Annotated in this window: 51 protein-coding genes and 2 tRNA genes (2 of these 53 cut by a window edge); 21 read left to right on the top strand and 32 right to left on the bottom strand. The window is 36.5% G+C overall.

Annotation, left to right across the window (positions count from 1 at the left end):
* Positions 1 to 628, top strand: the 3' portion of a protein-coding gene (locus IQ237_RS02630) for a SpoIID/LytB domain-containing protein (RefSeq protein ID WP_194052004.1). The gene continues 518 nt to the left of window position 1, outside the view; 628 of the gene's 1146 nt are visible here — the last part of the coding sequence; its start codon lies beyond the left edge, outside the window; the stop codon is at positions 626 to 628.
* Between the two features lie 212 nt (positions 629 to 840).
* On the opposite strand, the gene IQ237_RS02635 is transcribed toward IQ237_RS02630, so the two are convergent.
* On the bottom strand, positions 841 to 2109 hold the full coding sequence (locus tag IQ237_RS02635; protein WP_194052005.1) for a hypothetical protein: 1269 nt from the start codon (positions 2107 to 2109) through the stop codon (positions 841 to 843).
* A gap of 197 nt (positions 2110 to 2306) precedes the next feature.
* On the opposite strand from IQ237_RS02635, the gene IQ237_RS02640 reads away from it, so the two are divergent.
* Positions 2307 to 2786: a hypothetical protein gene (locus IQ237_RS02640; RefSeq protein ID WP_194052006.1), complete on the top strand. Its 480-nt coding sequence runs from the start codon at positions 2307 to 2309 to the stop codon at positions 2784 to 2786.
* Here IQ237_RS02640 and IQ237_RS02645 read toward each other — a convergent pair.
* From IQ237_RS02645 to IQ237_RS02675, 7 genes are all read right to left on the bottom strand, one after another.
* Positions 2759 to 2950 carry a hypothetical protein gene (locus IQ237_RS02645; RefSeq protein WP_194052008.1) on the bottom strand — a complete coding sequence of 64 codons (192 nt, stop codon included), beginning with the start codon at positions 2948 to 2950 and terminating at the stop codon, positions 2759 to 2761. The genes IQ237_RS02640 and IQ237_RS02645 overlap by 28 nt on opposite strands.
* Positions 2951 to 3063: 113 nt before the next feature.
* Positions 3064 to 3135: transfer RNA gene (locus tag IQ237_RS02650), tRNA-Gln, on the bottom strand.
* A gap of 509 nt (positions 3136 to 3644) precedes the next feature.
* Positions 3645 to 4724, bottom strand: coding sequence for an RNA-guided endonuclease TnpB family protein (locus tag IQ237_RS02655; RefSeq protein ID WP_194052010.1), 1080 nt, complete (start codon positions 4722 to 4724; stop codon positions 3645 to 3647).
* A gap of 237 nt (positions 4725 to 4961) precedes the next feature.
* Positions 4962 to 5471, bottom strand: coding sequence for a type II toxin-antitoxin system YhaV family toxin (locus tag IQ237_RS02660; protein ID WP_309225605.1), 510 nt, complete (start codon positions 5469 to 5471; stop codon positions 4962 to 4964).
* Between the two features lie 2 nt (positions 5472 to 5473).
* Entirely contained in the window at positions 5474 to 5806 is a 333-nt protein-coding gene (locus IQ237_RS02665; protein ID WP_194052012.1) for a type II toxin-antitoxin system PrlF family antitoxin, read from the bottom strand.
* A gap of 288 nt (positions 5807 to 6094) precedes the next feature.
* The gene (locus IQ237_RS02670) at positions 6095 to 7552 is read right to left on the bottom strand and encodes a serine/threonine-protein kinase (protein WP_194052014.1); all 1458 of its coding nucleotides are present in this window, start codon (positions 7550 to 7552) and stop codon (positions 6095 to 6097) included.
* A gap of 298 nt (positions 7553 to 7850) precedes the next feature.
* Positions 7851 to 9878 carry a BamA/TamA family outer membrane protein gene (locus IQ237_RS02675; protein ID WP_194052016.1) on the bottom strand — a complete coding sequence of 676 codons (2028 nt, stop codon included), beginning with the start codon at positions 9876 to 9878 and terminating at the stop codon, positions 7851 to 7853.
* Positions 9879 to 10461: 583 nt separating this feature from the next.
* Between IQ237_RS02675 and IQ237_RS02680 the strand changes: the two genes are divergently transcribed.
* Positions 10462 to 11808, top strand: a complete 1347-nt coding sequence (locus IQ237_RS02680; RefSeq protein WP_194052018.1) for a lipid-A-disaccharide synthase-related protein — start codon at positions 10462 to 10464, stop codon at positions 11806 to 11808.
* A 370-nt stretch (positions 11809 to 12178) separates the two neighbouring features.
* On the opposite strand, the gene IQ237_RS02685 is transcribed toward IQ237_RS02680, so the two are convergent.
* Positions 12179 to 12901 carry a response regulator transcription factor gene (locus tag IQ237_RS02685; protein ID WP_194052020.1) on the bottom strand — a complete coding sequence of 241 codons (723 nt, stop codon included), beginning with the start codon at positions 12899 to 12901 and terminating at the stop codon, positions 12179 to 12181.
* 2056 nt (positions 12902 to 14957) lie between these two features.
* Here IQ237_RS02685 and IQ237_RS02690 point away from each other — a divergent pair.
* Both IQ237_RS02690 and IQ237_RS02695 read left to right on the top strand, forming a co-directional pair.
* Positions 14958 to 16307 (top strand): hybrid sensor histidine kinase/response regulator, encoded by a 1350-nt coding sequence (locus IQ237_RS02690; protein ID WP_194052022.1) that lies wholly within the window; start codon positions 14958 to 14960, stop codon positions 16305 to 16307.
* A gap of 91 nt (positions 16308 to 16398) precedes the next feature.
* Positions 16399 to 17523 (top strand): cell wall metabolism sensor histidine kinase WalK, encoded by a 1125-nt coding sequence (locus tag IQ237_RS02695; RefSeq protein WP_194052024.1) that lies wholly within the window; start codon positions 16399 to 16401, stop codon positions 17521 to 17523.
* Positions 17524 to 17634: 111 nt separating this feature from the next.
* Here IQ237_RS02695 and IQ237_RS02700 read toward each other — a convergent pair whose 3' ends face one another.
* Positions 17635 to 18087, bottom strand: a complete 453-nt coding sequence (locus tag IQ237_RS02700) for a response regulator (protein ID WP_194052026.1) — start codon at positions 18085 to 18087, stop codon at positions 17635 to 17637.
* A gap of 699 nt (positions 18088 to 18786) precedes the next feature.
* Between IQ237_RS02700 and IQ237_RS02705 the strand changes: the two genes are divergently transcribed.
* The 3 genes from IQ237_RS02705 to IQ237_RS02715 all read left to right on the top strand — a co-directional run bounded on the left by IQ237_RS02705 (position 18787) and on the right by IQ237_RS02715 (position 22121).
* Positions 18787 to 19989: an AAA family ATPase gene (locus IQ237_RS02705; protein ID WP_194052028.1), complete on the top strand. Its 1203-nt coding sequence runs from the start codon at positions 18787 to 18789 to the stop codon at positions 19987 to 19989.
* A 302-nt stretch (positions 19990 to 20291) separates the two neighbouring features.
* Positions 20292 to 21602, top strand: a complete 1311-nt coding sequence (locus tag IQ237_RS02710; protein ID WP_194052030.1) for an amino acid permease — start codon at positions 20292 to 20294, stop codon at positions 21600 to 21602.
* A gap of 246 nt (positions 21603 to 21848) precedes the next feature.
* The gene (locus tag IQ237_RS02715; RefSeq protein WP_194052032.1) at positions 21849 to 22121 is read left to right on the top strand and encodes a GlsB/YeaQ/YmgE family stress response membrane protein; all 273 of its coding nucleotides are present in this window, start codon (positions 21849 to 21851) and stop codon (positions 22119 to 22121) included.
* A 99-nt stretch (positions 22122 to 22220) separates the two neighbouring features.
* Here IQ237_RS02715 and IQ237_RS02720 read toward each other — a convergent pair whose 3' ends face one another.
* The 3 genes from IQ237_RS02720 to IQ237_RS02730 all read right to left on the bottom strand — a co-directional run bounded on the left by IQ237_RS02720 (position 22221) and on the right by IQ237_RS02730 (position 24271).
* Positions 22221 to 22988 carry a ChaB family protein gene (locus tag IQ237_RS02720; RefSeq protein ID WP_194052034.1) on the bottom strand — a complete coding sequence of 256 codons (768 nt, stop codon included), beginning with the start codon at positions 22986 to 22988 and terminating at the stop codon, positions 22221 to 22223.
* A 60-nt stretch (positions 22989 to 23048) separates the two neighbouring features.
* Positions 23049 to 23588 (bottom strand): Dps family protein, encoded by a 540-nt coding sequence (locus tag IQ237_RS02725; protein WP_194052237.1) that lies wholly within the window; start codon positions 23586 to 23588, stop codon positions 23049 to 23051.
* 314 nt (positions 23589 to 23902) lie between these two features.
* Positions 23903 to 24271: a hypothetical protein gene (locus IQ237_RS02730; protein WP_194052036.1), complete on the bottom strand. Its 369-nt coding sequence runs from the start codon at positions 24269 to 24271 to the stop codon at positions 23903 to 23905.
* A gap of 304 nt (positions 24272 to 24575) precedes the next feature.
* Between IQ237_RS02730 and IQ237_RS02735 the strand changes: the two genes are divergently transcribed.
* The gene (locus tag IQ237_RS02735; RefSeq protein ID WP_194052038.1) at positions 24576 to 25427 is read left to right on the top strand and encodes a polysaccharide deacetylase family protein; all 852 of its coding nucleotides are present in this window, start codon (positions 24576 to 24578) and stop codon (positions 25425 to 25427) included.
* A gap of 114 nt (positions 25428 to 25541) precedes the next feature.
* Here IQ237_RS02735 and IQ237_RS02740 read toward each other — a convergent pair whose 3' ends face one another.
* A complete protein-coding gene (locus tag IQ237_RS02740) occupies positions 25542 to 25931 on the bottom strand; it encodes an alr0857 family protein (protein WP_194052040.1) in 390 nt (129 codons plus the stop codon).
* A 278-nt stretch (positions 25932 to 26209) separates the two neighbouring features.
* Positions 26210 to 26443, bottom strand: coding sequence for a hypothetical protein (locus IQ237_RS02745; protein WP_309225606.1), 234 nt, complete (start codon positions 26441 to 26443; stop codon positions 26210 to 26212).
* Between the two features lie 101 nt (positions 26444 to 26544).
* Here IQ237_RS02745 and IQ237_RS02750 point away from each other — a divergent pair, with 101 nt between their 5' ends.
* Positions 26545 to 26880, top strand: coding sequence for a hypothetical protein (locus IQ237_RS02750; RefSeq protein ID WP_194052044.1), 336 nt, complete (start codon positions 26545 to 26547; stop codon positions 26878 to 26880).
* A gap of 622 nt (positions 26881 to 27502) precedes the next feature.
* Complete coding sequence (locus tag IQ237_RS02755) at positions 27503 to 28081, top strand: SRPBCC family protein (RefSeq protein ID WP_194052046.1); 579 nt, start codon at positions 27503 to 27505, stop codon at positions 28079 to 28081.
* 484 nt (positions 28082 to 28565) lie between these two features.
* Here IQ237_RS02755 and IQ237_RS02760 read toward each other — a convergent pair.
* Positions 28566 to 28638, bottom strand: a tRNA-Glu gene (locus IQ237_RS02760).
* A 495-nt stretch (positions 28639 to 29133) separates the two neighbouring features.
* On the opposite strand from IQ237_RS02760, the gene IQ237_RS02765 reads away from it, so the two are divergent.
* Both IQ237_RS02765 and IQ237_RS02770 read left to right on the top strand, forming a co-directional pair.
* Positions 29134 to 31062, top strand: coding sequence for a sodium:proton antiporter (locus IQ237_RS02765; RefSeq protein ID WP_194052048.1), 1929 nt, complete (start codon positions 29134 to 29136; stop codon positions 31060 to 31062).
* A 282-nt stretch (positions 31063 to 31344) separates the two neighbouring features.
* The gene (locus IQ237_RS02770) at positions 31345 to 32760 is read left to right on the top strand and encodes a hypothetical protein (protein ID WP_194052050.1); all 1416 of its coding nucleotides are present in this window, start codon (positions 31345 to 31347) and stop codon (positions 32758 to 32760) included.
* 103 nt (positions 32761 to 32863) lie between these two features.
* Here IQ237_RS02770 and petJ read toward each other — a convergent pair whose 3' ends face one another.
* The 8 genes from petJ to IQ237_RS02810 form a co-directional block, all read right to left on the bottom strand.
* On the bottom strand, positions 32864 to 33211 hold the full coding sequence (gene petJ, locus IQ237_RS02775) for a cytochrome c6 PetJ (RefSeq protein ID WP_194052052.1): 348 nt from the start codon (positions 33209 to 33211) through the stop codon (positions 32864 to 32866).
* Positions 33212 to 33493: 282 nt separating this feature from the next.
* The gene (gene petE, locus IQ237_RS02780; RefSeq protein ID WP_194052053.1) at positions 33494 to 33913 is read right to left on the bottom strand and encodes a plastocyanin; all 420 of its coding nucleotides are present in this window, start codon (positions 33911 to 33913) and stop codon (positions 33494 to 33496) included.
* A 318-nt stretch (positions 33914 to 34231) separates the two neighbouring features.
* Positions 34232 to 34723: a photosystem II cytochrome c-550 gene (gene psbV, locus IQ237_RS02785; RefSeq protein WP_194052054.1), complete on the bottom strand. Its 492-nt coding sequence runs from the start codon at positions 34721 to 34723 to the stop codon at positions 34232 to 34234.
* Between the two features lie 413 nt (positions 34724 to 35136).
* Positions 35137 to 35973 carry a carbohydrate ABC transporter permease gene (locus tag IQ237_RS02790; protein ID WP_194052055.1) on the bottom strand — a complete coding sequence of 279 codons (837 nt, stop codon included), beginning with the start codon at positions 35971 to 35973 and terminating at the stop codon, positions 35137 to 35139.
* A complete protein-coding gene (locus tag IQ237_RS02795; RefSeq protein ID WP_194052056.1) occupies positions 35970 to 36878 on the bottom strand; it encodes a carbohydrate ABC transporter permease in 909 nt (302 codons plus the stop codon). The genes IQ237_RS02790 and IQ237_RS02795 overlap by 4 nt, the downstream gene beginning before the upstream one ends.
* Before the next feature lie 101 nt (positions 36879 to 36979).
* Positions 36980 to 37234, bottom strand: a complete 255-nt coding sequence (locus IQ237_RS02800; protein WP_194052057.1) for a hypothetical protein — start codon at positions 37232 to 37234, stop codon at positions 36980 to 36982.
* 300 nt (positions 37235 to 37534) lie between these two features.
* Complete coding sequence (locus tag IQ237_RS02805; protein WP_194052058.1) at positions 37535 to 40219, bottom strand: DNA methyltransferase; 2685 nt, start codon at positions 40217 to 40219, stop codon at positions 37535 to 37537.
* 420 nt (positions 40220 to 40639) lie between these two features.
* Positions 40640 to 41884 carry an ABC transporter substrate-binding protein gene (locus IQ237_RS02810; RefSeq protein WP_194052059.1) on the bottom strand — a complete coding sequence of 415 codons (1245 nt, stop codon included), beginning with the start codon at positions 41882 to 41884 and terminating at the stop codon, positions 40640 to 40642.
* A 328-nt stretch (positions 41885 to 42212) separates the two neighbouring features.
* Between IQ237_RS02810 and IQ237_RS02815 the strand changes: the two genes are divergently transcribed.
* Positions 42213 to 43613: an MFS transporter gene (locus tag IQ237_RS02815; RefSeq protein ID WP_194052060.1), complete on the top strand. Its 1401-nt coding sequence runs from the start codon at positions 42213 to 42215 to the stop codon at positions 43611 to 43613.
* 78 nt (positions 43614 to 43691) lie between these two features.
* On the opposite strand, the gene accD is transcribed toward IQ237_RS02815, so the two are convergent.
* The 4 genes from accD to leuB all read right to left on the bottom strand — a co-directional run bounded on the left by accD (position 43692) and on the right by leuB (position 48129).
* The gene (gene accD, locus IQ237_RS02820; protein WP_194052061.1) at positions 43692 to 44642 is read right to left on the bottom strand and encodes an acetyl-CoA carboxylase, carboxyltransferase subunit beta; all 951 of its coding nucleotides are present in this window, start codon (positions 44640 to 44642) and stop codon (positions 43692 to 43694) included.
* Between the two features lie 1121 nt (positions 44643 to 45763).
* Positions 45764 to 46585: an A24 family peptidase gene (locus IQ237_RS02825; protein WP_194052239.1), complete on the bottom strand. Its 822-nt coding sequence runs from the start codon at positions 46583 to 46585 to the stop codon at positions 45764 to 45766.
* A gap of 95 nt (positions 46586 to 46680) precedes the next feature.
* Positions 46681 to 46941: a hypothetical protein gene (locus tag IQ237_RS02830; protein ID WP_096568332.1), complete on the bottom strand. Its 261-nt coding sequence runs from the start codon at positions 46939 to 46941 to the stop codon at positions 46681 to 46683.
* 90 nt (positions 46942 to 47031) lie between these two features.
* Positions 47032 to 48129 carry a 3-isopropylmalate dehydrogenase gene (gene leuB, locus IQ237_RS02835; protein ID WP_194052062.1) on the bottom strand — a complete coding sequence of 366 codons (1098 nt, stop codon included), beginning with the start codon at positions 48127 to 48129 and terminating at the stop codon, positions 47032 to 47034.
* 314 nt (positions 48130 to 48443) lie between these two features.
* Between leuB and IQ237_RS02840 the strand changes: the two genes are divergently transcribed.
* Positions 48444 to 48944, top strand: coding sequence for a DUF29 family protein (locus IQ237_RS02840; RefSeq protein WP_194052063.1), 501 nt, complete (start codon positions 48444 to 48446; stop codon positions 48942 to 48944).
* A gap of 57 nt (positions 48945 to 49001) precedes the next feature.
* On the opposite strand, the gene IQ237_RS02845 is transcribed toward IQ237_RS02840, so the two are convergent.
* Together IQ237_RS02845 and IQ237_RS02850 are read right to left on the bottom strand one after the other, a co-directional pair.
* On the bottom strand, positions 49002 to 49736 hold the full coding sequence (locus IQ237_RS02845) for a flagellar motor protein (protein ID WP_194052064.1): 735 nt from the start codon (positions 49734 to 49736) through the stop codon (positions 49002 to 49004).
* A gap of 76 nt (positions 49737 to 49812) precedes the next feature.
* Complete coding sequence (locus IQ237_RS02850) at positions 49813 to 51261, bottom strand: hypothetical protein (protein WP_194052065.1); 1449 nt, start codon at positions 51259 to 51261, stop codon at positions 49813 to 49815.
* 380 nt (positions 51262 to 51641) lie between these two features.
* Between IQ237_RS02850 and IQ237_RS02855 the strand changes: the two genes are divergently transcribed.
* Positions 51642 to 51959, top strand: a complete 318-nt coding sequence (locus tag IQ237_RS02855; protein ID WP_194052066.1) for a hypothetical protein — start codon at positions 51642 to 51644, stop codon at positions 51957 to 51959.
* Between the two features lie 12 nt (positions 51960 to 51971).
* Here the strand turns inward: IQ237_RS02855 and IQ237_RS02860 are convergent, their stop codons facing one another.
* Entirely contained in the window at positions 51972 to 52820 is an 849-nt protein-coding gene (locus IQ237_RS02860; RefSeq protein ID WP_194052067.1) for a DNA adenine methylase, read from the bottom strand.
* A 174-nt stretch (positions 52821 to 52994) separates the two neighbouring features.
* On the opposite strand from IQ237_RS02860, the gene IQ237_RS02865 reads away from it, so the two are divergent.
* The 3 genes from IQ237_RS02865 (at position 52995) to IQ237_RS02875 (ending at position 54879) form a co-directional block, all read left to right on the top strand.
* Positions 52995 to 53201, top strand: coding sequence for a DUF751 family protein (locus tag IQ237_RS02865; RefSeq protein WP_096568315.1), 207 nt, complete (start codon positions 52995 to 52997; stop codon positions 53199 to 53201).
* A gap of 115 nt (positions 53202 to 53316) precedes the next feature.
* The gene (gene rbfA / locus IQ237_RS02870) at positions 53317 to 53715 is read left to right on the top strand and encodes a 30S ribosome-binding factor RbfA (RefSeq protein ID WP_096568313.1); all 399 of its coding nucleotides are present in this window, start codon (positions 53317 to 53319) and stop codon (positions 53713 to 53715) included.
* A gap of 927 nt (positions 53716 to 54642) precedes the next feature.
* Positions 54643 to 54879: a DUF4327 family protein gene (locus IQ237_RS02875; protein WP_096568309.1), complete on the top strand. Its 237-nt coding sequence runs from the start codon at positions 54643 to 54645 to the stop codon at positions 54877 to 54879.
* A gap of 395 nt (positions 54880 to 55274) precedes the next feature.
* On the opposite strand, the gene IQ237_RS02880 is transcribed toward IQ237_RS02875, so the two are convergent.
* Entirely contained in the window at positions 55275 to 55625 is a 351-nt protein-coding gene (locus IQ237_RS02880) for a hypothetical protein (protein WP_194052068.1), read from the bottom strand.
* A gap of 258 nt (positions 55626 to 55883) precedes the next feature.
* On the opposite strand from IQ237_RS02880, the gene IQ237_RS02885 reads away from it, so the two are divergent.
* The gene (locus IQ237_RS02885; protein ID WP_194052069.1) at positions 55884 to 56789 is read left to right on the top strand and encodes a cation diffusion facilitator family transporter; all 906 of its coding nucleotides are present in this window, start codon (positions 55884 to 55886) and stop codon (positions 56787 to 56789) included.
* Positions 56790 to 57213: 424 nt separating this feature from the next.
* Positions 57214 to 57671, top strand: partial view of an ATP-binding protein gene (locus IQ237_RS02890; RefSeq protein WP_194052078.1) — the 5' portion only. It continues 1810 nt past the right edge of the window; only the first 458 of its 2268 coding nucleotides appear in the window; the start codon lies at positions 57214 to 57216; its stop codon lies beyond the right edge, outside the window.

The following is a 57671-nucleotide window of genomic DNA, read 5'->3' on the forward strand; positions in this document are numbered from 1 at the left end:
ACGCAACAACCCCATTTTTGACTTAGGAGATACCCCTGATCGCTGGCAAATTTACAAAGGTGTCAGCAGCGAATCTCGCAACACCTACGCCGCAGTAGATAGCACAGCCGGTCAAGTCCTCACCTACGACAACCGAATAATTCTCTCAGTATTTCATGCCTGTTCTGGTGGACACACCGAAAACGTAGAAGACGTTTGGGGAAACCCTCTTCCTTATTTACGCGCTGTTCAAGACTTCGATCAAAACATCAAAGAATGCAACTGGAGCAGAACCTTCACCCCAGGAGAAATTAGCTCCCGCATTTCTGGAGTCGGTAACGTCAGAGATATGATCATTGAATCTCTCTCCCCGTTCCGCAGTGTTAAAACTTTAAGAATTGTGGGAGATCAAGGTACAAAAGTCCTCAAAGGTGAAGCAGTCCGCACTGCACTAAAACTGAGAAGTACCCGTTTCACTCTCAACAAAGACGCAAATGGTAACTTTACCCTCCAAGGATTAGGTTTTGGACATGGTTTAGGTATGAGTCAATGGGGAGCATACAACCTAGCTAAACAAGGAGCAAACCACCTGCAAATTTTAGGACATTATTACAAAGGTGTCGCCTTAACTCCTATTCAAGCTAAGTAGTCAGGAGTCAGGAGTCAGGAGTTCAGGAGTTCAGGAGTTCAGGAGTTCAAGGAGTCAGGAGTTCAAGGAGTCAGGAGTTCAGGAGAAAGAATTAATTTTTTACCCTATTCCCTATTCCCTATTCCCTGTTCCCTGTTCCCTGTTCCCTGTTCCCTGTTCCCTGTTCCCTGTTCCCTTCTTACTGTCACCTGTCACCTGTCACCTGTCACCTGTCACCTCTCTTCATCTAACAAATTCTGCCTTTTCACCTGCTCAAATTCCTGTTCTAATAAATCTCTATCACTAGAATAAATTAAATCCTCTTGACCAATTACTTTCTCACCGGCAAACTGACGAGCAAAATCAATCTTTTGTTGTAAAGTATCATCCGCATTTCCTAAAATTCTTGCCCTTTCTAAACGTTCACGGTTACGATTAGCAATTTTACCATTACGCCATTGAATCCAAAAATAACGCGCTAACGGTATTCCTAAAAAACCAATTCCATAAGCTAACAACAACCAATAAATTCCTTGGACAAAGCCAACCAATCCCCCTATTTGCGCTGCAACTTCTCCACCTTTTAATAAACTTCCTAATATTAAAGCTCCCACAATATTCACCACACCCAGACCAGCACTGAGCATAATTTGTCCTGAACTCGCAGCACTAAACCGCCACAGATTTTCATCTAAATATGGATCTACTGGTTGACGGAGTTTTTTACTAGCTTGTACTTGCAATTCGGGGAAATAATATACCATTTGTCCTTCAGGACTTACCTGGGGTTTTCCATTAAATCGCACCAACACAGGTAACATATAATCTTCATATTCTTGTTGGTATTTTTCACCCAAATTATCTAAATATGGTGCTATTTGTTCTGCAACCACCGCCCCTTGATTATTTCTAATTACAATCCCAATTTCTCGCCAACGTCTTTCTTCTAATTTCGCATTCGGATTTCCATCACCAAATAAAAATGAAAATACAGCTTCTAAGAAATTGAAATCACTCTTTTCTCTTCTTTCTCTGCGTCTTTCTTCCCCATAATAATCAGGACTAAAATACCAAAATAAATCCGGGAAAAAGAAGAAATTAAACCCACCACCGCTACCTCTATTATCTCCATCACGGTCTGAATTAGCAGCAGTAATTATGATAATAATAGTGAGAGTAATCAGCGCAATCGAAGCAATTAACAAAATCCCAAAGGAAATTCTAATTAAATAAAACAACACTCCCCAAATTTTTTTCCACCATTCTTGCAAACGCAATTGCAAATATTTATTTCTTAAAATTGTTCTAAAATTTTGGGGAAATTGATAAACAATATCACCTGTTTCTGCTACCTGTAAATGTCCACCAGCATCAGACGCTAAAGCTAATAAACCTTGGTTCGCTTCAGCCACATTTAAACCCGCTTGACTAGCTACATCACCCACAGTCACACGGCAGCCTAATTGTTCCACAGATCGCATAATAGCGGGATTGGGAGTCATTGTCTCTCCTCTCCTGTTTGATTTTATAGTGCTTTTATTTAGTATAAATAATTTATCAAGAGGGAACAGAGAACAGGTGACAGGTGACAGGTGACAGGTGACAGTGGGAATAAATTATTACCAATTACCAATTACCAATTAATTTAAATGTTACAATTAAATACAATCTTGGTAAACCAGCAAATTTTCCGCCTACTATGGTTCAATATACTCTTGCTCAAAGCCCAGAAATTATCCTGACTGTTCCTGGTAAAGATTCGGCTAAAGCTCGTGATAAAGCAATGGATCAGTTGATGGAACTGATGGAAGCTGATAAACTACCCACAGAATTAGAAGAAGGATTTGGTCCCCAACAGTTAATAGAAGTCAAAGAACCAACTGTTGATAATACTAGCGGTGAGGATGCCATTACCCAAGCTGTACAAGTTCTCAGCAATTTGGCTACACTCAAGTTAAAAGTCCAGGAAACCCGCACTGAAGCTTTAGAAATTCGTAAAGCTGTTGATGTTCTATTTTCTGATAATACTGTCACTGAGGAAGAAATTACCCGTCTCAAGGAAGGTTTCAAGGTTCTCAAAAATTTCGCCCAAGCTAATATTCGTTATCAAGAAGCAAAAGCGAAAGCTGAACAAGCTAGAGAAATTTTAGATCAAGCTTTAAAATCACCCGAAAAATAACAATATTGAGTAATTGGTAAATCTAAAATCCCAAATCTAAAATCCAAGGGAGCATCCCAACTTAAAAAAAATGTCCGCAGCAACACTAAAAAATATCTTAAATTCTCTTGCCTTTGTGTCCTTTGCGCCCTTTGCGGTTCAATCATATCAGTCCCTTGGATCATTTTATTTCGTTAGATAAAATAGATTTACACATTTGGGATGCTCCCAAATCCAAAATCTAATATACCAAAAAGGGTAGACTTTTGAATCTACCCTTAATAATTATTTGATAATGCTGGGGCGCTAGGATTCGAACCTAGGGATGGCGGGACCAAAACCCGCTGCCTTACCGCTTGGCTACGCCCCATCGCCTTGTCTTTAAATAATATAGCAGTAACCCCATAGGTTTTGTCAAGGGTTTTTTCCAAAAAATTTCCAAAAAATTTCCGATTTGTTAGCAGGGGGCTATAGAAGATACCGGACTTCTTGGAGAAATCGTGGATCTGAGGGATTTGGGGCAAAAAAAGAGGGAAGGTTGTTATACCTTCCCTTGGTTTGCTGTTTTTCTGGTTGTTTTGGTTGTTTTCTGGCTTTTGCTGTTCTTTGAGTTTGTTTCTCAGCATCTGCTGTTGTTTCTTGATTTGTCTTTTTCTGGCTGAACCGCCCCGGCCTTTATCGTTTCTTCCCTGTTTACGGGGGGATTCCCATCTTTTTAAGCGCATAGTTTTAATATGGTGGTTTGTTGTTTGTCCTATTGTACTACAAGGATTGATCTTTTGGCAAGTAGGATCAAGCTGCTATATAAAACCTAGACAAAGCTAGACTTTACTTTCTACTTCAACGGGAGCATGGGAGCGGTTATCCCTCGGTAGACTTTCACGCCTTAGCCAGACGCGATAACATGATTGCTGCATTTAGATCCCTATCTATTTGCAAACCACAGTTCTCACAGCGATAAATTCTTTCAGACAAGGAAAGACTATCTTTTTTATGCCCACAGTGAGAACAGGTTTTACTTGATGGATAAAATCTATCAGCAATTATAATTTCACAGCCAAATTTTTTAGCTTTATAATCTAGCTGACGCTTAAACTCATAAAATCCACAATCAGCTATTGCTTGTGCTAATTTATGATTCGATAACATTCCTGAAACATTCAAATCTTCTACTACTATCTTCGCGTGGTTTTTACATAAGTAAGTAGTAAGTTTATGAAGAGTATCTTTTCTCAGGTTTGCTATTCTCGCATGATGTCTAGCTAGTTTAATTTTAGCTTTATATTTGTTGCTTGAACCTTTAGCCTTTCTAGAGTAGATATTAGATAATCTTTGCAGTTTAGCTAAATTCTGTTTGTAGTGTTTAGGATTAGCAAAAGTAATACCAGTGCTAAGAATAGCTAGTTCCTTTACTCCCAAATCAACACCAACAGCATCATGTTTTTTAATAGTTGGCTGACATTCTTGTTCATAAGAAAAGGCTATATACCAACTATCAGCAGTCCTGGAAATAATAATACTTTTACAGGTGGTGTGAGGTAATCCTTCATAAGTTTTTACCCATCCAATTGTCGGTAGTTTTATTGATGTACCACCTACAGGAATTGGTTTACCACCATTATCAATTGTAAAACTATCATTTTTTCCTTTCTTTTTGAAGTTGGGATATTTTGACTGTCCTTTAAAGAATCTCTGGAAAGATTCACCTAAACTATCAAAAGCGTATTGAGTGATTTTCTGACAAATACCTTTTTCCTTAATCCATGTCAACTCAGGTTTTACGTGATTATTAAAGAATTTTTTGAGGATATATTTATTTGGCTTTAATCCATCTTTGTACAAATTCTGCCAAGTTGCTAAACCCCAATTATAGGTAAACCTTGCTATGCCAGCGTGTTTAGCCATCAATATTTCTTGAGTTTTATTTAACTTGAGTTTTGTTTTGATGGATAAAAGCATTGGTGAATCTTAATAAATCACTTATAGGTTTGTCCATGAGTGTACAGGTTTGTTTAGTAAACTGTCAACTTAGGACAAGCTCCCCGACTACTATCCTGTACATCCTTTAATCCTGGTTATTATCTCGACTTACTTCGACTTACTTCGACTGCGCTCAGTACAAGTCGCTCAGTACAAGTCGCGGTAGTTGAGCGTAGTCGAAACTCGATAACCACCTGATTCTTACTGCATATTTTTCTAAATCTCTGTTTTGAAAACCTGTTCTAAACGATGAGTTTGACTTTCTGCTTCTTTGAGTAAATCATTCCAATCATCTGGAGGATTTCCACTTTCTAGCATTTTCTGAAACACTCGATAAGCGTCTGTTTTACTTTGATATGCTCGCTTAGATTTTTCGTCGTTCACCCAAGCATAAACAATGATTTTACCTTGTTGATGATATCTAAAAAATAATCGGTATTGTTGAAAAAATTTAGCTCTAAACCAGTGTTTGTATTCATCTCCCAGGGTTGTACCTTGACGATAATCGTTTAATGTTGGATCTTGAGGAATGACATTAAATGCAAGTTTGAAAATAGCAGCTAGACGTTTTGTGGCGTTTTTCTGTTTGTATTCTTGAGGATATTTCTGACGTAAATTTTCTACCTGTATTATCAGTTCTTCTAACTGTTCTAGAAACAAGGAATGAGCAAATATAGTCCATCCGTTAATTATTAAAGGTTGTCTTAAGGGTTGATATTCAGACACATTTACTCATCCTCGTCTGATAGTGGTGCATCCAGATCAATTTCTACATCAGCAACTAAGGATTGAATACGGTTTACTAATTCTGGTTTAATGGGTTGTAGATGTTGAGGATTTTTTTGTATATCCTGGGCAATAAAGTTTAAAAATTCCCCCAATATTGGATCTTCGTCTTTTTCAGTAACGCGAGAAATAATTACTTTACCGTCGGGTTGAATCACATAACGAATTTTATCACGTTTACCCAAGCCTAGAGCTTTACGCACGGGTTCGGGTATTGTGGTTTGATATCTGTCTGTTAGGGTAGACTCTGAGGATGGTGTGGGTTTGACAACCATAACAATTTTGAGGGTTATTCTCTATTTTTAAGGTAATGCAATTGCATTGTGTTGTCAATGTTTAGGTTTTTGGGTTTTGATTGATAAGTAATATTTTCGGTTTTCTTCACAAGTTTATGAAGGAACGAACCACGTTCTGCGAAGCAGTTCCCGAAGGGTAGACACGAAGGACACGAAGAAAGAAATATAAGAGAAATTTCTGTTATTTTTTAGTAGGTTAACAGTAACATCCTGTACATCCTTTAATCCTGGATATCCTGATTCTGACTTAATATTTTTCTGTCATCTTTATATTTCACAGTCCTCAAGTCTTGACACAAAAGAACACACCAACCCACGGGGACAATGATACCCACCGACCACTAGATGAGGGAGGCGACCTTCAGGTGATTTTTTTATATTATAAAAAGAAACATCACTGTGATATAAAAAATTTTCGTATACCTCTCCCTTTATCCATCCTACCCTGTTGGCAAAAGCATTCCAGATGTTATGATCAAAATCTTCTGTTCCACCCAAACTTTGATAAATCCGTTTCTGTACAGAAAACCCAAATTTATCATTACTATATGTTGCCCATAACCAGTCAATACTGCGGAGGTCTTCACAGGGAAAATTATCAATACTTTTAAAATCTAAACTTTTCAGATTCAACCAATCTTCTTCACTTTCAAAATCTGATTTTTTCACTTCTGCTACTACTAACATGACTCGTTTTGTTTCCTCATCTGCTTCTCTCCATTTTCTTGTTGCTAATAATTTCTCTAGTTTTTGATACTGACTGGTTACAGTAACAGATGGTCGAGGAATTTTCACAGGTGGTTGAGGTGGTGGAGGTAAAATTTGAGATGGCGATCGCCTCACATTTTGATCTACAAAATTTAACTCCTGCATCACGTCTTTCACAGATTGATAACGATGTTTAGCAATAGGACTTGCTAATTTTTCCAAAATCTTCCCTAATTCATCACTTACCACATTTCCATTTAAAAAATCTCTCCATACCCATTCCCCTTCCATCGGACTATATAAATCAAAGGGACTAACTCCTGTTAATAAATGCAAACAAGTTACCCCTAAACTATATAAATCACTACTAAATAAAGGTTTACCCATTGACTGTTCAGGGGCGCAATATTCAGCAGATCCGATAATTGTCCCTGTAGCTGTGCGTTGCTGTGGTTTGACTATTTTCGCCGCCCCAAAATCTACTAAAAATAACTTATTTTCACTACTCAAAATAAGATTTTCTGGTTTAATATCTCGATGAATTACTTGTTTACTATGAACAAATTCCAATATTTGCAAAACTTCTATTAATAACTTTTTAATTTGCTGTTCAGAAAAAACACCATTTTTATCTAACTCAGTTTGTAAAGTTTCACCTTTAACAAATTCCTGTACTAAATATTGACGATTATCGGATGTAAAATAAGCCATTAATTCAGGTATTTGCGGATGCTTACCCAACTCCTCTAAACGTTGTGCTTCCTGTGCAAATAACTGGGATGCTTTTTCAATACTATCAGTTCCCTGTGCTTGGGGTAAAAATTGTTTAATGACACAATAAGGTTTTGATGGTTTATCCTCATCAATAGCTAAAAAAGTCCTGCCAAAACCACCCTGACCTAAAATTGATTGTGGTGCATATCTTTCACGCAAAAGTAACTTATTACCGCACTTCTGACAAAATTGAAAACTATCAGGATTAAGAAAAAGACAGTCAGGATTAACACATTGACGCATAGACTCAAAACCAAGGCTTTGTTATCAATTGATAATTGACAATTGACAATTGATAATTGTTTCATTCAAGGCTTAAAACCTCCCCTTTCAAGGGGAAAAAAACCAAAAAAATCCGCTTTTTCAATCCTCTCCGTTTAAGGTAGAGGTCATTGTCAAATTTTTAATTGTTAATTGTCCATTATTGAATATTCTACCCTAATTAATCAAAACCTACGGAAAATATCTCTAAACCTCCTCCCTTCGTGTCCTTCGCTTCTTCGTGGTTCGTTACTTCAAAACTTAACACTCCACAACCAAATTAAAACTTCTGACCAATACCAATATGCACCCGACTTTCACCTTGATCATTAATTCCCAAGTCAGCACGAATTAAACCTAAAGGCGAATCAACGCGCACACCTGCACCATACCCAAAACCACTACCAGGTTTATTTCTTACATTAGCTGGTTCTCCAATCACGGTATCACCAGAACCTAAATCAGTGGCAAAATCAGCAAATATCACACCCCCAGCAATAGGGAAGATCGGAAAACGATATTCAGCCGAAGCTAACACATAACTACGACCACTTCCTACTTTACCAGCATCATAACCGCGTACTGAGTTAGAACCACCTAAGTTAAAAGTTTCATAAGGTGGTAAGTCACCCACTACAGTACCAGCTTGCAGGTTTAAAGCAAATACTTGGGGTTGTGTGCTGTTAAATAAATTTACGGGCATAAATTGACTATAATTGCCCCGCAGCCGATTCATGGTAATCTGTCCATTACCTACAGGTATAGATTGTTCGGTACTGAAACTAAGAACAGAACCTTGAGTTGGTTTAACTGGGTTATCCCGTTGGTCTTTGGTGGCTGTAAATGATACGGTAGCTAGGTCATCTACACCAGTATCACTCAATGATAATTGGTTATTGTTTGCATCTCTGGGGGTAATATTTCCAGAGCGATCGCGGATGGTAACACGAGTATAATTCAGACCAACGGCAGCATCCCAACCCTCTATTTCTTGTTGCAAACTCACACTAGCGCCTATTTTCCCTTCCCGCACTTTATCACCATTCGGCAGTTTGATTTTATCGTCAAAGGTATCGGAAATTTGTCTTCTACGGAAGGTTTTGATGTTATAACCCAAACGTTCAGGGTTGGTTTCTCGATAAGGACTGTTAAAGTTAGTATTAAACAGTACATCCTGTCTGTTTAGTTCCACATTTGCAGACAAGGTATCATTCACACCACCAACGTTTTGATCTCTATAACTAACAATTACTGATATCCCATCATCAGCATTATATCCACCTCCCAGGTTAATAGAACGCGCTCCTATTTCTTGCAGTTCATAAACCAAATCAAGTTGTTTTGCGTCTCCTTCAAAGGCAACATTGACTCTTTGAAATAAACCTAATTTATATAAAGTTTGGATATCTTGCCGCGCTAAATCTTCTGCAAAGACTTTTCCGGGTTGTAGTTTTAGTTGCTGTCTGAGAAAATCTGCTTTACTACGTCCTTTGATGGGATTACCATTTTGATCAAATTTTTCGCCTTCTTCGCTCAAAAACCGAAATTTGACATCTCCGACTAAACCTTCTGCTACATTGACTGTGAGGATACCTTGGCGGTTTGGTTGAATTGATAAGACTCTGGCTAGGGTATAACCGTTATCTTTATACCATTGGTTAATTTGCTGTACTATGTTCTGAAGTGCTGCTGGACTGATATCTTTACCAATCTGATTTTGGAAATTTCCTAAGGCTGCTTGATAAGTGAGAACTTTTGCACCAGATAGCTGTAATGCTTGTACAACTATTGGTTGCACTTGATAAACTACGTTTACACCAGCGGATGTATTGCTACTGTTAACTGTAGCATTAGCAAATAAACCAGTGTCTAAAATTGCGGCTACATCCTGTTGAAGTTGAGTTTGACTGGTTCCTCCTCCAGTTTGGGTTTTAATAACTTTACGAATGATTTGCTCTAATTCTGCATTAGCGCCTATGATCTGGACATTGGTGGCGGTAACTACTAAATTAGCATCTGTAATTAAGTTGTTATTGTTATTATTAATATAATTATTGATATTTGTCCGTACAACTACTGGTTGCGATATCGGTTGAGGGCTAAATTCTATGGCATAAGTAGTTTCTGGTGCTGTTAAGGTTTCTACCTGTGCTGTTTGAGTTTCTACATCAGGCACTATTACCACATCTGTTGTTGCGGTTTTATGCTCTTGACTTGTATTTTGAGTCGGTGCTGCATTGGCTTGCTGAGTGGCATTACTAGCAGCTAAAGTAGCTAAGGTAAAAATTGCCGCAGAAGAAACTCGCATAATTAATGATAATCTTTGCTATAGATACCTATGGATTAAGAGACCAATAATTGTAATTTTTTGTTTCTGGTTAGATTTTTGCTACTACTATGCTACTACAAAAGCTGACGGTGTTAGGCGATCGCTGAGGATAAAGATCCCCGGCTTCTTTGAGAAGTCGAGGATCTGGGTACAGGTGTTTTGGTTGTTTTGGTAATTGGTATTACTTATTATCAGGCTTGATGATGACAAATTGCAAGACCCAATCTAAAATCCAAAATCTAAAATCCAAAATCTAAAAAGATCCCCGGCTTCTTTGAGAAGTCGAGGATCTGGGTACAGGTGTTTTGGTTGTTTTGGTAATTGGTATTACTTATTATCAGGCTTGATGATGACAAATTGCAAGACCCAATCTAAAATCCAAAATCTAAAATCCAAAATCTAAAAAGATCCCCGGCTTCTTTGAGAAGTCGAGGATCTGGGTACAGGTGTTTTGGTTGTTTTGGTAATTGGTATTACTTATTATCAGGCTTGATGATGACAAATTGCAAGACCCAATCTAAAATCCAAAATCTAAAATCCAAAATCTAAAATCTAAAATTCTATGCGTGATTTATCTCAGTTACCTTTATTGAAGCAGTCTCCAGATAAAAGTTCTCGTTTACAGTTACTGGTTTTAAGTAATGGTCATGGTGAAGATATCATTGCTGGGCGGATCATTAAGGAACTGCAACAGTTATCTTCTCCTCCTGATATCTTTGCTTTACCGATAGTGGGTGAAGGTCGTGCTTACCAAAATTTAAATGTGCCTTGTATTGGTGAAGTGAAGACTATGCCTTCTGGTGGTTTTATTTATATGGATAGTCGTCAACTGATGCGGGATGTCCAGGGTGGTTTGGTACAACTGACTTGGAAGCAGATTCAAGCTGTGCGTGGTTGGGTGAGTTCGCAAACAAAGTTAGGTAATCAAAAGGCGATTTTAGCTGTGGGGGATATTGTACCACTGTTGTTTGCATCTATCAGCGGCGCTAATTATGCTTTTGTGGGAACGGCAAAATCTGAATATTATGTGCGTGATGAGTTGGGTTTATTACCCAGAAAGTCAAAATCGGCACGTTGGGAAAATTTTTCAGGTTCTATTTATCATCCTTGGGAAAGGTGGTTGATGAGTCTTAGTCGTTGTCGGGCTGTGTTTCCTAGAGATGCGCTGACAACGGAAATTTTAAGAAAGTGGCCTATTCCAGCTTTTGATGTGGGAAATCCTATGATGGATGGTTTAGATCCTTCTTTTGGCAATGCTAGATTTTATCACAATCATGTTGAACAAGCAGAAATGGAAATTGTTCGTCCTTTGGTTGTGACTTTGCTTCCTGGTTCTCGTGCAGGTGAGGCTTATGATAACTGGGAAGTGATGATGATCGCTGTATCGGCTTTGATTGAGAGTTTCCGGGAACGAGAAACGGTGTTTTTAGGTGCGATCGCTCCCGGTTTAGATGGTAATCTTTTTTCTCAATCTTTAAAAATTCCAGGTTGGCAAAAATGCGATCAATCTCCTGTTCAACTTGCTGATGCTAATGCTTTAATGTTTCAACAAAAAAATGCTTATCTTATTCTCACTCAACAAGCTTATAATGATTGTCTACATTTGGGGGATTTAGCGATCGCTATGGCAGGTACAGCAACAGAACAATTTATTGGTTTAGGCAAACCTGCGATCGCTATTCCCGGTAAAGGTCCGCAATATAATCCTGGTTTTGCAGAAGCCCAAAGTCGTCTTCTAGGATCATCTCTAATTTTAGTAGACCAACCAACAAAAGCTGCCCAAGTAACACGGTCCCTGTTACAAAATCCCGATCTTTTACACGAAATTTCCGAAAATGGAGTTAAAAGGATGGGTTTACCTGGTGCTGCCAAACGTATTGCCGAATGTTTGCAAGAACGTTTAACTTAACTTTTATCACCTGCTATATAAAACCTAGACAAAACTAGACTTTACTTTCTACTTCAACGGGAGCATGGGAGCAGTTATCCCTCGGTAGACTTTCACGCTTTAGCCAAACGCGATTGTGTTCCAATTAACTTTCTGAAAAAGACTACCACCATCATTGCTTGGTTTTCGCGTCGGCAATAGTCTCAATTCAATACTTGATATCACCGTATTATATATCAAGTAGTTGATTTTTTTCTGAAAATATATTGATTGTTGTCAATATAAGTATAGTTTTGTCTATGAAATTGTCAACTTAGGACAAGCTCTTCCCCAGTCACCTGTCACCTCTTCCCCAGTCACCAGTCACCTGTCACCAGTCACCTGTCACCTATTAACCTACTAACCCAGAACGTAAAGCGCGAACTGCGGCTTGGGTTCTGTCATCAGCGCAAAGTTTATTCAAAATATTGCGAACATGAGTTTTTACTGTTCCCACAGTAATATACAGTTTTTCTGCAATTTGACCGTTACTACAACCAGCAACAATTAATTCTAAAATTTCCAGTTCCCGCTGAGTTAAAGGATAGGTTTCCAGAACTTGTTCATATTCCGTGGCTAATGCCTCAATTTTCACAGTCTTTGGTTTATCAGATGTGAGACTTTCTCCTGGTAAACTTGAGCGCATTTTCTTTAGTACCACATTGGCGATCGCTGGATCAATCCAAGAGTTACCAGCATAAGTAGCTTGTATGGCTTCGGTTAATTTGTTAATACTTGTTTCCTTCATGTAATAAGAATCTGCACCCGCCGCAAAAGCAGCTAAGACGGCATCTTCTGTATGATCCATTGTCAAAATCAAAATTTTTGTATTGTTTTGCCCAGTTTCTGCTTGATGGCGTTTAAACTTGCGGGTGAGTTCAATTCCATCCATATCTGGTAAACCAATATCCACTACTGCTACATCTGGCTTGGCAGTTTCCAAAAGTTTTAATCCTTGGGTGGCATTTGCCGCTTCACCTATCACCCTTAACCCGCTGTTTGACTGCAATGCAGCCCTTAACCCCATCCGGGTTAAATCATGATCTTCAATTAAAAGAATGCTGATCTCATTCATTGTTACACCCAACTATATATCTGACTACTGCTTTGAACTTAATGTGAACTTAGAGGATGTTTGTAAAGTCTAAATTAATACTAAAATCGGCGATTAGAAATCGCGGCTATACAAACAAAACCTGCCTACGCAGGTTACAAATCCTTGGTTTTTCATTAGTCTACTAGTGGACTTGGTTTGTGTACTAGCAAATTATATTCGCCCAATACTTTTAAAACATCCTCTTAATTTGAACTTAACTTGAACTTAACTTGAAATTAATTTGACTGGTAAAGATTCAGGAGACAGAATACAGGATTCAGAATGAATGAGAGTTTTCGAGTCATGCTTGATAATTGATGAACAAACTTGCTCATGTGGATTCCTGCTGCACACAAATATTCTGATTCCTGTACGGGCAAGCATGGGGAGTTTGTACCTACAGACTCCTGACAATGAATGTAAGTTTTGGATCTAATTTGGATCTAATTTCCCCAAACTAAAGATAGATGATATTTTGACTTGGTTGCATCCATCGACAGAAATAATAAATTTCACTTATTTTATCTGGGATAGAAGTAAAAATCTAGCTACGGGTATATGGCTATTTTTTTGGAAAATATGAAATATTGAAACGAGTGGAAAATCAGACAACCAACCTATTTGTTATGACTGTGCCTTCCTTATTCTCATTTTTTCTTGAATTTTAAGTTCTACCAATCTCCTTGAATACTTTTCCCTTACCTTGACGAGTTGGTTAAATGTTATAAATTTGTCTTTTTCTTCTCATCAACTCTGTCAACAATGCTTGTGCTAAACTTGAACTCTTACTTTTTTGACACCAGATCGTTTTTTATGCAGTAATTAATGAGACAGTAATTTGGGGGTGATTTTTACTGACTCTGATCAGAAAATGTATTACATTTGACTCTAGTTCTTCTGTCAAATTCAAGTTTAAAGGCTTGTATATAGCCTGATGAATCAAGGAGGTTGACATTTTTATCCTAGCACAAGATTCTTTTGACATAAACTTACAGCAGATTCCTTTGTTATGAGGTACAGTATTAGACTGGGAAGTGCTGTATCAAGAGATGATCAACAGAATGACTAACTGGTAACTTGATCATCTATCATAGTACCGACCACAGACTCCGCCAACATCACATACAACATCAGATAATTTAAAATTTTCTATCTATGAACGAGGGGCAAGGGTTTAAAACTAATGATTCGCGCTTATATGGCAATGGCAAGATATGCACTTATAGCTTTTTAATATTGAATGATTAATCACTCACGAATCAAGACTAACTACTGTTCAAGTGAGTAAAACTGCTCAAGCTGATGGTACACAATGTTTGTATGCAACTCTCACTAATGGGTGAGGACGGTAAATCATTTACTCATTTACAATTGTGTTGAGATGGATAAAGTATTTGATTTTACTTTCTCTCGACACTGCCAGATTTCATAGAGAATCACTTTCATCTCGATAATTGCCAATTGTTTTTAAATTATTATTTATTAAACGAGAGCAATTTTCCATTTGTTAGAGTTATAACCAGGAGATTCAACACAATCAAAAAAAAATGGCAGAAAAAATCAAATACTTGATTCTGCAACCAGCTAAAGACATAACAAATTAAAACTACTAAAAGTGGAGGAAGATCAATTGAATGTAAAGAATATTAATTAGAGATTGTGTAAAATACCTGAGTTACTCAAGAGCTTTTTTTGAGATCCACAAAAATTGTCCATTCTGTAGTTATATACAGCTTCTTGTAGGTAAATAAAGTAAACAATGAGATTGACAAAGCCTTACGCAAACAGAGTTTTAGTTCTGACTGCTGCTGTATTGGAAGTCAGTATTCAGCAGTCAGTATTCAGCAGTCAGTATTCAGCTATTATCTGGGATTTATGAGCATTTGTAGCAAGGGATGAGGAAATTGATTTTGGTATCAGTCTCCCCTAAACATCCTAGAAATTCAGTTGAAAAAGCAGTTTTAGCTGAATGCTGACTATCTGAAAATAGAAATGCTGTACTTCAATCTCTTTTGGACAGCGAAAATAAAAACTAATGGAAGAGACGCTGAAAATTTTGGTTGTAGATGATGATGAAGTAGATCGCATGGCAGTACGTCTAGCCCTGACAAAAGCTGGTGTTTATATGGAACTGTGTGAAGTCAGCGACGGTAATAATGCCCTTTCTGCTCTCCAAAATACTAACTTTGACTGCGTTTTTCTCGATTATTGCTTACCAAACCAAGATAGCTTCACTTTAATTCACAAGCTGCGCTCTTGTGAAATCAAAGTTCCTTTAGTTATTCTCACCGCTCAAGGAGAGGAAAAAATTGCTGTTGATTTATTGCAAGCTGGTGCTACAGATTATCTGATTAAATCTAAACTAAATGCAGAAAATCTGGTACTAATTTTGCGAAATACGATGCGTTTATATCGGGCAGAAATGAAAGCAGATTTGGCATATCAACAACTTAAAGAAAGTAATGAACAACTGATTCGGAAGAACCAAGAATTGGAGAGACAAAGGCAACAAATTCAATTACAAAATTTGAGATTGTTGGAAGCATCACGACTTAAATCACAATTTTTAGCTACCATATCTCATGAGTTACGAACCCCAATGAATGCCATCATTGGTTTTTCGCAAATACTGTTACGTCCTAAATTTGGTCAACTTACCAATCAGCAAGCGGATATGGTAGAGCGTATCCTCAATAATGGTAAGCATTTGCTGATGTTATTGAATGAAGTTTTGGACTTTTCTAAATTGGAGGCTGGTAAATTAGAACTCAAACCAGAAATATGCGATTTATCAAAGATAGTTAATAATACTGTAGGTGAAATTCGTTCTTTAGCTGAAGCAAAAAAGTTATCTTTGTTAGTGGAAATAGAATTAGAAAATACTTTGGTATTTAATGATCCCGTGCGCGTACATCAGATTTTAATTAACCTGCTCTCCAATGCGGTTAAATTTACAGAGTATGGAAGCATTAAAGTAGAAGTGAAAGAAATTCCCAGAAATCAATTAGCAATTAGTATTAAAGACACAGGAATTGGTATTTCCCCTCAAGATTATCAACATATTTTTGAGGCATTTCGACAAGTAGATCAAGGTATTAGTCGTAAATATCCAGGCACTGGACTGGGTTTAGCAATTATTGATTCATTGGTACAAATGATGGGAGGTAAAATATTTCTAGAAAGTCAATTAGGAGTGGGTTCGGTATTTAAAATTGAATTGCCACGTCAAATCTCATTATCACCTCATGGGGGAGATAATACTAGAGATAATTATAGTTGGAATGTCGGTAGTGATGATAGAATTTATTATTCTCAGCAAAATCTACCTCATCTACCATCTCAATTCAATAAAGTTTCGCTAGGATATCCTCATCTGAAACTGTAAATTATCATGTAAATTCCCATGTAAATTCCCAAGTGTAGATTTCAGAGTAGATTAATTTAGATTAATGGCCAAAAAGTTGTAAACATAAACTATGTCTTTTGTTAAAAGTGATAAGGTTGATCGTATCCTCGCCGTTGATGATACAAGAGATAATTTAATTTTGGTGCAAACACTTTTAGAAAGTGAGGGTTATGAAATTGATTTAGTATCAGATGGAGCAACTGCTTTACAAAAAGTGGCACAATCTCCACCGGATCTGATTTTATTAGATGTGATGATGCCAGGAATGGATGGTTATGAAGTAACACGGAAAATTCGTGATAATCCTGATCTGGGTTATATTCCAATTTTGTTAATCACAGCTTTTCATGAATCTAGTGTAGTGGAAGGGTTAGATGCGGGTGCGGATGATTTTATTCGCAAACCATTTGATACTGATGAATTATTAGCCAGAGTGCGATCGCTATTGCGACTTAAACACAGTATTGATGAACAGCAAAAAATGTCCCGTCAGCGAGAAGATTTTGTTTCGCGTTTAACTCATGATTTACGCACACCTTTAGTAGCAGCGGATAGAATGTTAGCTTTGTTTCAACAGGAGACTTTTTGTAAAATTTCTCCAGAAATGAAACAAGCGATCGCTGTGATGATTCGCAGTAACCAAAATTTAATGGCAATGGTTAATACCTTACTAGAAGTTTATCGCTTCGAGGCAGGTAAAAAAACCTTAAATTTGGAAAAATGCGACTTAACAGAAATATCTGAAGAAGTCATCAGTGAACTAACTCCCCTTGCTGTTGAGAAAAACTTAACTCTCAAATTAAATACCCATGAGTTAAACCAGTTAGAAAATCATGGAGGAATTGTCTTAGGTGATAGATTAGAACTACGCCGAGTGTTGAATAACTTAATTGGTAACGCCATCAAGTTCACAGATACAGGCGGTGTAGAAATTCGCATTTTGAAAACTTGCTCCACCAAAACACATCAAGGTGAAGTAATAATTGAAGTTGAAGATACTGGTTATGGCATTGCACCAGAAGAACAAGCAACAATTTTTGAGAGATTTCGTCAAGGGAGAAATAAAAGATCAGGTAGTGGTTTAGGACTGCATTTATCACAAAGAATCATAGAAGCGCATGGTGGAAAAATCGAACTTTTCTCAGAATTAGGTAAAGGTAGTATATTCAAAATCAAACTGCCAAAGGAAACTTAATTTTTTAGGAGTCAGAAGTCAGGAGTCAGAAGTCAGGAGTCAGAAATAAAACCCTGTGACAGCAAAGATTAGTCATAGAAATTTTGAAGATCATAAAAATTTTGATTCTATTTACCTGCATTGTTCAAACGGAGAAAAAGGCTCAAATTTGTGATCAAGAAAACGACGAATAATTGCCTCTAAATCCTCCAGCATATAGGGTTTACTGATATAGTCGTCAAAACCTGCGCCCAGGATACGTTCTTGCTGTTCCCTGCCAGCTAAAGCCGTAACAGCAACAACAGGAATGTGGCGAGTTAATGGATCTTGCTTTAAATATCGCACAACATCTAGACCATTCAACCCAGGTAACAGAATATCCAACAAAATCAAGTCTGGCTGATATTCTTTTGCTACTAAGAGTGTAGTGTAACTGTCATTTTGACAAATAAATCTACACCCTAGTAACTCCAAAGTATAACTAAGTAGTAATAGACTATCATCATGATCTTCTACTACCAAAATCAAAGGCGGCTGAGAGTTTTGCTTCTTTTCATCACTCATGAATGAATGTGTCAGATACATCTAGTCTCCAGAAGATTAAATTGGGCTTTATCGTCTTGATAGTCAAACTAGGCGATATTCCCACAAACCATAAGACGTGCTGATTCAGGATTAGCTAGTGTTTTGCTCCCCACTCAGTTGACTATCCTTACCCACATCAAATAGGAAAGAACAACTCAAGCTGAATAGCTTTAGCAGACACCCTTTGATTATATGCAAAATTACAGAATATTTTCCTCATAAGTTCACAATAACTTTGTAGAGAAAAATGGCATAGTTATTTACTTTAGTATCACTATTGACATATCTATAAGTAAAAAATTAAATTACACTAGTTACATTAAACATCCTATCCAGCATGAAAATAAACTGTTAAATTTAGACTTCAGTGATTTATTTTGCTGCCAATATATGCAAAATTGCCATATACACCCATCAATCGAGAAATTTCCTAAATACAGCAGACGGTAAACATTGCTAGAAATATTACTTGAATTGCGATGGTATTTTGTAGGTTTGTAAAGAAGTGATATGATACTTGCTCAAACTGAACAATTTTCAGCATAATACTTGACGTAGCTATATTTATGTAGTATAAAGTTACGTTGTAAGATATACCAGACTAATTATGTAACAAGAATCAAATATCAACCAGGTTTGACTCCTGTACAGACGTTCTACCGGAACGCATCTAATCCTCACTACTGACTACTGACTCCTATGGATTTTGACTATTTCCGAAATAATGATAGTAGTTCCGCGAACAACAATCGTCACAACCTACTAGCTAGTGGTTGGCGACCATTTCAGCGTGATTTTGATTGGGGCTATTTCCAACAACTAATATTAAATGATACTCAAGAGTTAACACAAAGAAGTATTAATCTAGTCAGTTTTTATGCAGACGCTTTAGCCAGAAAAGATTTTGCTTGGTGGGCAAATATATTAAATTTAGCTTCTGACTATACTCGCAGTGAATTTCAAAAATTTTGGAACTTCGTCACACCCGATGCACTCACACCAGATTATCGTTACAAAGACGTTTTAAGTACAGAAACACCCATTTTGCAATTTGTCAGCCGTAACAGCATTCCTATTGATTATGTACTGAATTTATTGCAAGAAATTACCGTTTTGCGCGTTCTACGTTTATTGGAACGTCCTGATATTATCACCCAATATTATGCAGAGCGAGATTTCTATTTTCCCGTCGAAAAATTTGCTAGTTGGGAACGCTTAGATGTCGTCAATACCGTTTATGCTTACTGGTCTCAACAAGATATTTGGTTACAAATTGACCCCTATGATCGGGGACGCAGACAATATACTTTAATGTCCAAAAATTTAGCCCCATTCATCAATAAAGCCACTTATGATTTAGCAGTGATGTTAAGTGGATATCAAAGCCGTGTCGGTAAAGTTCATAATCAATTTCCCATTCGCACATTTCCCCAAGAAATTCAAGATTTTACTGATTCAGTTCAGCAAGCTATTCTCAATCAAAATCAATTAGCTGTTGTCGTACATGGAGAACCAGGGACAGGAAAAACAGCATGGACACAATCAGTAGCCAAGGAAATTTTAGTACCTTTAGGTTATGTCATCTTTATTTTGGATCATGATGCCATTACTAACTTTGTGCCACCCAACTATTTAGAAAAAATTTGTATCATCATCAACGAAGCTGATAACTTAGCTCAAGATAGAGCTTCAGAAGTAGCCCAATATAACAACAAAACTGAACATATTTTAGCTTTGTTAGATGGGACTTTGTACCAAAGTGTAATTGATGAATCTGGTGTACAGATAAAGCAGCATTTAGTGGTTTTGATGACTTGCAATACTACAGAAAGATTAGATCCTGCTATGTTACGTAAAGGCAGAGTAGATTTAATGTGTGAGTTTACAAAGCGGTTTGTGTGAAAAATCAGTTATCAATTGATAATTGACAATTGACAATTTTTTCATTCAAAGTTTAAAACCTCCCCTTTATCTCGTTATTTCGTTATTTCGTTCCCAGTTTCTAACTGGGAATGCCATCACAGAGTCTCTGACTCTGCTATTAATAAAGGCAGATCCTTTAATAATTCATTCCCATACAGAGTATGGGAACGAGAAAAACAAGGAATTAGCGGAAATCAGAGATTTTTGCTAAAATTACTGATATCAAGTAATATCAAGTAATATTTTCTTGCCGCTTTGGGCAGATATCTAAGCAAAAACCCATGAATCAAGTTATCAAATCAGAACAAAAGCAAGTAACCAGATTATTTTCTCACTTGGAATTTGATGGTAATAAATTAAATCATCAACCAGGTAGCGTTTTAGGAAGCACTGCTTTGATAGCTGGAACTACTGTTGGTGCTGGTATTCTTGCCCTACCTGCGGTAACTTTACCATCGGGTATTTTACCATCTACAATTGTCATTATTGTAGTTTGGTTATACACCTTATTTTCTGGTTTATTAATTGCTGAAGTAACCTTAAATGTTATGGGTGCAGAAGGCATGAATAGCATAGGTTTTTTGGCAACTGTAGAAAAGACATTGGGAAAAACAGGAGCGAGAATTGCTGGTGGTGCATATTTGTTTAAGCATTACGCTCTTTTAGTGGCGTATATCAGCAAAGGTGGAGATATTTTATTATCGACATTAACTAAAATAGTTGGTTTAGAAAATACCTTACCTACCTGGATAGGAACAACAACTTTTACATTGTTATTTGGTGGTATTCTCTATTTAGGAAAAGAAAGATTCATTCAGAAATTAAACAGTGCCTTTGTGGCAATTCTTATTACTTCTTTTCTAGGATTATTACTGTTAGGTTCAGGACAAGTAAAAAGCTCTCAATTTCTTTTTCAAAATTGGCAAGCTGTCGGTGGTGCAGTTTCTGTTATTTGTGTAGCTCTTTTTTATCATAACGTTGTGCCTGTAGTGGTGACACAATTAGAAGGCGATATTGCCAAAATCAGAAAATCAATTATTATCGGTTCGGGCATTCCTTTGATTATGTTTTTGGCTTGGAATGCTGTTATTTTAGGTAGTATTAGTCCTGATATTCTCCAGAATAATTCACAAAGTGGCAGTGTTTTTGATCCCTTACAAATTTTGCGATCAGGTGGAGCAGGAGAAGTTTTAGGATTAGTTTTAACTGTTTTTTCAGAGTTGGCAATTATTACCTCATTTATCGGTTTTGTTTACGGTTTAGTCGATTTCTTTCAAGACATTTCTCGGATGACAAAAAATCAAATTTCTCGGTTTCCTATTTTCTCACTTGTTCTATTTCCACCCATGAGTTTAGGAACAATAAACCCCAGCATATTTTTTACTGCTCTAGACTATACGGGAATATTTAGTGTTTCGATTTTAGGGGGAATTATTCCGGCAATTATGAGTTGGCAACAACGAGAAAAACAAAAGTTAACAAATGGTATTTATCAATCATTGATACCAGGTGGTAAAATTACATTAATTATGATGATTACAGTTGCATTAGCCCTGATATGCAAACGAATTTTCTCAATTTATGCCAATTAAATATCAATTTCAATACAGCACTTTACTTTGTAATGAGGTACAAGATTGGCGGGCAAGATGCCCACCCCACAATATTGTTTTTATTTATTTTATTTATTTGATTTTATTTATTCACAAAAAAACACATTACACGCAAATTATCAATTGTCAATTATCAATTATCAATTAATTAAATCTCTCTTTTGATAGACTTAATGAGTAGATAAAATTACTAATCTATAGATGGAAATTTTCATGGAATAAACTATGAATATTATTGCTTGGATAATTCTGGGTCTGATCGCCGGAGCTATCGCTAAAGCTATTTATCCTGGTCGTCAAGGTGGCGGAATTTTAGCCACAATGGTATTAGGAATTGTTGGTGCTTTAATTGGTGGAACTTTAGTCACTTTGTTAGAAACAGGAACATTACAATTTACAGCCGCAACTTTGAGCATTCCTGGGATAATTGTGGCTATTATTGGGGCAATGATCGCCATTTTTATTTGGGGATTAGTTACTGGTCGTACCAGTCATTAATGGATTAAATAAATATCAGCAAATAAACTTTATTCAGTTATAAAAAAAGGTAATGAGTTTTACCCCATTACCTATTACTCGTTATGGAAATATAAGAACTTAAACAACAACTTTCTGTTTTGACCACACACCATTTTCATCTTCATCAAATTGTTGATGAACCGCATCCCAAGCAGATTGTTCTGCGGTAAATTCATCGTTGGTTTCATCAAGTACGACGTTATAGTGCTGAATGAATAATTGTTGTGCTTCTGCTGATAAATGAGCGCGAACTTCAGGAGATAAATCTTCTGGACTGTTACATGGACCCGGACAAGGATGGGTGAGTGCTTTACCAATGGTGTGCATTTCTTCACCACCAGAACTTTCTAATATTAATTGAAATTCACCGCTGCGATCGCTCGGAATTTCTACCATTAATAAAAACTCTCCCGCTTGTAAACGAGTTTGATAAACCGCAGCTTTGTCTTCTGGCATTCCCATAGCCGTAAAAACCGATACCAAGCCCGCACCAGCACTACCAGCGATCGCACCACTCGCAGCACCCAACAACACCGCACCAATAGGTCCCGCTGCCACAATTGGTCCGACAAAAGGAATAAACAATACTCCTACACCTGTAAGTAAGCTGAGGAAAGAACCAAACAAAGATCCAAAAATTGCCCCTGTTCTCAAACCTCCTAAAATCACATCACGCTTGGTAATAAAACCAGAAATTCGCGTTTCTGACTGGAAATTTCTCCCCATCACTGAAATATGATCTTTCGGTACACCTCTATTTAGTAAACGACGAATTACATCATCAATTTGCTTTTGTTCTTTAAATACAGCCGAGATGGTACGCTCTGCTTGATATCCTTCTGGCACTTGTTTACTCCTTTTAATTTATTTTCTCTTTATGTTGACAATTGTGTGGCAAATTCTCCACTAAACACCCACCGGAACTTTAGTTTTTTCGGTTTGTTGTTTGACATTTGGTTCTAATGCTTGTCCTTCAATAAATGAACGTAACATCCAAGCCATTTCTTCATGTTTTTCCATCAAATCAGTTAAAAAGTCAGCCGAAACTTGATCATGAAATTCTTCACTACAACGATCTACATGATTTCTTAAATTACGAATAATCTGCTCATGATCTTCCACTAATTGATTTACCATTCCTGTTGCTGTAGGAATTTCTCCGCTATGTTCTTTGAGAGTAGCAATTTTTAAAAAACCTGCCATTGTACCACTGGGATAACCACCCAAGGTTCTAATTCTCTCTGCTATTTCATCAATATTTTCTGTAATTTCTTCATACTGTTCTTCCCAAAGTTCATGCAATGTGCGGAACTGAGGACCCACAACATCCCAGTGATACTTTTTAGTTTTTACCACCAGAACATACGAATCTGCTAAATCTTGATTTAATAAATTCATCACACCGCAACGTTGTTCTTCTGTTAATCCAATATTAATTGTATTCATGCTCATTATTTACCTGTGGACTATTCACTAATTACTTAATTTATAAGTTCTCAAAATATCGACATTAACCACATCAACCAAAAGTAAGATTATCAAGTAAACTGAGGATTTAATTAATATTATATATTTTTTATATAATATTATATATTTATTTTTTGAGGAATAGGTGGAATATTCATAAATAATAATCAGATCCCCTAATTCTTGTTTATCTAGTCAATCATAATCTGGGTATCGGGGATCTTATGTATTTTATTTAAAAGTCGCCAACAAAACCAATTCAAAAACGAAAACTCATAATTATGAATTATGAATTATTTGTTTGTACCTGTAATTTTTTCCAAAAACCCTTCTACTTCCTGTTCTACTGAAGTAGTCGCACTTTCGGTATTTTCAGGACGCTTCATTTTTTCAATATCTGCTGCTCCTTGAACCTCGTTAAGTCCTCTCCTAGTTTTTTCTTGAGATTCTTTCATTCCTATGGGTGGTTTTTTAGCAGCTTCATCAGTTTTGCGTTGAGTTTCTAATAATTGTGTCGTTCCTTCTGTTGGTTCACTTTGATAACTACTGATAGCTAAAGCAGGAAAAGCATTGAATAAAAATATGAAGGTACAAGCAAAAGCCACTACTATCAATCTCGATGCTAATTGCCATCTAGATTTAGCAAAATCAAGAATCTTCATTTTGATATTATTCCACTCTATTTTCTTTCTGGTTTCAGATTAATTGACTGTCAGAGCATTTTCATCAATCTTACGAGATAATTAGGTTGAATTTTGCACTAAAAAGCTCATCAAAATCTATCTGGAGATAGAAAATATCACTGCCGCTAAACTATCAAACTCTGTCTTTGTATATTCCATGACTTATATTTTAGAATTAAGGTTATGAATTTTATACCAATGAAACCTCTACCCAAAATTGAGATTTTCTGTTAAAACTGTAAAAGTTCAAATTCTCATATTGTGAAATATATCACAGAAATCAATGCTAAACCTTGTTAATTCTACTTCCACAAACAACCACAACAAAACAAGAAACATTATTTTTGTTGCCACAATAGCATTATTTCTAACTGCTTGTACCAGTAACCCAAATACACCACAACCAAACACTAACAGTGAAGCCTTTGGTGTTTCCATTCCTGAAAATCAAGTAAACACAAAATCACAACCACCAGCACAAACCAAAAACCTGAATTTTACTATACCTGCTAAATTTCAAGGTAAGACAGTTTATCAAGTCGAACCCAAAAATAACGAAAAAGTTATTGCGTTAACTATTGATGATGGTCCTTGGCCAAAAACCACAGAAGCAATGTTAGATATTTTTAAAGAACATGATGTCAAAGCCACATTTTTTTGGGTAGGAAGTTCTTTAAAAAATCATCCCGAAATTGCTAAACGAGTGGTAGCGGAAGGTCACGCCATTGGTAATCATACCTGGAATCATTTATATAAAAGAATGAATCCAGCCACAGCTAAAAGTGAAATTGAAAAAACCAATGATTTAATTTATCAAACCACAGGAGTAAAAACATCTATATTTCGTCCCCCTGGAGGTTATTTAAATAATGGTTTAGCTGCTTATGCTAAAAGTCAAAATAAAGCCGTTGTCATGTGGTCTTTAACTTCTGCTGATACCGATCCCCGTGCCAAATATCAAGTATTTGTGAAAAATGTGGTCAAAGGTGCAAAACCAGGAGCTATTGTTTTAATGCACGATGGGGGAGGAAATCGAGAAAGAACTGTAAAAGCTTTACCAGAAATTATCACAGGATTGAAACAACAAGGTTATAGATTTGTCACAGTTCCCGAATTATTAGAAATGCAAAAATAAGCAGGAGTCAGGAGTTATTGATTTTGGATTTTGGATTTTGGATTTTGGATTTTGGATTGTTTTTGTTAACTTCAATCTAAAATCTAAAATTTTACTCCCTATTCCCTGCCTGATTTAATCACTGAAAACAGACGCACAAACTTGAGCTTCTTGCCAAAGTTTATGTAAAAAGAACTCAGTGCGATCGCTCATTGTCGTTACAAACACACCCTCACCATCCTCAGCAGTATAAGATAACCAAGAACCCCGCAAGGTGACTTCCAAATACTCAGCATCACAGGTAGACAGAGCTATAATTTCACCGTTATTTCGTTGTGCTTCAGCCTTGAGCCTTTCTACTCCTGGTAAATCTACAGGTAGCAAAAAGGAAGCCGTGCTAGGTTCAAAATGTAGCGGTTGACCGATTCGCAGCGCCAAAATCACTCTTTGCGCCACCCATTCTTCCAGTGACAGCGTGATACACTCTAAATAAAAGCTTCTTTCGGTATAATTTAATTTCAGCATTCCTTATGCTCTCCTGTTATTCCAGGTTTGCTTGCAAATCCGTCATTAGTCACGTCATTAGTCATTAGAGTATTCCAACTAAAAAAATGCCCAATTATCATTGCTTAGGTTTACCCTTTCCACAGGGTAATGACAGCTTTTTGATCATTTATTGTTTGGAACACTCTTAGTCACCAATCACCAATCACCAATCACCAATCACCAATCACCAATTAAAAACCCCCGCTTTACCTATATCAGCAGCGGGGGTTAAAATTGACCTGATACTTTTTTTGGTCTTATTGCGGTACAACATTTTCCTTGTACCTCCCGCTTGTTATCTCTAATAGTGGTTTAATATTCAGCAGATCAAAACTGATATATCTAAAATCATAATTACCTTCTGTGTTTTGCCTTGGATGCTGACTACCATCGGCCATAAATAAATACTCCACTCCCACAGCAGCAATTTCCCAACTGGCCTGACAGTTGCTGGGATGGAAGGGACTGGAAATAGGGTAAATGAATTTCACAAAAAAATTCACCTCAAAAAAATTTTATCTATTGAACATTCCTTTAAACATACTACACTTGTATTACTATCCTGTCCATATCTATAAGGAGAAAAAATCAAATGCATACCATCGCACGCACCTCAACCACCGACATGGAAGTTACCAGCATCCGTTTAGAACGCGAACTGAAAGATAAACTGAAAGAAATAGCAGGCAATCAAGGATATCAAGCTTTGATTAGAAATGTTCTCTGGAATTATGTGCAGCAAAAATCAGGTGAGTGGAAACCCCGATTTTCCTGTGCTGACATTCGAGCGAGTATAGCGGCTACAGCCCAGCAAGATGAACGTTGTGTCCTCACAGGTAAGTTAATTGAAGCTCAACAGCCAATGTTATTAGGACTGACAAAGAATGGCGACATGGTTCCTCTAAGTGCTGAGAGTTTGGCTCTATAGCAAATTATAGTCCAGGTTGCTTACCAGTCATGATCATAGTGCTGGAACAAAGTTTGTATTGGTTAATTATCAAACATTAAGCAAGCCACAACCACCAGGAGAAAGTATCGGAACTAGGCGAAGATACTTTCTCGTGCTTTACAGGGTACGAACAATCAAAGTTTACCCAAAGAGCCGTTAAAACTGCAAACGGAAATCGAGAGTTTTGACCGCATTTTGCAAGAACTGTTAAACAATGTCAGTAAAGAGGGTTTGCTGAAAAAGTCTTTTCGTTTCGTTAGGAGTCAGGAGGAGGTTTGAAAATTTCTTTACTATCTCTAGAAATCCAAAAAAATGCACACTTTTTCAGGTATACCCTTGAAAACCCTTGCAATTTTTTTGGTAACAAGTTTGGGCAAGGTTGCTCATTGAAACAAGAATCCCCGTCCTTTTAATGCGGGGAGCGTCAAGAAAGTGAATAATATAGGACGTGGCATCTTCCAAGAGGAAACAGCCTATATCTTTATTTACAGGGAGCGATCGCTGTTGAGAGTAACCCTATGGACAACTCTCAGTTGAGCGAAATTTGTTTTACCCTCACACTACCTCAGTTTTCCTCAGCAACTCATCCACATTCTCAACAGTGACTACAGAAAACAACACAGCGGGACTTGATTCCCCCAACCTCATTGATGACAATGCTCTAGAAACCAACTTGGATATTGATCCAGTCATCATCCAAGTGGAGAAATTAGCAGAACGACAGCGGCAAATTACCGCTCAGGTCCAAATTCCCCACTCCATCGAAAAAGTCTGGAAAATTCTCACAGACTATGAAGCCTTACCTCAATTTATCCCTAATCTCGCCAAAAGTTGTTTGTTAGAGCATCCCAATGGAGGTATACGTCTAGAACAGATAGGATCTCAGCGCTTGCTCAATTTCAAGTTTTGTGCGCGTGTGGTTTTGGATCTAGAAGAAATCTTTCCCAAACTCATCAACTTCCAAATGGTAGAAGGAGACTTCAAAGGTTTTTCCGGTTGTTGGAGCTTAGAACCTTATACTGTTGGTACAATTCAATGTACTAACCTCTGCTACACAATTCAAGTTTCGACCAAGCTAACAATGCCAATAGCAATTATTGAAAAACGTCTCAGCAAAGACTTACAACTAAATCTCATAGCAATTCGCCAAAGAGCTAATGAGTTAACTAGGGTTTGCTGAAAAAGTCTTTCCTTGAAGATTAAGGATTTCAAGGAGTCAGGAGTTCAAGGATATCAAGGAGTTTTTTGTATTTGGAAACGAGGTAAAAACCAACAAAGTGCAAGGTTTTCCTACTCATAGTTTCCAAAACCTTGCACCTATTTTCTTTGTTATCACCCTCAAACTCTTTATTCATCGTGGGTTTCAGTTTATTCAGCAACCCCTAAATAGGAATTAAGTGCAAGGTTTTTCAGTTGCCACCTCATAAAAGCTTGCACTTTTTGAAAGTCAAAATAAGCTAAAACCTTTTACCGGTAAAGTTTTCAGATTTATTCAGCAACCCCTACCTAAAACCTTGCACAATTTTAATTTTAATCATCTTCAATCCCTTGATTTATCTAGGTTTTACATTTATTCGGCATCCACTAATTAATGCTTAATACTATAAAATAGTGAGAAAACTATATAAAATTTTCTCTCTATTTTTTGATGCTTTATGTTTTAGTACCCCCAGGGGAATTCGAATCCCCGTTACCTCCGTGAAAGGGAGGTGTCCTAGGCCTCTAGACGATGGGGGCATCGGACTTCACTTTTAATAATCTACTCTATTTCCCAGAGGATGTCAACACCTTTTTCTAAAATTTTTTTTCGGCATCTAAATTCATGGAAATCGAGGAGTAGAGAAGGCAGGAGCCGCTGGAATCGTTGTTCATCCCTCCCCTCAATAACGCAACAACCTGCCCAAAAATTTTTTATCGTGTTATTATAGGGCTTGCAAACATCCCATTTCATCAGGTAAGTCAGTCGGCACGAAAAAACCACAGCAAGTACAAAAATATAAAATTCTAAAAACCTCTTACCTCCTGCCTCCTGCTGCCAACAGCCTATTAATTACGGTCGTACGGTCGCCAAATCCTGAAAAAAGATGTAATATGGACAACTAAGCATGAAAAAATCTCCTATTGTTTTAAAGATGGATGTGCAGTTGTACCTGTAAAGTTAATGTTAATATTTATGATTCTCGACAAAGGTTAATTAACGGATTTTGAAATTAATTCCTCAAAATCTACAACATGGAAGCATCTTTTCAAATCACCCTACAGATGGTGTTCACAGTTCTTGCAGGTATCAGCGCCCAAGTGATGGCTGCATATTTCAAGCTGCCCAGCATCGTCTTATTACTTTTGTTAGGCATCCTCTTGGGTGCTGATGGCATTGGACTATTGCATCCCCATCTGCTAGGAACAGGACTAGAAGTAATTGTTTCCCTAGCGACGGCAATTATTTTGTTTGAAGGCGGACTGAAATTGGATCTGCGGGAAATGGGCAGAGTTTCCGTCAGTTTACAATTGCTTGTCACCTTGGGAACGTTGATCACACTGCTTGGTGGCAGTATGGCGGCGCACTGGCTAGGAGAATTTCCCTGGAATATAGCTTTTCTCTATGCTTCCATAGTCGTTGTCACAGGTCCGACAGTCATTGGTCCACTGATCAAACAAATCAACGTAGACCGACAAGTGGCAACGCTGCTGGAAGGGGAAGGGGTTTTAATTGACCCGGTGGGAGCTATTTTAGCCTACGTTGTTCTAGATACTATTTTGAATGGTGATCCTGACCCCATCAAAGCCATTATGGGTTTAATCTTGCGTTTAAGTGTAGGCGCAATGATTGGCGGTGTTGGTGGTTTTTTGATGAGTTGGATTTTCAAACGCGCCAATTTTCTCTCTTTTGAACTGAAAAACCTAATTGTGTTGGCAGGACTGTGGGGTTTGTTTACCTTAGCGCAAACTATTCGCAGTGAGTCAGGAATTATGACTACAGTTGTAGCTGGTGCGGTATTTGCTAACTCATCAGTTCCTGAAGAACGCCTGTTACGCAGCTTTAAAAATCAATTGACTATTCTCAGTGTTTCTGTACTGTTTATCCTCCTAGCCGCTGATTTATCTATTGCCAGTGTATTAGCGTTAGGTTGGGGTAGTTTATTCACTGTTTTGGTATTGATGTTTGTGGTTCGCCCGATCAACATTTTATTGTGTACTTGGAACAGTAATCTCAATTGGCGACAGAAATTGTTTTTAGGTTGGGTTGCGCCCAGAGGCATAGTTTCTGCTTCTGTGGCATCTTTATTTGCAATTTCCCTGACACAACGCGGTGTTAATGGTGGTGATGCGATAAAAGCTTTGGTGTTCTTGACAATTATCATGACTGTTTTTTGTCAGGGCTTAACAGCCGGTTGGCTGGTGAAGTGGTTACGCATTACTTCTAAAGATGCCACTGGGGCGGTGATAGTGGGTTGTAATCCTTTGAGTTTATTGATTGCCAGGTTCTTCCAGGAACGAGGAGAAAGTGTAATCATTATTGACACTGACTCCCAATATTTTGCTCAAGCTGAAGCTCAAAATCTGCGCGTGATTGCTAGTAGTGCGCTAGATGCAGAAGTATTGGAAGAAGCTGGCATTGCTTCAAGGGGTACTTTTTTGGCAATGACTAATAACGGGGAAGTGAATTTTGTGTTAGCACAACGGGCAGCAGAAGAATTTAATCCACCCCGTGTTTTAGCAGTATTTCCCCGTGATCCCCAAGCTTCTAGCTCAGTGAACAGCAGCAATAGTAGAGTGAATCAAGCTTTTGTCTCTGACTTACCTGTGAAAACCTGGAATGAATATTTAAATAATGGCCGGGTAAAATTGGGAACAACTACTTTGAATGAGGCTGAATTTTCCAGTCAGCAGGAGCATATACAGGAAAAGATTCGGACTGGGGTGTTAGTACCGCTATTGATGGAAAGGGAAGAGCGTCTACAGGTAATGTCAGTTAATCAAAGTTGGGAAATAGGCGATCGCATTATTTACCTGTTGTACGATTCCCGACCAAATCTGTTAAAACGTTTATCTGGTGCTAGTCAATCTACAGCTTTGGCTTTAGAAAAGTTACCAGAAGTGGAAGAAGTACCCACGGCTAAATTCTCTCAACTGTCTGCTACGGAAGCATCTGGTAATTGAACTTTAATAGAACCGACTCACGAGTAGCAAAAACCTGTTACCTGCTTTGGTTTGAATGTTCCTGTTTTCAATGCCAAAATAGGAAGTTATTATTTGTTAGTGAGAACCCAATCTCTAAAAATGGCAATATAATTTAAAAGATAAAATCCCTAGTAAAGCATGGCAGAAATGGCTGTATCTAGCAATGAAAAAAAGCTGATTCTCTCCGGTGTTATAACTGTTACAGCCTTCTGCCTGATTCGACTAGTAAATTGCAACCGAGCCGAGTGAACGATAACAGCTATGTCTTACGCTTCCATCCTGAAAAACATACCAGAAATATTCAGCCAACCCACTGGAATAGCAGCTATAGCCTCTCTTGGTATCCACGGTGCTATTGCTTTGATTGTGCCATTAATGCCTGTTGATTCTGGTCAATCCACAGAACCTAATACCACAAAAGCAGTCGGGTTAATGGAGTTGAGTCCGGCTGATCAAAACCGATTGCCTCAAACAGCACCATCCCAGGTGGCTTTACAACCACAACTGCCACAACAACCGGAAATTCCTTTGATTAATTTTGGTGAGGAAAAAGTTATTATCCCACCTGTAGAATCAGCTATCCAAGCTCCTTTACCTAGCCAGACTGTACTGCCACCGATCCCTACATCATCGGCCAACTATAATCTTTCTTACTTGCCCAAAAGGCAGCCTATCCAAAGATTTGCTAGAAACGATTTTAGAACTCAAGTTTCTAATTTCCGCATCAGCAGAAATACATTTTCTCCTTCATCCTCTCCTTTTGTGGATGATATAGATGCCAAAATTAAAGAAACCCAAGCACTTAATATTAACAGGTTGCCACAAGTTGAGGCAGATAATAAATTACCTAGTGAACCGCTAATTAACCCATCTCCTGATGCTATTGATATTGGCTCTACGGCAACACCACAGGGTGTTACTGAACCACAAAAAGTTCAGTTAGGAGATAACCCAGTTCAAATTGCTGCTAATTCTGCTTCTGATCTTGCTGCTGAACCATCTCTACAAGGTAAAGGTCAATTACGGGCAGCAGCAATCGTGATACCATCTTCAGCAACTTCCACTCAGCAACAAACCCAAGTAACAACTGGAAGCGAGTTTGATTCTCAAGGTCAGAAACGGGAACAGTTACTGGCCAAGCTTGACTCTTATAACACCCTGAGAACAACGATTCGGGAAGCATACCCCAATGTTAAGGAACAAGCAGTTATCCGTGAAACTATCTCGACAAATAAACGCGGGATGGAAGGTACTGTTTTGGGTCGATTGGTTGTAGCTCCTGATGGTAAGGTCTTAGATATCAGGTTTCAAGATGGATCAGTATCTCCTGAACTACAATCCAAAACTAGGGAATTTTTCAACGCTAATCCACCTAAAGGTGAGAAACGCATTAGTTCTTATCCTTTCCAACTGAGATTTACAAATAATGGCGATAGGAAAATTCCCCAGAAGATTGAACAGTTAAAGCCCTCACCAAGTCCAGAGACTCAAACAGTATCTGATCCACAAATAGACAAAAATCAGTCTAAAAATCAAGCTGTTGTTATTCCTAATTCATCACCAACATCTGTAGTTAGTGATGATAAACCTGCTTTATCTACTGAATCTGCTCAAAAGTTGATTCAACAGTTACGTCAAATCAAGGAAACAAGACAAAACTCAAATCAACAAAATTAAGAATTCAGGAGTCAGGAGTCAGGAGTCAGGAGAAAGAATTAATTTTTACCCTTGCTCCCTGCTCCCTGCTTTCTTCACAACAAGTGTTTACAAGAACATGATACTACCAACCTGTTTCCGCTTTCTGGAAAACATAAGCGGCCACTTCCAGAATTTCCTGCTCGCTTAATTTGCTCTTGAAGGCGGGCATGGCACTTTTACCGTTCTGAATTTGATAGATAATGGTTTGAATAGGTTCAGTATCATAATTTTCTAAATATTTTGATAGTGCTGATTTTTGTAAAGTTTTATGTTCAACTAGGATATTAGCGCCTCCTATATGACAAGAAGCACAGTGATTACTAAAAATGGCGCTGCCTGTAGATGCTTCTGCGGCTAAAGCGGGATCAATGAATTGGAAGTTAAACAACAGGGCGATCGCCAACAGTAAAATTAATAAAGGTATTCTCAAGAGATTTTCCTCGTAACAAGCACATCTCTGATTTTAGATTTTGGATTTTGGATTTTGGATTTTAGAATAAATCCGGGAGCTTGTAGCATTTTCAGTTATCGAATAATTTGTATATTATAATACGGCATTTATTCACTAAAATTTATCTTACAAACTAAAATTGGCGGTAACTAGCTCATCCCTTTATTCTTTCCCAGGGATCAAACTCGTTACCGCTCCTATTCATTAATTTGTACCACCCGATGAGCAAAAAAATCATCTGGTGTTAAATGAGCGAGATTGTTAGCTGGCAACAGTTAGTTTACCAACCATACCAGCACCACGGTGAGGTTCGCAGTAGAAAGTGTAATCACCAGCTGGTGCATCTGCGGGGATAACTGTTTCCATTTTTTGCCCAGGATTGAGTGCTAATTTTTTGTGAGATAAAGATGCAGCTAAAGCTTTATCCTTAGCAGGATTTTTTATAGGATCAAAGACAACGTTGTGGGGAGGAACTTTGTTGTTAAACCACACAATTGTGTCACCAGGTTTAACAGTTAACTGCTTAGGCTCAAATTGCAACAATCCTTTGTCACTACCCAATTTGACGGTGTAGGTTTCAGCAGATGCGGTGGGAGTGAAAACAGCAAAGCTGCTAACAACTAACAGTACAGTCAAAACAGCTAAAGTCAAGCGTCTCCAACTTGCTGCTATTAATTTCATGGCTCTCTCCTGAGATATAGTTTTATTTTTCTTTTCTTATGTTAACTACATTTAACACCAAATATGACACCCTGTCATAGATAAAAATTTTTTTTTTAAGAATTAGCGGTTATTAATAGGAAAGTGCAGATGAAAATACAAAGTTCCCAATCCTGCTGCCAGAGAGCAAAGTCAAGTATAAGCGGTAGGTATAAGTAAACCAAGATGACAGAAATGCTTGAATGCACTCAGGTATCAGGAATAGGAACTGAGATTTTTCTACAGTAAGGGCAAAATTGCCCATACTTTTAGAAAGTAAGAAGGCCAATGAGCAGATGTTTAGTAATGGATCTTACCACCACCCCATCTAATACCAACGATTTTTGGCTGGATGAGAATATGACCTGCGATCGCTGTTAAGTCATCATCTTTCAGGTTTCTCATTTCTGTAAAGATATCCGCACTCTTGATACTGGGATGTATTTCAGAAATCTCGGTTTCACCATCGTAGGTGGTAGGATTTTTCATGTAGTCAACCAACCCTTCAATATTGTCACGTTTCGGTGTAGCTAAAGCTAAAGCTTCTGGTTCAAGTCCTACATTTTGATTAGTCTTGGTTACACCACCAGCATGACATTGAGCGCAGGTGTCATTAAATAATTTTTTACCTATTGCCAGTTGCGGTATGCTAATGACAACAGTATCACCCTGTTCGTTCAATTTGACAGTTCTGGTAGCTTGATCTAGTTCCAAAGCTGTTGCACTACCGATGAATAATTGAAAACTCAATACAACAGCAGCAACAACAACGCTTATCAGTCTTTTAAACATATTTCCCCTTCAAGTTTGTAATGCTCAACACAGCTAAGACACAAAGATAGTTCCCACAAGCATAGATATAGCAGGTGACAGCGAACAGGTGACAGGTGACAGTGCTAAAAGCCTTTTAGTGTTTAAGTTGTAGCATCTGCTGATGTCCTAACTGCCTTGTCAGTTGCTATATTTATCTGATGCTAAAAGTTTGCCGGGTATCACCCCGACGGGGAGAACTACAACACCCCTGATCCTGTAGCTAAAAGCTATCAGGATGACTTTGGTAAAATATTCTCGCTATCATTAACATCAGCATGAATCAGTTTACCATTAGGTGCTGACCCTGAGTTTGTTAATCCCAGGGAATTAGAAATAGGAAAGATGCTGACAATTGATACAAATCTTTATAAATAAATTTACAATTTGTAAAGTTAACCTTTTCCACCCGTAAAAGTCACACCTTGAATAAAATAGCGATTGAAAAAAGCATAAATTCCTAAAGCTGGTAAAGTAAACACCATAGAAGCAGCCATAATATAATTCCAATAACTGATATATTGACCTTTAAAGCTATTCAAACCTAGAGGTAAGGTAAACATTTCCGGGTCAAATAAAATTACCAGAGGTAGTATAAAATTATTCCAACTACCCATAAATACAAAAACCGCCTGTGCTGCTAGTGCTGGTTTTGCTAGGGGTAAAACAATATCTCGGAAAATCTCCCAAGTGCTTAAACCATCAAGTTGTGCAGCTTCTTCTAATTCTTGAGGAAAATTAACAAAAAACTGCCGCATCATAAAAATGAAGGTAGCATTTACCATAGTCGGTACAATCATACCTTGATAAGAATTAAGCCAACCCAATGTTTTTAAAATCAAAAATGTGGGAATGAGAGTAATTTGTGTGGGTACTGCTATAACTGCGATGATTAAGAATAACCAAAAGCGTTTACCAGCAAATCGCAATCTAGATAAAGCATAACCAGCCATTGAATTTAAAATTAAATTGAAAAACGTAACGCTAACAGCAATTATTACACTGTTAAATAACCAGCGCCAAAATAGCGGTTCTTGGAGAAAAATTTGCTGATAGTTCTTAAAAGTAAAATTGTGAGGAATAAAATTTAGTTCACCGCTAATAATTTCGGAAAGAGGTTTAAAGGATGCAGAAAGCGCCCAGAGGAAGGGAATAATAGTGATAAAACCATAAATTATTAACAACAGATATAACAGAATTTTCAACCAAGGAAAACGATAAAATTGATTCACATTTTTTCACCTCCAAATATTCGCCTTTGAATGACAGTGATAGAAATGATTAAAGCTGCAAGTAAAAAAGCCACAGCAGCAGCATATCCTAATTGTAAATTTCTAAATACAGCTTGATAAATTAATAATACCACCGTCAAAGTAGCATTATTTGGTCCACCAGTGCCACCGGAAAAAATATAAGATTGATCAAATAATTGAAAAGTGCCAATTATTCCTACTGCTACCACAAACAAAGTCACAGGTTGCAATAAAGGAAGAGTAATATTAATAAACTGATCCCAAGCATTTGCACCATCTAAATTGGCTGCTTCATAAAGTGTTTGGGGAATATCTTGTAAAGCTGCTAAATAAATCACCATATAAAAAGGCGCAGTTGACCAAATATTCATGATCATAATGCCTTTTAATGCCACTTTTGGATCTCCTAACCAATTATAAGTAGGTAATCCAAAAAATGCTAGAAAATCATTGAGTAAACCATCGGTATTATAAATCCACATAAAGATGAGTGTTAACACCGCTGATGATGTAACTGTGGGCAAAAAATAGAGGATTCGCCACCAGTTTTTACCACGAATACCAGAATTTAAAGTAACGGCGAGAATTAAAGCTAAAATTGTTTGACTGGGGACAACAATTGCTACATATTCGATTGTATTTTTGAGAGCAATTTTTAATTGTTCGTCTTCTAGCAAATGGGTGAAATTTCTCAAGCCAATAAATTTATATTCAATACCGCCTAAAAGTTGTACTTTGTTGAGGGAAAGAAAGACAGCGTAGAGGATAGGAAGGATAACAAAAGTAAGTAATATGAAAATAGCAGGGAGCATGAAAAGATAACCTGCGAAGTTTTCGTTAATTTTCTTAGGTTGGTTGCGGGTTTGTCTGTTGATTTGCAACATAATAGTAAATTATATACATTTTCATGGTAAATCTTCTATCCAACACAAATAACTAAATAGCTTATATTTAATACCCACATTTGCATCTACTACAAATTTACTTAACGGTTTCTATCCTCACGCAAAAGTTCAACACTATCACTAAAATTTTTACCTAAATGACGCTGACGTGCAGCACCTATTTTTGCCCATGCTTGTGTTTGTTCAGGTTCTTGAGTGACTAATTTATCCTCTACAAAATTTTCTAAAATTGCCTTTACTTCATCTTCTAAAGTGCGGTTATGGCGTTGCGCTAAAATCTGTAATTTTTCTAATACGGAAGGATTAATATTTCCTAGTACAACCTGAGTCGTCATATTTCCTCGCTATGGCTACATAATAGTCTAAAAAGACAACAGACTTTTACCTATTTACATTTTAGTCTCTGTCTGGGAATGCTTTGCAGGTGGTTCTACCTCCTATTCAAGATTTTTGTTCAGTGTATTTTCACAATAGCAGAAGGCAGAGTCTTTTCAACTGCATTCCCAGGTAAAACTTGGGAACGAGGGATTTTTTTATTAATGAACCACGTTCTGCGAAGCAGTTCCCGCAGGGTAGACACGAAGGACACGAAGAAGAGAAGAAAAGAAGAAGGAAAGAAGGGAAGAAGGAAGATTTTATTTTGGTGGCCAAGGTCCTATTATTTCTATTCCCTGTTTTTCTTTTTCTGCTAGTTCTAAATTCAATGTTAGCAGTTTTTCTAATATGTCTTCTTCTGGTTTAATTTTATAAGCTTCCATTACCAGTTTGTCTAGTTGTTGATGTAGTTTATAAAGTTGGCTACTCGGTTCGTTGAAGAATTTATTATATAGTGTGGTAATTCCCCATTGTTTTGTTTCCATCTGTTGGGTGCGGTATTGATGTAGTTCTTCAGCTTTGGCGCGGATTTTTTCTACTATTTTTATGTCTACTGTTTGCGGAAATGGAAAGGTTTCAAAACAGGTGTTATGAGTATATGCTATATCAGCTTTTAATGTTGATTTTTGAGCGTGCATCCATTCACGATGTATATTAGATGTAAGAATACCAAATATATAAAAATCGTCTGATGCTACAGCTTTAGTTTTATTACCTGGTAGCCATTCGGAAGGACAAGGAATAAAAATTGCCCATTTTGATACTTCTGGAACTGCAAAGTAAATTGATAAAGTAGAAAGTGCATTTCTCATAGCTGGTCTTTTTTCACCATATTTCCACCAATTGAGTCTCGTGACATTTCTACGGTTATTATCTCTTTGTGGTTTAACAGTTTGTTTAATATGTTCAAAAGGTAGTTGATAATCACTAGCATCCTCAATACTCATATCATTAAAATCAATAATCCATCTTTCAGGTTTACCATGAGGATTTTTTGCTAAATTTGCACCCATTGAAAATAATTTTAAAACCTCTTTATTTTTAGCATCTTTATTAATCCATTCGTGTACTTGTTTTTCAGTTACTACAAAACCTTCACCTACAGGAATTACACCTTGAAAACATTTATTCAAATTTGCTTTTAATCTAATAGCTTGAGAGACATCAATACTAGATTTTAGAGAAGAATTAATTTGTGATACTATCTGATCATCTAAATAATACTTTTCTGGTTGTTGCTTACACCAATTCACAATACTAACATGAACTTTAGCCTCACCAGACCAAGGTTGAGAAGAAATAGCTTCATGAATATAACCGCCATTTTGAGTAATATAATCTAAAGCCGCAATTCTGCTTTTACCTTGACTAATAGAATTAGTCGCAACTAAACCAACTCTACCATTTTCATCAATTTTATCATGTGCTAATCTAAACCAATAGGCACAAAAATCCACATCTTTAACTTTCGGAAATTGTTGAAAAATTCTATCTACATATTCATCATTTAATGTAATTCTAATATGTTTACCACCCAAAAAAGGCGGGTTTCCTATTATTGCATCTGCTTTTACCCATTCACTAAATAAAGCATCTTGACAAACAATATTATTATCTAAACTATCTAAAGGTAACGCAGGTTCAGTTAACTGTAAATTATCAATGGCAATTTTCCGCGCTATCATCAAAGTCACCCTTGCTAACTCTACCGCAAAAGGATTTGTATCCATCCCATAAAATTGTAAAGGAGTCACCAAACCCATCTGCATTTGTTTATCTTTGGATTTTCGCAGGGTAGAAATTTTTTCTAATAACAATATTTCAATTCTTTTTAACTCCTGATACGCTAAATACAGAAAATTACCTGAACCACAAGCAGGGTCTAAAATTCGATAACTTTGTAATTCTATTTGCAGTTTAGAAAGTTCTTTAACTGTATTTGCTGCTTCTATTCTCTCTTCCCAAAAACGGCTAATTGTGGGACGGACAATTTTCATTATATCCACTTCAGAAGTATAATGAATACCTCTCGCGTGACGTTCTTTTTTATCTACTGTTCCTTCAAATAAATTCCCAAAAATAGCCGGACGGACTTTACTCCAATTTTCTCTCGCTGATACATCTAAAAAGTTTAATTCTTCTCTAGTTAATTCTATAGGATGAATCACAGAAAATAAACCACCATTAAAATAATCTACACCTTGATAACGTCCTGTGGGTGTTTTTCCTGGTTGATTCATTTCCCGAAATAACCCACCCAAAACATCATAAGAACTCGCTCCTTTCATGCAATCTTGCACACAAGAAACAAACATATCACGGGGTAAAAGTTGTCTATCTTCTGCAAACATAGCTAACACACATTGCAAAATAAAACGCTGTGCTGTTAATTTTTCAATTCCTCTTTTTTCTAATTCTAATAATAATTCCCCCATCCGTCGGGCGGCGCGTTCTGTTACTTCTACCTGGTTATTTTGGAATACAGGGGTTTTTTGCCCTATTTCCATAAATGCCAATGCTCCAGCCCGTTCTGGCAGTTGCTCCAGAGATATTTTATCTACGGGTGTATCTAATTGAATATCAAAATCAAAAATCCAAAATTCATCAAAATTACATAAAATCACATATTTAGGACGATTTGGTACTAAACGAGTCCAATAATCAAATGCTTGGGAATAATGTTTATTTAGGTCTTCTCCCCGTTTTTTCATTTCAATTAAAACGCGGGGTTTCCAAACTAAATCAGCGAATCCGGTTTTTCCGGTTTTACTACTTTTTTTAATAGCTTCCTCGTAAGTTGCACCAGCTTCTAATGCTCCTTCATGACCAAAAGCACGAAAAAAGCGATCTAGAAATGTTTGCGCTTCTTTGCGTTCCTGTCCGGTGATATGTTGTTGGCAGAATTGCACGAATTTTGATAAACTTTCTGGGGTGGATGATGTCATATTGCTGGGGTATAAATATTCGGTTTTATTTGATATGTATAATTACAACATTATATGATAATTTACCGCAAGTGCAACAACAATAGGGAGCATCCCAAATGTGTAATTTTATTTTTTGGGAATCTTTGAATTGCTACAAAGTCCTAATATGAATGAACCGCAAAGAACGCAAAGGACACAAAGTTAAGAGGGTTTAAGAGAGTTTTTGGTATTGCTGAGTTGATTTTTTCAAAATTGGGATGCTCCCTAAAAATAAAGATAACTCAATTAAGTTAGGACTTACGCAAGATGTGACTGAAAACCTTATTCTTGCGTAGGGGTAATTCATGAATTACCCCTACTTTCGTTCCCTTTTGCGTAAGTCCTGTAAGTAAATCAAACTTAAAAAACGTCATACCCAGATCCCATTTAATCCAATTTCTACTCCATCATTTTCATCTGCTGATTAGCATTATTCTGCGCCTTTAACATTGCCTGTTTTAAAGATTGTTCCCCCAATAAAGCACTTAAAAATTGATTCTCAAAATTATTAACAATTACTGCTGGATATTTACCAAGTTGCCAAGGAGTAGCATCATCAAGACCTGCTACTAATGCAGACCTTAAATAATCTTGATCATAACCTAATTTCTTGGCTACAGATTTGCGAGTTGGTAAAGCAAAACCTGTTCCTGTCCACTTTTCCATTCCTTCTTTACCTGTCAAATAAGAAATTAATTCCCAAGCTGCTTTTTTATGTTTTGTTTGTTTATTCATGACATAGGCAACAGTATAAACCATTGTGCCTTTTTGATTATTAATTTTGGGGACTTCTGCGGTAGCAAAATCTAACTGGGGAAAGGTTTCTTGCAGATAAGGAATAGCCCAATTTCCCTCAATTACCATTGCCACTTTACCTTGTCCAAACATATCTGTACCTGAACTCGCACCAACATCTGATGGTAATGCTGATGTTTGATATTTTCGATATTGATCTATCACTAATTGTAAACCTTTTAAAGCTTTTTCACTAGCAAAGGTAGCATTACCATTTTCATCAATTAACTTTCCTCCAAAAGCTTGAATTTTGTAAACATGGCGTGATATTGCTGGACTTTCTCCAAACCCGTATCTATTAAGTTTACCTGTTAATTTTTGAGAGTAACTTAATAATTCATCCCAAGTAGTTGGCGGTTTATTGAAACCTGATTTTTTAAAAGCTTTTTTGTTATAAAATAAAGCCAAGGTAGAATAATCTTTAGGTATTCCATAAATATAGTTATGCGCTTTAAAAATTTCTAATAAATTTTGATCAAAATCTTGTAAATCAAATTTATCTATGATGTAATTATTGAGAGGTTCTAAAACATTTTTACTTATCAAAAAAGGAGCTTCTACAGCATCTAAATAAAATACATCTGGTGCAGCTTCACCAATTAAGCGAGTTTTAATTACATCCATATATTGATCAGAAATTAATTCATATTTAACTTTAATTTGGGGATGTTTGATTTCAAAATCTTGCAATACTTGTTTTAAAAGTTTTTGTTCTACAGGTGAACCACCCCAACCACTAAGTTTAATAGTAACTGCTGATTTGCTGGGTGGTAATTGGTGACAACTGATCACAATGATAGCCACTGTGATAATTAATATACAGAATTTTAACCATTTGTATTTGTTCATGGACAGATAAAAGTTTTTATTTTCTCATTTATAGATGCTGTAACTCCGGGAGCATCCCAATGAAATAAAAAATGACCGCAGCAACACTAAAAAATCTCTTAAACTCTCTTACCTTTGTGTCTTTTGCGCCCTTTGCGGTTCAATCATATTAAGCTTTGGGGCATATTATTTCCATAGACAAAAATGAATTTACACATTTGGGATGATCCCGTAACTCAAGACTCATCTTTAAGCAGTATGAATTTTTATTGAGAAATGGTATATAGAAGAACAAACAACTATTATTAACTGAAATTTTACTCATTTCGTCACCGCTAGACGATAGTTTATGGACTCGGTTAAAGTTGAAATATCTACTTCTTTAAATCTGGAAATTCCTCAGATTGATTCATTAAACAATGTTCTACGTTCTGAATCTCAATCTAGCTCTCGTTTTCCTAAAAATGCGATTCGTACCAGTTTACAAGCTTCTACTTTAGATGCTATTTTTGCCACAATTTTTTCTATTACTACTGGAGGAATTTTACTTAGTAATTTTTTGGTAGAATTAGATGCTAGTCCGGTAATTTTTGGGATGCTTTCTTCAATTCCCATGCTAGTAAATCTCATTCAGCCTTTAGGTGCTTATATCTCAGAACGCACTACTAGCAGGTTTCAATATTCGGCGCTGGTTTATGGAATTTCTCGCCTATTTTGGCTGTTTTTAGTAACAGGAATTATCTGTAAGAGTTGGGGATTGATCAATTCTCAGCAGTTGGTGATATTAACGCTGGTAATTGTCTTTTTTAGTCATCTCGTTGGGGGTTTGGGATGTGCATCTTGGATGAGTTGGTTAGCAATTATTGTTCCTAGAAGGTTACGGGGTAGATATTTTGGAATACGTAATAGTGCGGCCAGTTTAACTAATTTGTTATGTGTTCCTTTGGCGGGTTTTGCTGTTTCTCATTGGTTTGGGGGAACTCTTCAAGGTTATGGTGTGGTTTTGTTTGTGGGGATTTTATTTGGGTTAGTTAGTTTAGGTTGTCAGTATTTTAAAATTGATGTTAATCCCCAATTACAAAATACTTATATAGAAGTCACGCGAAATAAAGACAATGTAGGGGTAATTCATGAATTACCACTACCCAAGAATAAGGAAAATGATCAAAATTCCCATTTTTGGATATTTTTACTGTATTTCAGTTTATGGATGTTGGCTTTTAATCTTTGCGCCCCTTTTGTAAATCTTTATCTGCTGGAAACTTTAAATATAGATGTGGGTTGGGTGACTGTTTACAGCAGTCTGCAAGCAGGAGCAAATTTGTTAATGGTGGTTTTTTGGGGTAAGTTAGCAGATAAATTAGGAAATCGTCCGATTTTGATATTTGTGGGGATTATTGTTGCAGTTACGCCTTTATTTTGGTTTGGAATTGGTAACAGAAATTTAGATATTTGGTTGTGGCTACCACTATTACATATTTTTATCGGTGGTACTGGTGCTGCGGTGGATTTATGTAATAACAATTTGCAGATTGGTGTTACACCAGTCAGAAATCAATCTATTTATTTTGCGATCGCTGCTGCTATTGCCGGTGTAACTGGTGCTTTAGGGACAACTATCGGCGGTTTTATCGCTCAATCTCCCCATTTTGGCGGTTTATTAGGTTTATTTGCCCTTTCCAGTATTTGCAGACTAGCAGCATTGATCCCGCTTGTATTCATTAGGGAACAGGTGACAGGTGACAGGTGACAGGTGACAGTAGAGATGGGGAAGCAGGGGAAGATTAAGAACCCAATCACCAATCACCAATCACCAATCACCAATCACCTACTCTACACCAGTAGAAGTTAATGTCATTGTTTCCCACAAAACCATGTTAGGTGCGGTGGGCATGGGTTGGTGTAAAGATATTAACTGTGTCAAGGTATTTTTTAACTGAGTGCGGGGAACAATTTCATCTACAAAACCATGCTTGAGTAAGTCTTCAGCGGTTTGGAAATCTTCAGGTAGTTTTTCCCGCAGGGTTTGTTCAATAACTCGTCTGCCGGCAAAACCGATAGTGGCTTTGGGTTCCGCGATGATGATATCACCCAACATGGCAAAACTAGCGGTAACGCCTCCGGTGGTGGGATTTGTTAAGACGGGAATGTATAATAAACGAGCATCTTGATGGCGTTGTAAAGCACCGGAAATTTTCGCCATTTGCATTAAGGACAACATTCCTTCCTGCATTCTCGCACCACCAGAGGTACAAACGATAACGACAGGATAGCGGCGTTGTGTAGCTTGTTCTATTAAACGAGTGAGTTTTTCACCGACAACAGAACCCATACTACCACCCATAAAACGGAAGTCCATGACTCCTAAAGCGATGGGTAAACCGTTAATTTGCCCTAAACCGGTTTTTACTGCGTCTATTAAACCGACTTTTTCCTGAGTTTCCCGGATGCGATCGCTGTAGGGTTTGCGATCGCGGAATCCTAAAGGATCAGTGGGACGCAAATTTTCATCTATGGGTTTCCAAGTATTTGCATCAATTAACTGACGGATACGCTCATCACTATCGACTCGGTTATGATGACCGCATTCTGCACAAACCATTTGATTAGCTTTTAGGTCTTTAGCATAAGCCAAAACACCACATTTCGCGCATTTGTGCCATAAACCATCGGCTATTTCCCGTTCTTGTTTTTCTAAATGGGGAGATCCTGATTTACGCCGATTTGCAAACCAATCAAATAGAGACTTTAAACCGCGTGATTCTTCGTTGTTTGCCATTTTTATTGTTATTTAAGTAGGTATGAGATTCAACACAGGTCAATCAATTTTAGATTTTGGATTTTGGATTTTAGATTTTGGATTTTAGATTGACCTCACCTACTGCTGGAGCAGGTATTGTGAATTGTGGACTTGAGGTAAGTATTCAGAGGATAGACTACAGAAGTCAGAATAATAACGCCTTATAGCGTCAGCTTTGATAATTTTGCTAAAATCTTGCTTCTCTCTATTCCTGATTTTATAAGCACTCTGACTCCTGACTCCTGATGATTTTTCTTGGCTTGACTAAATCACCAAATTACGCTTGTAACCAATTTTCGACTTGATTTTGTATTTTTTGGTTGATAGCTTAATAAAAATGCTGCTGCCAATACAACTTTTTTCCAAACGTGTCAGGGGACTTAATTATATCAACGTATCGGCAAAGGTGTGAAAATACAAAACCCCCATGAAAATGAATCTTCCTCCTAATACATTATTTTTATTATTCAATGGTAAGCTATCAGCATTTATGACATTAGTTGTATTTGCCAACTGCCAAAAGTATTGTTTGACTGTAATACAATTCACAGGTTAATCTTACCAAAATATAAAGATCCAATGAAGTAATGCTGGTTACAGTCATGTGGTTACAGTCATGGAGGGTGTAGGTTGCTGAGGATGAGAATAAAAAACATTTAAATCTAATATTAAAGAAAAGTGATTTTAAAGTTTGAATTTGATGATAATAGGTGATTGGTGATTGGTGACTGGGAACAAGTAATTGGTAAGAATAAACTCTTGCCTTTTGCCTTCGTACTGACTCCTGCTATAAGTAAGTCGGCACGAAAAAACCAAGGTATGTAACAAAATGTAAAATTGATAAAAACCTTTTCCCTCCTGCCTTCTGCGTGGAAGCATCCCAATTTTGAAAAAAGAACCGCAGTAACACCAAAAACTCTCTGAAAATCTCTTACCTTTGTGTTCTTTGCGTTCTTTGTGGTTCAATCATATTAGGTCTTTGGAGCATTTTTACGTTAGATAAAAATAAATTTACACATTTGGGATGTTCCCTTCTGCCTCCTACCTCCTGCCTTGTCATAACGACAATTTTTAACGCCTACCTACTTAACTGATATATTTCAAGATGGTGGTAGCACAAACTGTAGGTAAGAAGACAAAATCGCTTCACCACCAAAAACAGCAATTACCGCCCCCAAAGCTAAGAAAGGACCAAAAGGCATTCTTTGTCCCATTTGATGACGTGAGAGCATAATTGCACCTCCACCTATTAATACTCCCAAAAAACAGGCCATAAAACTAGCTATTAGCAGATGCTTCCAACCTAACCAAGCGCCCATCATTGCTGCTAGTTTACCATCACCTCCACCCATGACGGGTTTTCCATAGGCTAGATAACCTAAAATTGAGATGCTATCAAACAGCCATAAGCCCAAGACTGTACCACCTATTCCAAACATTAGCTGTTTGATCCCACCCACCCAGCTATTTTCTGTTAAAAAACCTAAACCCATTTGAAAAACTAAGCCCAATACCAATCCCGACTTGGTAAGTTGACCGGGTAAAATCATTGTATCCCAGTCTATAAGAGATAGAGCTAATAACCAACTGCAAAAAGCCCAATAACCAATTGTTAAGGCTGAAAATTGAAATACCCAAAATACTATTAAAAATATAATTCCCGTTATCGCCTCTACCACTGGATAACGGGGAGAAATTTTGGTGTGACAATAACGACATCTTCCTTTTAACCACAACCAACCAAACACAGGTACATTATCATAAGCTTTTAATTGGTTTAAGCATTTAGGACAGCGAGAAGGCGGCCAAAGTAAGGATAATCCCGCAGGTAGGCGATAAACTACAACATTGATAAAGCTACCAATAGCAGCCCCCAAAGCGAAGACAATGATACTAGCAGGGACGAAAATCAATGTGTCCATATTGTCAGTTGTCATTCAGTAGTTATTAGTTATTAGTCATTAGTTATTAGTTGTTAGTTATTCTTCCCAATCACCTGTCACCAATCACCAATCACCTAATACATATACGATTCAATTTGTTGTAAGGGTATAAAACATTCCTGTGGTAAGAGAATGGGTTGCTGAGTAAAAATTACTTTACCCCGATGAGTGACGCGACTAATTGCTACTCCTGAAGCTTGCCCCACAATTTCAGGATGTACCTCACAGTAGGTATAGTAAATTTGCCCAGCGGCTTTGATCACGGTGGGATCTACCAAAGGGGTTTGGTTTGCTGGGGTGGTGAAATTTCCCTGTCCTTGTCGTGAAGCGTACACTATTAGTTGTTATGTTATTGATAGATTTGCTTCTAGTGTATCTGAAACTTTTAGCAAAAAACGCTAAAATTTTCTTCTAGTACAATCAAACTATTTTGTTTCCTTTGTTTCCAGAATTTTCATTAAAGCTTCACCCATTGCGCGACAACCTAAAAGATTCATTCCTGGGGACATAATATCTCCTGTGCGATCGCCTTGTTGTAAAACTTGTAACACTGCATTTTCTATTAAATCCGCTGCTGCTGGTTGATCTAAATCATACCGTAACATCATGGCTGCACTTAAAACCTGTGCTAAGGGGTTGGCTTTATCTTGTCCAGCAATATCGGGGGCTGAACCGTGGACGGGTTCATATACACCAGGTCCAGAAGCTCCCAAACTAGCAGAAGGTAACATCCCAATACTACCAGTTAACATGGCCGCAGCATCGGAAAGAATATCACCGAACAAGTTACCAGTAACAATAGTATCAAATTGTTTGGGGGCGCGGACTAATTGCATGGCGGCGTTATCTACATATAAATGTGATAATTCTACGTCAGGATATTCTGAAGCCAGCTTAGTCATTTTCTCCCGCCAAAGTTGAGATACATCTAATACATTGGCTTTATCCACGGAACAAAGTTTTCCGCCGCGTTTTTGGGCTGTTTCAAAGGCAACTTTACCAATTCTCTCAATTTCTGATTCCCTGTAAACCATCGTATTTACACCACGTCTTTCTCCGGCTTCGGTAGTAAAAATACCTTTAGGTTTACCGAAATAAATCCCACCTGTGAGTTCCCGCACTACCATAATATCTACACCTTCGACGACTTCTTTTTTTAAGGTAGATGCGTCTATGAGTTGGGGTAATATTTTAGCAGGTCGTAAATTTGCAAAGAGTTCTAAACCTGCTCTTAATCCTAATAAACCAGCTTCAGGACGTTTATCAGAGGGTAAACTGTCCCATTTATAACCACCGATAGCAGCGAGCAATACTGAATCACTGCTGCGACAAGTATCTAAAGTTGCAGATGGTAGAGGTTCACCGGTTTCATCTATCGCTGCACCACCGATGAGGGCGGTTTGAAAATCAAAGTTCAAATCAAAGCGTTTAGCGACGACTTTTAGCACGTCCACTGCTACGGCCATTATTTCTGGTCCAATACCATCTCCGGGAAGTAGGGTGATACGGTAGTTTTTTGTCATGGTTTTGTTAATGGGTGTTTGTTTGCAGATTAATTATCATACCAGTGAGTAGTCAGTTTTTGATATCTCACGCAAAGACGCAAAGACGCAAAGGAAGAACGCAAAAGGCATGGTAAAATATATGAGAACTTCTTTTATTTTCAATTTCTATCAATTTCCATCTGGTGTGACGTACTCTCCCAGTTGTGCGAAATTTTATCACTATAATTTAACGCAGATAAACGCAGATAAACACAGATAAAAGTGAAAAATAGCGGTAATCGTATGAATTTATGTTATTCTCAATATAGCAAATAAACCGGAGGCTACTAAAAATGACCCAAGAATTAATAGACCTCAGAAACAGTATTTTACAAGGAAATTATACAGAAGCTTTAGCAATTGTAGATGAATTAGAAGGAATGAGTAAAAAAGCAACAATCAGACAAATTAAATCATTCTTAAAAATACTACTCATTCATATAATTAAAAATCAAATAGAAAAAAGATTAACAAATTCTTGGATGGCTTCTATTCGTAATTCAATTAGAGAAGTTCAAGAAATCAATCTCAAAGAAAACAAAAAATCCTATTACATCAATGAAGATGAATGGGAAAATTTAATAGAAGAATCAGTTATAGAAGATGCGATCGCAGATGCTAGTTTAGAAATAATGAACGGTAAATATACTCGTTCTCAACTATCAACTATAGTAAATAGAAAGCAAGTTATCAACACAGCAATTACATTTTTATCTCTCACTTATACCTATTCACCCAAAGAATTACCAGCTATCATGGATGATTATTTAAGTCAGTTAACAGCAGATATTTAAATTTGCACATATTTACACTATAAACCTGATGAGAACTGCTTTTATTTTCAATTTTGATCAATTTTTATCTGGTGTAACGTACTCTCCCAGTTGTGCAAATCTGATTTCTATTCTTCTGCGTTTACTTCTGGTTGCTGGATCTTTTCTCGTATTGTTTTTAGCAAATCCTTGATTTTCTGGTAAAAATAATTGTGCTGCTGAATATGCTCTAAATTGGACTTTTTTAAATCGAGATAATCTAGTTTTATTTTGCGCTTTTTGCAGTTCTTTGACTACTGATAATGCTCGCATTAAACCTAAATCAGTATTAGAACGAGGACATAAGGTGTTAATATTTTGATTACCTGTGGCAACATTTTCTAGGTGATTATCTAAAGGTTTTAATGTTTGATTATTGGGGGTATCACACTTGAGAAAATTTACAGGTTGATCATCTGTATGACCTATAATTTCTAGTACCTCAGTTTCATTATTACATTGTTCTTGTTCAGAAAGGGTTTCTTCAATTAATTTTAATATTTTCCCTGGTTTGTTACCTTGCAAAATATCACTTTTTAAGTTATTTGGTAAAACTGCACTCCCTGATTCAAAACTATATTGTTCAGAAGGAAGGTTAATAATTTTCGGTTCACAAACTATCCCTGGTGGTTCTGGTGGTTTTTTTTGAGATACCACAAATACTAATAATAAGGTAATAATCATAAATGCGTTAGACATTAAATCTGTAAAGGATGTCCAAATTGTAAAGGTTTCGCTATTATTATTAGAATTATTGCGATTTCTTCTTTGCATATCTATATTGATTGTAGAGGTTTAAATGTAGGGGTTTAGCAATGCTAAACTCCTACACATCATACATGATCATATTTTAATTTTGTGATTGTTGAAATTGTTGGAAGTTGGTTAATAATACAGATAGGTTACTATTAATTTGTTGCAACATTTGGGAATTTTGATTGAGTTGGTTTGCGGTAGTTTGTAGTTGATTAACTTGATTTCCTAACATGGCTGCTAATTGGGGTATATTATTGTTAGATGATTGGGTTGCATTGTTGATTAATCCTGCTAATTGTTGGAGGTTTGTATTATATTCTCCTACTTGAAAACTATGTTGATTTAAAGATGTGACAATTTGGTTAACATGATTATTAAATGTTTCGGTAGAGGTGGAAATACTGTTAACATTTTGCAAGAGACTATCTGTAACGTTAGTGAGATTTTGTTGATTATTTTGTATGAGGTTTTTGACATCGTTAGAATTACTAATTAATGTGTTACTGAGACTTTTCATATTATCTTTATTAGTTTGAGATAATTTTTGGATTTCTTGGGAGTTATTGATTAAGCTATCACTGAGATTTTCTAAACTATCTCCATATTTTTCTAGGGAAGATATAGATTTTTCAAATGATTTTGATGATGTGAGTAAGGATGAGGAAATATCGGAAAATTTTGTGCTTAATGTGGCTATTTTGTTAGTCGCATTACTTAAAACATTTGCTCCCGTTTGCATGGTTTGGGAAGATTGATTAACAATAGTTTGAAAGTTGTTTGCTGAGGTGTTAATTTTATCTGTAGCTTCTGTGATAGCAGTTGCAAATTTTTTGGTGTTTTGATCTAAACCTAAAAGGAAACTTTTTAAGCTATCAGAGTAGTTATCAATAGATGTAATTAACTGATCTATTTTGCTGGTATTTTGAATGTTTAGCAAAAATTCATTATCAATGTAATGTTCTAGGGAGATGATTAAATTTTCTTTTTCTATTTCTAATTCTGATACGGGGTAAAATTTTACTAAAAAAATACTACAAGCTAATGCAAATAAACTACTACCAAAAGCTACACCCATTGAGTTAACAATATTTGGTAAAATTGTTTGTATGTCTACTTCACCTCCTAGATTACCGCTAATTAATAACAAATTTAAAGTAATTCCTAAAAAAGTACCAAATAATCCAATTGATAAGAGGAAATTTGGCAAAGATTGATAATAACGTTTATTTTTTTCCCAGTCTTTTAAGTGAGAATTTGTCACACTGTCTATTAAAGCTGCTTTATTAATTTGTTCATATTTTGTTTGATGACGATTATAAACATCTATAATTGCATTTGCAATTCCTTGTTTTAAAGATGGTTGAAATTGATTTTGTAATTTTTTTCTGATGTCATAACCATCCCATGTCAAATAAATAGTTAATATTGCAAATCCCAACACTACGAAATATGAAAAATATTGTCTACTGGATGGGATGAAAGCATAAATGAGAATAAATACCACGCCTAAACTTAATATAGCATTGCGAATTTTATTGTTCATAATTTTCCTGTTTGATTAATTTTACAGCAGTTTCGAGGTAAATGAGGTACAAGGTTAATAGGCAGGATGCCTGTTCCACAAGGGTTTTATGATTTGAGTTTGTACCTCACTGGTATGAAATATGCTGTATTTTGACTTTTTGAAAAATTCCCTGTCAGATACCCGAATTTTTTATTTAATCGTGACAAGAAATTATGGTTTATTAACAGAAGTCGGCGATCTTACCCCTGAATCATTAACGTAAAAATACTTAATAAATCAACCAAGGTAAATTTCACCCATCATAGCATATTTGGTATATTATAGATTAAGTAAAATTTCTTAATATTTGCTCATGCTGAAGATGAAGAAGGGGATCATCTGTGTGATGGTGGTGCTATATGAATAATGTCGGTGGAAAATATCAACTGCTCAAAATTTTAGGAAGTGGTAATTTTGGGACAACTTATTTAGCAGTGGATCAGTATGGACAAAACTACGCGGTTAAACAATTGACATTTTCTAGTAATAAACCAGAGGAAATAGCGATCGCTCAAAGCAAGTTTAATGATGAGAAAGAAATTTTACAAAAGTTGCAAGCTCATCAACAAATTCCTGATTTTGTAGATTATATCGCAGAAAATCAACAATATTATTTAGGGATCTGGATATCAAAAATTGCTATATCTGAATACTTACTTCCAATCTTTTTTGTCTGATTCAGACATCCTCTAATAAGAAGTCACTAAAACCTCACTAATATTACCCCGGTTATTAGCATTAGAATTAATGGATCTGGCAGCGGAAATTGCATGAATATTAAACCGACGATAAAGATCACGAATAAAATCACAATCTGAATTTGCTAACATTACCTTAACACCCCGGTTAGCTAATTCTGCAAATACATCTCTTAATTGTTGCTGCTGTTTTTCCCCAAATAAATATTTACTATAAGCTGTAAAATTACTGGTTTCACTCAGAGGTTGATAGGGAGGATCAAAAAACACAAAATCATCACTGCTAGTAGCATAATTCAAAACTGTGGTAAAATCTGCGTTTTCAATGTCTACTGTAGCAAGTGCTTTTGATGCAAGTCTTAAAACATCTTCTTGACAAATACCAGGATTTTTATATCTACCTAAAGGTACGTTAAATTTACCTTGAGAATTGACCCGATATAAACCATTAAAACAGGTTTTATTCAGGTAAATAAACCTAGCTGCTTTCTGTAAATCTGTTCCTTGCGAATTAGAACGTATTTTATAATAATAATCTCCATGATATTTAGTATGTTTTTCCTTGTGTTTTTGTAGAAGTTCAATTAACTCATCAACATGATCTCTAACACAGCGATAAGTAGTAATTAAATCAGCATTAATATCAGTTAAAACAGCTTGGGAAAATATGTTTTGTGCTTGGAGATGAAAAAAAACCGCCCCTCCACCTAAAAAGGGTTCATAATAATTCTGATAATTTGTGGGAAAATATTTTTGATATTGAGAAATCAACCTACCTTTACCTCCCGCCCACTTTAAAAAAGGACGCGGGTAAGTTGTTTGAGAAACTTTACTAATCATATATATTTATATTTCTATATTTCTATTAAAATTACCAATTACCAATTACCAATTACCCATTACCAATTATTTATTTTATATGAATTGAGCAATTTTCAACCCTATAGACTACAATTAAGTTAAATAAGCACCTGAAAACAAACTATAGTTTATAACAAGGCAGTCTATATTCAAATGTTTGATGGATTTTGGGATAACGTATTTCGCTACCCCCGGTACTTGGTTACTATCGTATTAGGTCTTTTGCTGAATACCTTTCAGCCATTGATGCCTTTTTTAAAACGCCCAGGTACTCTAATAGCAGTGCTTGGTTTATTAGTAGGAGGGTTCTTTTTCGTAACTTTGACTCTCCGGGCGATGCTGGGTTTGAGTACAATCTAAACTAAAACCTGCATAGGGTTTAAACATCAGGACAATTGCTGTAAGTTTCACAGCTATTATCCTGAAGTTGCATCTATATCATATCGTAAAACCTCTGTGAGAAGGCGGAATTTATATGGCTACAAATCGCCGCGTTTCCCGCGTTGCTGAATTAATTAAACGGGAAGTTAGCCAAATGTTGCTCAACGGTATTAAAGATGATCGTGTGGGTACAGGAATGGTGAGTGTCACCGATGTAGATGTTTCCGGTGACTTGCAACACGCTAAAATTTTCGTCAGTATTTATGGGACCCAGGAAGCTAAAGCTGAAACAATGGAGGGTTTAAAATCAGCAACTGGTTATGTCCGTAGTGAACTAGGTGCTAGAGTAAGGCTGCGTCGTACTCCAGAAGTGATCTTTGTTGAGGATCGCTCTCTTGAACGTGGTACTAAAGTGCTGAGTTTATTAAACCAACTTCAGCAGGAGCGTCAAACAGAAAGCATTGCAGAAGATGAGGAAGATTTTTCCCAATAGTTAACTTAATATCCAGATCCCCGACTTCTTTAAAAAATCGGGGATCTATCATCTATTTTACGTTTAATTATAGCAGAAGGCAGGAGGTAAAACATCCTTGCGGCTTGGGTTTTGGTTGTTCCGTTTGTACATCATGGATGTGCAATCTGCTGTATGTTGATGTAATTAAAAATAAGAAACTTAAAAATACTTATTAAAAATACTTAATGGAATGATATGATGAATTATTGGTTAATTAAATTTTATATCACTGATTACGAAGAGTCACAAATAGAAAGCAGCACAGTTTAAAAATGTTTAAAAAATGTTTAAAAAATTGTTAACAAATGCTGGCTATAAAATTTAGTGGTGTAACTTAGCCATTGTGATCAGATTTCAAATTTTTAGATGTTGGATTGGCAATAGCCTGATGTATCTAAATTTTGCAAATCTATTGGTCGCACTTGTATGGTATAACGTATAAAAAAGTACAAAACATAACCAATTTCCGGCACAAGATACCAGGTATATTTTTTGGTAAAAATCCATGACGCTGTAGCTAGAAAAGGCTTTACAAGGGCTAAAAGTGATTATTGGGAATCTCAATAATAATTTTTTGATACATAATATTAGAAAATACTAGATTAAATTGTAACCATAGGTATATAGATATTAAAGTGTGAACCTGTTAATAGTAGCTGCAAGGCATTACCAATCAGCCAAATTTTAAATGTTGGGATGCACAATTGGAAATGGAGTTAATATTAGTGTTGTGCTTCCTTGACAAACTTAACATTTCTTTAGATAATTTATAGGTGTATAGCGTCAAAATGATAATAGTTCCGTATAGCAAACTACAAAACCTAGCCACAGGTCTAAATTATTGCCATTTTCTTTCCTGATGAAAATCGGGAATACTATCTAAATGTAAATTTGTGAGTAAAAACAATGAGTGTGAATACGGTGCCTTCTATCAATTACTACTCTCTCGACGTAATCCAGGACGAAGCACGCCAACTGGTGCAGAAGGGAATGGTGAGCCGTCAACAGCCAATATATACACTCTGCCAATACATCCCTGCTAGAGAGTGGGTTTGTGTTGAATATGAATTGGAGAAGTGTGACTTTTTATTGCGCGATCGCATTGGGGATTTAATTGGTCGTGAAGAATGGGAAAACGACTAATTAGAATCAAAGGTTGGTTTTAAATCGGGTGTTGATTTTTGATGTGTGGATTTAACAGGAAATATTTCCCTGTCCATCATCTATTCTCAACTATGAACACAGAACAATTAAAGTCTGAATTTATACTACTTTTCCAGTGAGCGATATTGACGATGGCCTGAGCCTCCCCATCGTGATTTTGAATAAGTAGTCATTATTTTATTTATACTTGTCCAGAGTTTATGACTTTGGGCAAGTATATTTTTTGTCAGGAGGCAGGAGTTATGTATTTTGGATTTTGGATTTTGGATTTTGGATTTTGGATTTTGGATTGTTTTTGTCAACTCCAATCTAAAATCTAAAATCTAAAATCTAAAATTTTCTTCCCCAATCACCAATCACCAATCACCAATCACCTATCCCACCTGTTCTAAATACTGGTTAATATCCTCAATCATGCGAGTGAGTTCAGCTTCTGTGGTTAAGCGAATACCAACATTACGAACTGTTAACAGCACTTTTGCTGCAAAGGGGGTAGGCCAGATATTGGGATTACAAAAAACTTCTAAAAATACCTCTCCTGTGTAGCGATACTCTAAAGGAGGCTGGGGAGTAACTTTACTACCAGGTGTAGGTTTAGCTGCAACAGCTTTGAGACTGAGCATTAATTGATCTATTGCTGCTTTTAATTCTCTTGCTGCTGCGGGTGAGAAACTGAAAGATATAGAACCATCTCCTAGATTTAATGTTAAAGGGTTAGAAGACATAGGGCTTTTTGATTAAAACTTCTTAGTAATTACATATATTATCAATTGAAAATTGACAATTGACAATTAACAATTTTTTTATGGGTATTTGGGTTAGCTGACTTTATTTAAAATAAATCTCAATAATTGGGCGAAAAATTGAGAGTTTATGGATAAGAATATTCGTTACTGCGTAAGACTTTGATACATTTTATTTGTGTTTATTTTTGCTTTAGGTCTTAAAGTAGAAATTATAGATCGTGATGTGATCAATGTGCTATGACTTACGATAACCGTGCGGAAGTTAAAAAGGTTTTAATTATTACTCTGCTCCTCAATTTATTTGTAATGGGACTCAAAGCATTTGTGGGGTACTCAACAGGTTCTCTAAGTTTGTTGGCTGACGCATTGCATAGTGTGACAGATAGCGCCAATAACGTTTTAGGATTAGTTGCTAGTAAATTTTCTTCCCCCCGTCCAGATCGAGAGCATCCCTACGGACATCATAAATTTGAAGCTGTGGGAGCTTTAGGAATAGCGGCGTTTTTAGGTATAGCTTGTTTTGAAATTCTCCAAGGAGCTATTGAGAGAATTATTAAAGGTGGTTCACCTGTGAAAATATCAGGTTCTGAGTTGTGGTTATTGCTAATTGTATTAGGAGTAAATATATTTGTGGCGTTCTATGAACGTAATGTTGGTAGGCGGGTAGGTAGTTCAATTTTAATTGCTGATGCTACACATACCATGAGTGATGTGTGGGTGACTATTTCTGTGTTGGGGGGGTTAATAGGAATTTGGTGGTTAAATTTTCAATGGTTAGATGTGGTGTTAGCTTTTCCCGTAGCTTTGTTAGTATTTTGGAGTGGATGGTCAGTTTTAAAAGAGAATTTACCTTGGTTAGTGGATCAGATAGCGATCGCTCCTGAAGCTATTCATGCGATCGCAATTTCTGTTCCTGGAGTAATTAATTGCCATGATATCGCTTCTCGTGGTGTTTTGGGTCGTCAAGTTTTTATAGAAATGCACTTAATAGTAGATGCACCAGATGTAGAAACTGCTCATCATATTACCGAAGAAGTAGAAAGTCAACTACAACAACGCTTTAGTCCAGTGAGAATTTTAATTCATGTTGAACCACCAGCATACAAATCTGAAAGTATTACCTTTGAAAATGGAGCAACTTAACGAAGGCAGGGGGCAGGAGGCTTATTGTACAGAGATTTAAACCCTGCTCCAAAAACAAAAAATTTTTGCCTTGAAAGGCGAAGTTTTAGACTCGATTTTTTCGATAAAATATTTTCATTTTCAGGATATTTTCATTCGTTCTAATTACCGAATTAACACTTAGAAAATGTGACTATGTTGGCGATAATTTCTACATTGGTGTTGGGAATGGAAAGAAATCTTTGCAAATAACTTCTTTGGCTATCCTCACATCGGTATAATATTAATATGGTTCGATAGATTTTCCATAAACAAAAATTGTAGAAAATTGTGTAAAAAAAATAAATTCCTAAATTCTCTACCAATGTATTTTATTACGTCCTCTGTGTGTAGACAATTTATACATTGATTTTTCCATAATTATCAGTAAGTATAATCATAAATTATGAATCAAATAAATCAGAACAATATCATTAGTAATTTACAAGTAGACTTAACAAGTTGTGACAGAGAACCCATACATATACCTGGTTGTATTCAATCTCATGGAGTGCTTTTAGCTTTAAAAGAACCAGAATTAACTATTGTCCAAATTAGTGATAATACATTTAAGCTGCTGGGAATGCACCCCCATGAATTACTAAATCAAACGTTGGATAAACTACTGGACAATGAGCAAATTCATTTGTTATCAGATTGTTTAGGACAGGAAAATTTACAGTTTAGTAATTTCCTTGAATTTAGCATCCAAGTAGGTAATAAATTAGTAGATTTTGATGTAATTATTTATCGTTGCCAAGGAATCATCATTTTAGAATTAGAACCAAATTTATTAGAAAAAAGCCATAAATTTTTCAATTTTTATCCTTTAATCAAGTTAACCATTTCTCAACTCAAGAATGC

Source organism: Sphaerospermopsis sp. LEGE 08334 (genome assembly GCF_015207205.1).
In the GTDB taxonomy this organism is placed as follows: Bacteria; Cyanobacteriota; Cyanobacteriia; order Cyanobacteriales; family Nostocaceae; genus Sphaerospermopsis.

Coding starts and splice junctions, on each gene's coding strand:
- IQ237_RS02635 (WP_194052005.1), bottom strand. CDS start 2,109: ATGACTCCCAATCCCGCTATTATGCGATCTGTGGAACAATTAGGCTGC.
- IQ237_RS02640 (WP_194052006.1), top strand. CDS start 2,307: ATGGTTCAATATACTCTTGCTCAAAGCCCAGAAATTATCCTGACTGTT.
- IQ237_RS02645 (WP_194052008.1), bottom strand. CDS start 2,950: ATGATCCAAGGGACTGATATGATTGAACCGCAAAGGGCGCAAAGGACA.
- IQ237_RS02655 (WP_194052010.1), bottom strand. CDS start 4,724: ATGCTTTTATCCATCAAAACAAAACTCAAGTTAAATAAAACTCAAGAA.
- IQ237_RS02665 (WP_194052012.1), bottom strand. CDS start 5,806: ATGGTTGTCAAACCCACACCATCCTCAGAGTCTACCCTAACAGACAGA.
- IQ237_RS02670 (WP_194052014.1), bottom strand. CDS start 7,552: ATGCGTCAATGTGTTAATCCTGACTGTCTTTTTCTTAATCCTGATAGT.
- IQ237_RS02675 (WP_194052016.1), bottom strand. CDS start 9,878: ATGCGAGTTTCTTCTGCGGCAATTTTTACCTTAGCTACTTTAGCTGCT.
- IQ237_RS02680 (WP_194052018.1), top strand. CDS start 10,462: ATGCGTGATTTATCTCAGTTACCTTTATTGAAGCAGTCTCCAGATAAA.
- IQ237_RS02685 (WP_194052020.1), bottom strand. CDS start 12,901: ATGAATGAGATCAGCATTCTTTTAATTGAAGATCATGATTTAACCCGG.
- IQ237_RS02690 (WP_194052022.1), top strand. CDS start 14,958: ATGGAAGAGACGCTGAAAATTTTGGTTGTAGATGATGATGAAGTAGAT.
- IQ237_RS02695 (WP_194052024.1), top strand. CDS start 16,399: ATGTCTTTTGTTAAAAGTGATAAGGTTGATCGTATCCTCGCCGTTGAT.
- IQ237_RS02700 (WP_194052026.1), bottom strand. CDS start 18,087: ATGTATCTGACACATTCATTCATGAGTGATGAAAAGAAGCAAAACTCT.
- IQ237_RS02705 (WP_194052028.1), top strand. CDS start 18,787: ATGGATTTTGACTATTTCCGAAATAATGATAGTAGTTCCGCGAACAAC.
- IQ237_RS02710 (WP_194052030.1), top strand. CDS start 20,292: ATGAATCAAGTTATCAAATCAGAACAAAAGCAAGTAACCAGATTATTT.
- IQ237_RS02715 (WP_194052032.1), top strand. CDS start 21,849: ATGAATATTATTGCTTGGATAATTCTGGGTCTGATCGCCGGAGCTATC.
- IQ237_RS02725 (WP_194052237.1), bottom strand. CDS start 23,588: ATGAATACAATTAATATTGGATTAACAGAAGAACAACGTTGCGGTGTG.
- IQ237_RS02730 (WP_194052036.1), bottom strand. CDS start 24,271: ATGAAGATTCTTGATTTTGCTAAATCTAGATGGCAATTAGCATCGAGA.
- IQ237_RS02735 (WP_194052038.1), top strand. CDS start 24,576: ATGCTAAACCTTGTTAATTCTACTTCCACAAACAACCACAACAAAACA.
- IQ237_RS02740 (WP_194052040.1), bottom strand. CDS start 25,931: ATGCTGAAATTAAATTATACCGAAAGAAGCTTTTATTTAGAGTGTATC.
- IQ237_RS02750 (WP_194052044.1), top strand. CDS start 26,545: ATGCATACCATCGCACGCACCTCAACCACCGACATGGAAGTTACCAGC.
- IQ237_RS02765 (WP_194052048.1), top strand. CDS start 29,134: ATGGAAGCATCTTTTCAAATCACCCTACAGATGGTGTTCACAGTTCTT.
- IQ237_RS02770 (WP_194052050.1), top strand. CDS start 31,345: ATGTCTTACGCTTCCATCCTGAAAAACATACCAGAAATATTCAGCCAA.
- petE (WP_194052053.1), bottom strand. CDS start 33,913: ATGAAATTAATAGCAGCAAGTTGGAGACGCTTGACTTTAGCTGTTTTG.
- psbV (WP_194052054.1), bottom strand. CDS start 34,723: ATGTTTAAAAGACTGATAAGCGTTGTTGTTGCTGCTGTTGTATTGAGT.
- IQ237_RS02795 (WP_194052056.1), bottom strand. CDS start 36,878: ATGTTGCAAATCAACAGACAAACCCGCAACCAACCTAAGAAAATTAAC.
- IQ237_RS02800 (WP_194052057.1), bottom strand. CDS start 37,234: ATGACGACTCAGGTTGTACTAGGAAATATTAATCCTTCCGTATTAGAA.
- IQ237_RS02805 (WP_194052058.1), bottom strand. CDS start 40,219: ATGACATCATCCACCCCAGAAAGTTTATCAAAATTCGTGCAATTCTGC.
- IQ237_RS02810 (WP_194052059.1), bottom strand. CDS start 41,884: ATGAACAAATACAAATGGTTAAAATTCTGTATATTAATTATCACAGTG.
- IQ237_RS02815 (WP_194052060.1), top strand. CDS start 42,213: ATGGACTCGGTTAAAGTTGAAATATCTACTTCTTTAAATCTGGAAATT.
- accD (WP_194052061.1), bottom strand. CDS start 44,642: ATGGCAAACAACGAAGAATCACGCGGTTTAAAGTCTCTATTTGATTGG.
- IQ237_RS02825 (WP_194052239.1), bottom strand. CDS start 46,585: ATGGACACATTGATTTTCGTCCCTGCTAGTATCATTGTCTTCGCTTTG.
- leuB (WP_194052062.1), bottom strand. CDS start 48,129: ATGACAAAAAACTACCGTATCACCCTACTTCCCGGAGATGGTATTGGA.
- IQ237_RS02840 (WP_194052063.1), top strand. CDS start 48,444: ATGACCCAAGAATTAATAGACCTCAGAAACAGTATTTTACAAGGAAAT.
- IQ237_RS02845 (WP_194052064.1), bottom strand. CDS start 49,736: ATGCAAAGAAGAAATCGCAATAATTCTAATAATAATAGCGAAACCTTT.
- IQ237_RS02850 (WP_194052065.1), bottom strand. CDS start 51,261: ATGAACAATAAAATTCGCAATGCTATATTAAGTTTAGGCGTGGTATTT.
- IQ237_RS02855 (WP_194052066.1), top strand. CDS start 51,642: ATGAATAATGTCGGTGGAAAATATCAACTGCTCAAAATTTTAGGAAGT.
- IQ237_RS02860 (WP_194052067.1), bottom strand. CDS start 52,820: ATGATTAGTAAAGTTTCTCAAACAACTTACCCGCGTCCTTTTTTAAAG.
- IQ237_RS02865 (WP_096568315.1), top strand. CDS start 52,995: ATGTTTGATGGATTTTGGGATAACGTATTTCGCTACCCCCGGTACTTG.
- rbfA (WP_096568313.1), top strand. CDS start 53,317: ATGGCTACAAATCGCCGCGTTTCCCGCGTTGCTGAATTAATTAAACGG.
- IQ237_RS02875 (WP_096568309.1), top strand. CDS start 54,643: ATGAGTGTGAATACGGTGCCTTCTATCAATTACTACTCTCTCGACGTA.
- IQ237_RS02880 (WP_194052068.1), bottom strand. CDS start 55,625: ATGTCTTCTAACCCTTTAACATTAAATCTAGGAGATGGTTCTATATCT.
- IQ237_RS02885 (WP_194052069.1), top strand. CDS start 55,884: ATGACTTACGATAACCGTGCGGAAGTTAAAAAGGTTTTAATTATTACT.